Raw genomic sequence first — 57,671 nt, 5'->3', positions numbered from 1 at the left:
AGATGCGTTTCGGGCAGGCATTCGGAGCGGCGGCCGGGCTGGCAGTGCCCGTCGGGCTCTGCTCGGAAGCGTAGGCGGCGTCATCGTGGTACGACACGCCACGGCAGGTCATGTGCGCCCAACCTTTGAAGCTCTCAGCACCCTGGGTGGTGATCTTCGGGTCGAAACGCCAGATTTCCTTGCCGGTATCCGGGTCCAGGGCAATCACTTGGCTGTGCGGTGTGCACACGTAGAGCATGCCATTGACTTTCAGCGGGGTATTTTCCGCGGTGGTTTCACCGGGATCGCCTGGGCCAGGGATGTCGCCCGTGCGATAAGTCCACGCCGGCACCAGCTTATGGGCGTTCTCCGGGGTGATCTGTGCCAGTGGCGAGTAACGGTCACCGAAGGCCGAGCGGCCATAGGAGTTCCAGTCGCCATCGGCCTGGGTTGGCGCAGCGCTGGCCATACCCGGCACCGCGTCGCGGTCCAGTTGGCCGGTCTTGACCATTTCACCTGGGTTGGTGAATTGGCTGGCCAGGGCGGTCGCGCCCGCCAGCACCACGGCAACGCTCAGCGCGCCGGTACCCAGCGGGGCCGCTTGGCCACGCAGCAACGGACGACGAAACCACGGCAACAGCATGACGATGCCCAAGGCGAACAGCAGGGCCAGGCGCGGCACCAACTGCCACCAGTCCAGGCCGACTTCCCACAAGGCCCACACGGTGCTGGCGAACAACACCAGTGCGTACAAGCCCAGCGCGGCGCGGCGGGTGGCCAGCAGCAACACGCCGGTCAGGGTGATGCCGATACCGGCGAGCAGGTAGTACAGCGACCCGCCGAGCATGCTCAGCTTGACGCCGCCAGCCAGCAAGGCCAGCCCCATGATCAGCAGCAAGACGCCTAGCAGCCTGGGCAACAGGCGGCTTGGGCTTGAGGCACCATCAGTGCTCATAGTGTGTTTCTCCGTTACGTTGGAATTATGTAACCCCGTGCTTCACTCACTGTAGATGACGATTCGGCTCGGGCTTGGTTCATCGTTATTTTTGGTTTTTTCTGTGGGTAACCGGGTTATCCACAGGCAGGCAATAAACTCCCGAGCGCAGGTCGGATTAAGACAGCGCTGTCTTTGAGCAAAAAGAGATTCGGCAAAAGGAGTCGACCGGGAGCTGAAGCGTTTCAGATTGTTGCGAAGGATAATGCGGCGGGGCGTTTTGAGAAAGGGTGAATCGCAAGATGCATCATTTCAGTTTTGGTAACAGTGACAGATAGTCGCCCCAATACCGATCAGTCAAGCGAACGCAATGCTCAACGCAACGACGTTCAAATGTGGGAGCTGGCTTGCCTGCGAAGACGTCGGCCCAGCAAACATTGATGTTGACTGACCCAACGCTTTCGCGAGCAAGCCCGCTCCCACAGGGGATTTTCGGTGATGATTAGAAGGTAGTGCGAACGCCGAACTGCACGCTTCTACCTGGCGCCGGCGCGATATCGCGCAGGATCGAGCTGGCATAGCGCACGGTCTGGTTGGTCAGGTTTTCTCCGTTGACGAAGGCCAGCCACTGGCTGCCGCCCACATTGAAGCGATACCCCGCGCTGGCGCCGAGGGTGGTGTAGCCGTCGGTGCCGCTTTCGTTATCCGGCACGCGCCCTTGGCCTGCGGCATGTTCCACATCGATACGTGCCTGCCAGCGATCCAGTTCCCACAGCAAGCCGCTGTTCAAACGCAGGGGCGCAATGCGCGGCAAGGCTTCGCCGGTGTCCAGGTTGGTGGCGCGGGTGTAATCGCCCGACAGTTCCAGCGCGAACTTGCCGTAGGCGCCTTCGCCGAGCTTCCAGTGATCCTGGGCTTCGAAGCCGGCGAAGCGTGCTCGTACGCCAGAATATTCGTACTCGGGAATACCGCCCGCGTCCTCTTCACCTTCGTCGTTTAGCGTACGGCCAGTGCCGAGCAAACCGATGTAATTGGAGAAGCGGCTATAGAACACGCCAAAGCTGCCCTTGTGGGTGCCGTTGTCAAAGCGCAGCGCCAGGTCGCTGGACACGGCTTTTTCTTTCTTCAGGTTGGCATCGCCCAACTCGTAGGTGCCGGTGGCGACGTGGGCGCCGTTGGCATACAGCTCGTAGAAGGTCGGTGCGCGTTCGGTGTAGCCCAGGGTGGCGGCCAGGGACCAGACCGGCGTAAGGGTGTAGACAGCGCCAGACGACAAGCTGCCGGCGGTGAAGTTATTGCTCTTGTCGGCATTGGCAAAACGCTCGTTGCCTTTGGCGTTCGGGTCGACGCTGGTGTGTTCCACGCGTGCGCCGAGGCTGAGTTTCAGGCGTTCAGTGGCTTGCATTTCTTCGAGGATAAACAGCGCGCCGGCGTTGGTGTCGCTCTGTGGCACGAAAGCTTCTTCGCCCAGGGCCGAGAATTCGTTGCGCGTCACTTGGGCGCCGACCACGCCATCGAACGGGCCAATCGGCTGGTGTCGGGCTTCAACGCGGGCTTCATAGCCTTTGTTCTTGAAGGTGGTGCCGGTTTCGCCGCCTTCGATTTCCCGGTGTTCGTAGTCGGTGTAACCGGCGTCTATTTTCACCGAGGTAAACGGCCCTTGCAGGTTGCGGATCTCGGACGCAAAGGCGTAGTGGTCCTGTTTCATGCGGATGCGCACATCCTGCTCGGCGGGTGAGCCGTAGTTACTGTCGTAATTGCTGTAGGACAGCCCGGCATAACCATCGTCCCAAGTGTAGGAACCGCCCACCGCACCGCCGTCCTGGCGCCCATTGCTGTTACCCAGGCGCCCGTTTTTGCCGGGGCCGTTCTCGCTCTCCGGTGCATGCCGGCTGCGGGCATAGCCTGGGATTTTAAGGTCGTTGAATTCGCGCCCATTGGCATCCAGGTGCAGGGCGAAGGTACCGTTGCCGGCCTCCAACTTGCCCGCGCTGCTGCGGGTGGTGTCGGCACCGCCGTAGCGCAACTCGCCAGCGCCATGGATGCCTTCGATGGCCTCGGTGGGGATGCGATTGTCGAAGGTGTTGACCACCCCACCGATGGCGCTGCCGCCGTACAGTAAGGCGGCCGGGCCCCGCACGATTTCAATGCGGTCAACGTTGATCGGGTCCAGCGGTACCGCGTGGTCGTAGGACAGCGACGAGGCATCCAGTGCCCCCACACCGTTGCGCAGGATACGAATGCGGTCGCCGTCCTGGCCGCGAATGATCGGGCGGCTGGCCCCCGGGCCAAAGTACGAAGACGATACGCCCGGCTGCTTGTTCAGGGTTTCACCGAGGCTGCCTTTTTGTTGCAGGGTCAGGTCATCGCCTTCCAGCACAGTAGTGGGCGAGGCCAGCTGTTCGCTGCCCAGCGGGTTGCCAGTGACCACTTGGGGTGGCAGTTCCAGGGCATGGGCCTGGGAGCCAATCAACAGGGCGGCGGCGAGGGGCGACAAGCGCCAGAGAGAAGGCAGCGACATCGGAGATTCCTGGACAAAATGACTGATAATTTAAGTTACAATATAACATCTCTTTTTTGGTGGGGGAGGGGAACTTTTCCTGGCGGGCTATATTCAATGCGATGCTTCCACCTGCACGCCCCGTCGGCTAAGGTGCGCGGCTGTGTTTCCTCTTTTTGCAAAAGGCCTGGCATGACCGCGACAAGCAACGACCCGCTCCACGGTGTGACCCTGCAACACGTGCTCACCACCCTGGTGGAGCATTACGAGTGGAGCGGCTTGGCCGAGCGCATTGATATCCGCTGCTTCAAGAGTGACCCGAGCATCAAGTCGAGCCTGACTTTCCTGCGCAAAACCCCGTGGGCGCGGGAAAAGGTCGAAGGTTTGTACGTCAAGCTGATGCGTACCAAGCGCCCAATGGATTAAAGGCATGAAGCGCTTTGTCGCAGCGGCAGCCTTGGCGGGTTGGGTGGGGTTGGCGATCCAGCAATACCTGATTCTCTATTCGCGCTGGACCAGTGGCGCGAGCTTGCTGGGCGGCCTGGTCAGTTTCTTCAGCTTCTTCACCGTGCTGACCAATACCCTGGTGGTCGTGGTGTTCAGCTACGCGCTGGTCAAGCGCGACTCTGCCGCCAAACGGTTTTTCCTCGCGCCCCGCATCAGTAGCGCGATTGCCGCGAGCATCGTGGTGGTGAGCCTGGCCTACAACCTGCTGCTGCGGCATCTGTGGAGCCCGCAAGGCTTTCAATTTATCGCCGATGAATTGTTGCACGACGTCATGCCGCTGTTGTTTGTGGTGTATTGGTGGCGGTGTGTGCCCAAGGGTACGTTGCGGCTCAAACACATTGCCGGCTGGGTGATCTACCCATTGGTGTACTTCGGTTATGTGCTGCTGCGGGGGCATATGCTCGGGCAGTATCAGTACCCGTTCATGGATGTGGACAGCCTCGGTTATCCACAGGTGTTTGTGAATGCCGCAGGGATTTTGGTAGGGTTTATAGTGATCGCTTTGGCGATGGTGGGGCTGGATAGGCGCCTGAAATCATCCTCGTCTTAAAGTGAGCACCGTCAATGTGGGAGCGGGCTTGCTCGCGAAGGCGATGGGGCAACCAGTACATCTGCTGCCTGATACTCCGTCTTCGCGAGCAAGCCCGCTCCCACAGTATGAGTTGAGTCAGCTCTGTTCTTCGTCGCTGCCCTCAGCACGCCAGTAACCCACGGCCTTGAGGTATTCCTCGTTGACCTTGTGCGTGTCCAGCAGTACCCGCCGTACCTGGCGCGACAGCTTGGTTTCGGTGGCGACGAAGCTGTACAACGCCCCGCTGGGCAGCGTCAGGTTGCGCACTACATCGAGCAGGTCATCGTGGCCGCGCAGAACCCAGATCACCTCGACTTCGGCTGCGCTGCCGAGCACCTGTTGTTCCGCCGCATCGGCGATTTCAATCACCGCCAGCACCTTGCGCCCGGCCGGTAATTCTTCCAGGCGTCGACCGATGGCGGGCAGGGCGGTTTCATCACCGATCAGCAGGTAGCTGTCGAAGATGTCCGGCACGATCATCGAACCCCTTGGCCCACCGATATAAAGATGCTGGCCGACCTGTACCTGCTCGGCCCAGGTGGAGGCAGGGCCATCGCCGTGCAGCACGAAGTCGATGTCCAGCTCGCCGATGTCCAGGTCGTAACGCCGTGGCGTGTAGTCGCGCATGGCGGGTTGCGGGCCGTCGCCCTTGATGGCGAACGTCGGGCTTTCCAGCGCCGCTTGTTCGGCGGCGTTCTGCGGGAACAGCAGTTTGATGTGATCGTCGCTGCCCAGGCTGATGAAACCTGCCAGTTCCGGCCCACCCAAGGTGATACGGCGCATACGCGGGGTGATATCCACCACCCGCAGTACTTGCAGGCGGCGGCGTTTGATGTCGTGGGTCACGCGATGGATGGCTTGTGTGTTCATTGATCTCTCCCGTCGGCAATAGCTTGGGCGGTGCCGTTGAGCAGCGCCGCGACACGAACGATTTCTTCCGGGCTCCAGTGCCCGTGGTGTGAGTGCAAGGCATGGCGCAGGTTGTGCACCGCCTCGTGGATCTCGGGTGGGCGGTCGTGCCCGCGCAGCGAGCGCTTGCTGACATCGATACGCATGCGCACGCCGTCCAGGGCAACGGCTTGCTCGCTTAAGAAGAGACGACCGGCGTCGGTGATTGTGTAGCGCTTTTTTCCGCCATCGGCGTCGCCGCTGATCAACTCGCTCTCTTCAAGAAAGGTCAGGGTGGGGTAGATCACGCCGGGGCTGGGGCTGTAGGCGCCGTCGAACAAGCCTTCGATGCGGCGGATCAGGTCGTAGCCGTGGCAGGGCTGTTCAGCGATGAGGGCTAATAGCAGCAGCTTGAGGTCGCCTGGGGCGAACACCCGGGGGCCACGGCCACCCCGTTTTTCAAATTCGCCGCGATGATCATGCTTCATGTAGGGCTTCTCTGCTCAGGTTTAGATATAACGTAAGATATATCTTATGTCGTTGGTAGACTATGGCGACCAACGGTCGTGGCAGCGTGAGACGCAGCCGGAAATCGGAATATGTGAATAGACGAATAGCGTCTTTAGAGTTATAACTTTAATTAGAGTTGGCGCTCCAATTCGAGCTAAGTGTCGTGAGTTTTTAATCGAGTGTATGTATGGTGTAGTCCAGTTCTTACAGTAGTTTTCAGGTTATGCTTTTACTGCCGTGTAGCCTGTTTCTTACAGCGGATTTTAAAGTTTGGTCAAAGTGCCATGTTTTTCCCGCACGCCCTGATTACAAGGGCTACGAGCGTGTGAGAAGAAGACTGCATACCTGCTTTTAATTTTATTGAATGATTGTTTGGCGTTGTGTGGTTCAACTAACCAGCGGCGTAATTCGTTGTTGAGGTGGTACTTGGCAACGAACCAATCAATGTTAATAAATGCAGGTACTGATCATGTTCAAGAAGTTTGCTGTTGCTGTTCCCCTGGCTGTTTTGGCTTTGTCTTCCTCGGTAACAGCTATCGCTGCAGGTGAAGCCAGTCACACCGTCAACCTCAAGGCAAACATCCCGACCACCGTGTTCCACGCACAACCGCGTGACCCGAACTGGGGCCGTGACGAAACCATGAGCTACAACCTGGTCAGCGGCGAGTTGGCTCCGTTGAGCGCCATCTACGATCTCAAGAACACCAACGGTTCGGTACACGCTTACATCGAAGGTGGCCCGGCTGTGTTGTTCAACGGTGACGCGGCGCAGAACATCCCGCTCACCACCAGCCTCAATGGCGTCACGCTGACCGGCACCCCCCAGGAAGTGGTCAATGAAGCCGATTCCACCCCTGGCGTGGGTGCAGAAATGCGCATCGTCGCAGCCAAGCCATCTGCCACACAGCGCGGCTCTTACACCGCTGTGATGCCGGTGGTGTTCGACGCGGTATTGCCAACGCCTTGAAACCTGTAAATGCCCGCAACGCACGGGCATTACTTGCATGACTTGCAGGTCGGCTGATTTTCCCTCCTCGGTCTGCCGACCTGATTTTCATTTTTGGCCCTGGCATTCCGAGTATTCCGTTCATGTTTCCGATGACGCCTATCGCGGCAGCGCTTGCGCTGTTGATGTGTACGAGTGCCCTGGCAGCGCCCGCCACTTCTGGCGCTGCCACCCCCGGCAGCCTGATTTCTCAGGCCCAAGGCTTGCCCGCAGGGTTTGCCGACCATTTTTTTGATGTGCCGCTGGCGGTGCGTGTGGACCTGGACCAACAACTGCTCGGCGAAGCCTTGATCGTGTTGTCTCAAGACGACCGCGTGACCCTTCTGGAATTTACCGATACCGGTGACAGTAAAGTCCCGGCGGCCACCCGCGACACCTGGCAGGCCGTGCTGGAACAAGGCGTGGCGCTGGGCGCCTGCACCCAGTCCTGCCCGCAAAAAATGATCTCGGCGTACTACAACCTCGAAAGCTCGCAGTTGTCGATCCTGACGCAAAACGTCGAATTGGCAGACGACACCCCGCGTTTCTATGACCAACCGGAAGGCGGCAGCCTGGGGTTGATCATCAATAACCAGCTCAATCTCAATGGCAGCCAGCAAGACAGCCTGGGTGGACGCTATGGCCTGCAAGCCAGCTCCAGCGTGGGTAACTGGAGCCAGGTGTTCAACCTGCAGTTGGCCCGCCAGAGTGGCGATGAGGCGCAAATGCGCCATGCGATCCACGAGCTGTACACCCAGCGCGAACTGCAAGGGCAGTTTTTCCGCCTGGGCCATTTCACCCCCAATTCCGATGGCCTCACCCGTCAACTGCGCAGCTTCGGCGCCAGCCCCGATACGGCGCTGGGTGTGATGTATGGCAGTTCCGACACGTTGGCGATCAATGACGCCAAGCCCAGCGTGTATCCGATCTACGTCACCGCCAGTCGGCAGGCGGCGGTAGAGATTTATCGCAATGGCTTGTTGATCAACACCCAGTCGGTGACGGCCGGCCTGCAAACCCTGGACACCCGGCCACTGCCGGGCGGCATCTATGAGGTCGAAGTGCGCCTGGTGGAAGATGGTCTCACCACCAGCACCAGCCAGGAACTGGTGTACAAGCCCAGCAACTGGCGCAACGCCGACGACCCGTGGCGCTACAACCTGTTTGCCGGGCGCGAGACCAAGCTGTTCAGCAACTGGGATGAGCAGGCCTCCGGCGCGATCACCGCCGGTGCGTCACTCAACTACCTGGTGCATCCGCGCGTGATCCTCGGCCTGTCTGCTCGCCAGGTGCGCGAGCAACTGCAGTACGGCGGCTCGGTGGATTGGACCGTGGCCGGCAATACCAGCCTCTACGCCAACCTGTATCAAACCCAGGAACATGGCACTGGCATGGACCTGCAAGGGCTTTACAGTTTCGGTGCGACCAACCTGGTGTTCAGCCATAACCGCAGTTGGCTCGACACTCGCGACACTTACGAAACCCTGCCCGACGGTACACGCCTGCGGCGCAACACCTTCGTCGGCCAGGCGAGCAATTCTGCCCTGTCGGTCAACCACCGCCTCGACGCACAAAACACCTTGAACCTGCGGGTTTCCCACAGCCAAGGCAATGTGGAAGGGGCAGGCGTGGACTTGGGTTGGAGCCGCCACGACAAACTGTTCGGCAGTGATGCCAACTGGCGTTTCTCGGTATTCGACCGACCGGGCAGCAGCGGCACCAACGATCAACGCAACCGTGGCGTGGACGTGACCCTGAGCATGAACCTGGGCACAGACGGCCGGCAGATTTCCGGCAGCGTCGGCACCCGCACCGCCCGCGATGGTGGGCGTGACAACAACGCCTCGCTGACGATTCGCCAGGACCTCACCGACCACGTGCTGCAAAGCGTCTCGGCCACAGCCATAACCGACACCTACGGCGTCGGCTTGTCGAGTATGGCCAGCTTCAGTACCGATGCGGTCAGTGGTGACGGCTTTGTGCAGCGCAGCTCCTTCAACGGTGATTTCAGCGGTGGCTTGAACCTCAACAGCACGTTCGTCGCGGGCGCCGGCAAGATGTTGCTGAGCAGCCAGTACCAGGGCAATGGGGCAGGCATGATCATCGATGTGGAAACCGACCTCGACGAAATTGCCCTGCGCGCCGACGACCTGGGCGGCGGCAGTGCCGTGTTGCGGCCAGGGCGCAACTATGTGCCGGTCTCGGCCTACAAGAGCAGCAGCGTGAGCTTCGACTTCGAAGGCAATCACCCGCCGGCGGCCAATATCCAGCCCACCCGTTCCAGTTACCACTTGAACAAGGGCGGTGTGGACTACCGCAAGGTCACCGTGATGAAAACCGTCACCGTACTCGGTCGCCTGCTGGATGGGCGAGGCGCGCCGCTCAAGGGGCATCACGTGATCAACCACGCCAGCCGTGGCGTCAGCGAAGTGGACGGGTTTTTCTCCATGGAGATGAGTTCCAGTTCACCGACCCTGCAAGTGCGCTACCAGAACCAGTTGCTCTGCCAGTTCCGCCTCGACCCGAGGCATACGACCAATGAAAACGATGTGTTGATGATCGGTGATCTGCGTTGCACGCCGGACACACTGGCTGAAGCTAACCACAAGGCCGACACCGCCGGTTGACGGCGGCTTGGATGGGATTCGATGACTTTTATCACTGCAATAAAAACACTGTTGAGGCCGTTGCCCCTGGCACTCGCCCTCGGCTGTACGAGCTTGACGGCGCAGGCGTTCGTTGAGGACATCACCGCCGTGTTTCGCCCTGATCCGACGAACCCGATGAGTAACAAGTTCAAGAATACGACGGTGCACAGTGGCGTATGTGCTTGGCACCGGCCGGACCGGTGTGAGGCCCTGAATATCTTCAGTATTCGTAACGAAGGCTTCAGCGCCGCCTCTGCTGGGCCGATTACGGCCGGTCATACGGACCCGCGTCAAGGTGCCTATTTCCAGGTGCCGTCATCCTGGCGCGATGTGCAGGTGACCCACACTGACACTGGCGAAATAGAAACCGTGCAGATGCGCATCGCTGGCATCGGCACCCGCTGGGATGTGGCTTACCCTCCAGGTGTAAGCGCATGGGTCAGCCCCGGCAAGGATTGGGCGTACTATTGGGGCACTGGCGCACCGCCTTGCCAGGGTCTGAATTACTTGGCGGCATCAGCCTCCTTCGCATTGTTTTTCTGGGTTGTTCCTGAGGGGGCGGGCGCCTGCAGCGTCACCGCGGGCTACGATATTCCGTGGATGCAATACAGGCATCTTGAATACGCCTATGAACTCAAGACCCCCAACCCGCTGACCATGGCTGCGGGTGAGTACCGTGGAAGTGTGAATTACAGCATCGGGCCAGGCGGTGATTTTGACTTGGGTGATGTGATGGTTGTTGACGACAACGTTGCCACGTTCAATTTCACCCTTCAGGTAGAACACATCCTCAAGGTCACCCTACCTCCGGGCGGCAACCGTGTCGAACTGCTCCCCGAAGGCGGCTGGCAAGCCTGGCTCAACCGCGGGCGGCAACCCTCGCGATTGTCCCGTGATCAGACCTTCAGCATTTTCTCCAGTGGGCGTTTCAAGATGACCCTTGAATGCGGCCTGGCGATCGGCAACACCTGCGGCCTGCGCAACGGCGCGGGCGATGAGGTGCCGTTGCAGGTCGCGGTCAGTTTGCCGTTTGGCCTGCACAACCAGCGCGACGAGCCCGTAAACCGGCAGCCGTTACGCCGGGATGGGGTAGGCACCGAGTTGATCCAGTCCGTGCACTACGTCAACAACCGCCCCGGCACGCTGCACTTTCAAGTCGACAAAGAAGACGTGAGCGACATGCTCAAGGCGCCCGGCAGCACTTATTCAGGCGTGGTCACCGTGGTCTGGGATTCTGAGGTCTAGGCGGGTTTTGCCCGCACATAGGCCCGCTGTCGTGGCGGGCCGCGTTCAATCAACAAGGCGTAATCAACTATGAAACATGCAGTGCTATGGGCCGGGCTTTTCCTGATGTCGTTGACAGCGCAGGCGGGGCCGGCAATCAACGTCGGCGTCGTGTACGACTACCTGGAAGGCGACCGCAGCTCCTACCTCAAGCGGGTATTCAACGGCGGCACCAGTACCGCGTTCATCAAGGTCAATGTGCTGGAGATTATCTATAACGCCGACGGTACCTCTCGGGAAGTGCCGGTCGCCTCGATGACCGACGCCAAGGGCAGCACCACCAATCGCGACGGCCTGATGGCCAGCCCGGCGCGCCTGATCGTGCCGGCCGGCGGACGCCAGGGCACTCGTCTGTTGTACATGGGCCAGCGTGACAAGGAGCGTTACTTTCGTGTGCGCTTTATCCCCGTCGTGCCGGAAAAGGAAGATGACTTTTCGGTCACCGACGCAGAGCGCAGCGAATACAAAAAAGACCTGGCAGCCGGGGTCAACGTCATGGCGGGCTATGGCACGGTGTTCTTCGTGCGCCCCAAGGATACCCGCTTCGATACGCAGATCAGCGAGACCGCCAGCCAGTACACCCTGCGCAATGCCGGCAACAGTACGGTCGTGCTCGATGAGTTCAGGGACTGTTCAGTGGCAAAGAAAACCGACTGTGAACCCACCACCAAGCACCACATCTTGCCTGGCCGCCAGCTGGTATTCGAGAAGAAAGTCGAACGTCAATTCAGCTTCCAGTTGGTTGAAGGCCGGGACAAAAAACCGATGAAGGTCACCCGATGATATTTAGACAATTGACGCGACTGGCGGCGCTGATGGTGCCGTTGACCCTGGGCGGGCAAGCGATGGCGTTTCAGGAACGCCAGAGCTTTGATGTGTCGGTGACCATCCCGATCCACGAAGCCTATGTGTTGCCTTCCGAACCCGACTGGATGGGGCAGGATCAGCTGCTGGCCTGGGACTTGGCGACCTCCCGGCTCGGCCGCCTGCGCAAGAACTTCGACGTCAAGAATCTCAATGGCGGCGTTGCGGCACGCCTGGGAGACGTGCCCTATCTGTTGAGCGGCAATGACCGTATCGATTTGCGCGTGCTGTTCAACCGGGTGCCCCTGACCCTGGACTCGACCCAGGTACTCAGCGCTGACGAAGCGGGCATGGGCCGGCGCGTCGAGCTGGATATTTCGGCGATCGAGCCGCAGGGGGGGTACCAGGGCGGGGCCTACTACGGCACGGTGCATCTGATGTTTGATTTTCTTGCGCCTTGAACGCCAGGGCCGCATCAAGCTCGGTTTTTACGTGCTCCGGCCCGGTTCAGCGCAACACGCGTCAGATCTCGCAGCCACTGATTGTGCCGGTACCCCAGCTCATTGAGTGCTGTGTCGTACTGTGTTGAACTCATAGGGTTGCCGGATAACACGCTGTCTTCGTCCAATCCCAGGGCTTGCGCCAGGCCGCGCAGTTTTACCCGCTGGGCTTGCCGATCAATCTCCGGCAGCTCCTGTGACTGCGCGTATTGCGCTTGCAGTGCTTGTAATTCATCGAGTTGGAGGTACTTCAAGTCGAAGGCTGTGTCATTGTTCCATTTGGCGGTGGGGTTGTGCTGCTCAAGGTAACGCTCCCAACCTTTGTCCAACAGCATCTGGTTCACCAGCCCGTCACCCTCTTCCAACCTGGCTACTGCGGCGGCCACCTTTTCGATCTGCGCGGGGGTTACATCGGCGAGTGTGCGGTAAGTCATATGGGTCGATAGCCACGGCAGGTCCAGCCGGTCTGCCAGGGTGCTGCGATAGGCTAAGTGAATGCCGGCCTCGTCGACCTCGCCATGCTCGCCGTCGATGACCTGCGACCATAGCCGTTGCCCCAGCCCGCCCTGATCTTTGGGTTTGAGGCGGTGGGCGATGTCTTCACCAATGGCTTTGCCCATATAGGCATCGCGCGCGGCTCCGCGGGCCAGCACCACCAGCCTGGCCTCGAGTTCTGCCGGTGTGGTGCTGGTTCGATAGGCTTCGCTGGCGAGTACTTCGACGCCCAGTTTCTGGAATATCAGCGCGCCGGCGTCGGGGCACAAGCCGGGGTAGCGAGTATCCTTGAACACGCGCTCGCGCAGGTTGCTGTCGGCTTCGACCGCCCTCAGCAGGCGCCATACCCTCTGGCTCAGCTCAGGCCGGTTGTTCTGATAGGCCAGGCGGTCTTCCTCGGCCTGGAACTCGTCCGGCTCTTCGAGCGATTTGATCACCTCAAACAGACCCTGAGAGCCGGGTTCCTTTTCAATCGCGTCCCACAGCTGCCGGTGCTGCTCATGCTCCTCAGGCTTGATGTCACTCAGCCAGGGTGCGCTTTCACCTCTAGGCGCGTAGAAGCGCAGCGGGTCCAGCCCCACAGACTCGCGGTATTCAGCGAGCAAGTCCTGAAAGTCCGAGGTGAGCCTGCTCTGGTCCAGGCGGGTACGGGCAATGATGTCGGCATCATCCGAACCTGGGGCGACATGGGGTAACTGGGTGATCGGGTTCTCGCTCAGGTCCAGTTGGAACCCGCGCGCGCGTGAGCGACCGACGAGCCCGACGGGCCAGTCCTTTATTTGCGTATTGCGCAGGTTCAGCAAGGTCAAGGCCGGCATTTGGCTGATATCCGGTGTTTGCCCCAGTGGGTTGCCGGCCATCTCAAGCTGTTTGAGACGCTTGAGCCGTCCAAGTGTTGCAATGGCGGCATCGTCCAGAACCAGGGCATTTGCTTCCAGATGCAAGCGTCGAAGACGTTTGAGCTTGCCCAGGGTCGCAGGTAACTGGGTGAGCTGGTTGTGACTCAGATCGAGGTCGCGCAGATGCGGAAAATTGTCTAGAAAGGCGGCGTGGTGATCGGAAAAATCACAACCGCGCAGGTCCAGGTCGCTGATGTGATTCAGTGGCACGTTAAGGGTGGGCAGTTCGTCGGGCATGGGCGTATTGAACAAGTCCAGAGCGATACCGCCGCGGTGTTCGAAGCTTTCGTCCAGATGCACCGTCAGGCCATTGCTCCAGCCATCATAGAGGCGGGTCGCGACTTGCGCCCGGCGTTTGCGGACTTCGGGCTCCAACAGCGTGCCCGCCCTGGGCGTTGGACCCTTTATGTAGGCGTCGAGCTGATTGAACAACTGCCGTTTTTGCGACTCCATCTGCATCAGCGTTTGCTCGCCTTCGGCTGTGCTCATCGTGATTGATAAGCGTCGAACGCTGTCGTTGCTCATCGCGGGCAGTAACTGTTTGATGCGTTCTTCAATGGTTTTGGGTTGCATGTCATAGCTGTCGACCCGGGACATTTTGCAGGATGCGCCTCCGCCCAGCAGCACCTCGGTCTCGGGAGCGGGCCGCATGCGTAAGGGCGGCTCAGCCAATGCCAGGCGTCGCTCGGCCGGTGCATGGTTATGTTCGATCACCCACTGCCTGAGCTGTTCACCTTCGCCGACGGTGTAGGGCGGGGAGCGCTGCGGATCCTGCGCCAGGGTCCAGAGCAGGGACTCGTACAGCGTGGTGGCTGGGTTGAGTGGGTTGGCATCGGCGTCGAACACGGTGTAGGTCCCGTCTGCGCTGCGTGCCAGTGTGCGGGCCTGCGGCGCGTCGGGTTCACCGACACTGCAGCGCAACGGGCCGGTGGGGCTGTTGTCCCGGATGTCGATGTTCAGATGGCTGAACACGTCGCTGTGCAGGCGCAGGGTATTGAGCACCAACCGTTCGCTGTGCGCCGAGGGTTGCCGGGGAGGGTAAAGCCCTTCGACAGCGCGGCTGGCCTGATGGTCGAAGTCCAACTCCCGTGCCAGGCTTTTGAGGCGCAGGGGCAGGCGCTGTGTGTCGTTCATCACCGTTGTTTCTTCAGGCCAGGCCTGCTTGAGCAACGCGTTCGCACTGCTCAGCGCCAGCTCGGGAAAGTCCTGGCGCAACAGGGCCACGTGTGGGTCGCTGCTGGCTTGGCCCAATTGGTAATGACTTTTGGCGACATGCCCGCCATAGCCCTCTACGTAGTTCGCCAGTTTATTGCGCAGTGCCTGGGCCTGTTGAGCCTGGGGCAAGGTTTCACCCAACAATGTATTGACCTGATGCTCGTCCAGAAAGCCCAGCACGCGCTCGGGCAGCCTGGCAGCCATCACGTCAGCCAGGCTGATGCGCAGAGTATCGGCGGGCGCGGCGTGGGTATCGCCGTATTTGCGCGACTCGCCGCTCAGATCGCTGTTGTGAAACACCTCCAGGGCTTTGCTCGGCGGCCAGCCGGGGAGGTCGGTAACGGCTTGTTCGAACCAGTAGGAATAGGGGGCGAGTGTCTGGCCCGTACGTATTTTCTGGACCGACGCTTGGGCGAATCGATCTGCGCTAAAGCGTTCGATGCTGTCGGCCAGCAGCGGCGGGGACGGCTGGTTGCGCGCATACATGTGGCGCAAATGGTCTGGCTCGCTGCCGCTGATGATACGGATCTGTTCAAGCTGCTCGTTGGTGAGCGCCTGGGTAGCCGGGCTGATGCGGCGCATCAGCGTGTGATCGTCCCAGCTGCGCGGTTGTTCGCCTTCATGTACCCAGGCGCCGTGACCATTGAAGCGCACTTTCGGTTGATAGGCGTGTGGCCGGCGGGGGTGCACGATTCGGTGATGAGGCAACTGCGGGTCCGGTTCTACCTGGTAGTGATGGTCGGCATGGGCCAGCCAGTGTTTCTGGGCATGCTGATACAAACCCTGTGTATCAGCGGCGATGCCTTGGGGCAGGCTGATGGTCTGCTGGTAAGGCGAAAGATCGGGGTTCCACAAGCGCTTTTCACCGCCATCCAGCGTCACCGGGTGCAGGCCCTCGACGAAGGGCGACAGCTTGAGGGTGACAGCCTGGCCGACAGTACCGGCCCCCGCCCAAATGCCTAGTTGCACCACCGTTTCCACCACGTCCATGACATGCCCGATGGCTTCCAGTCCGTTGCCTTGCGCCCAGTCAACAATACCTTCGAACACATCGCTGGCCACCTGGTAGGCGGTGTAGGCGAGCATCAACTCCCCCAGGAACGGCACGAAGGGGGTGACCACCAGGAGCGCCGCATTGAAAATATCCGAGAGAATCTTGCCCAGGTTATCCCACCAGGCCCAGCGCGCCATCAAGTCGGCGTAAGCGGTGCTGATCGCCACTTCCCGGGTATCGTTGACAATTTTATTGACGTTGACCCGGTACAGGTAGTGCCACAGCGTGTCAGGCTCCGAATGCCCGGAAGGCGCTCGGTTCTCGTGGTCGTCAAAAATGTTTTGCACGCTGAAGTGCAACCGCGGCGTGTCCACCGCGATGGTTTGCCAACTGGGGCCACTATCGGTGCGCTTCTTTTCGTGCCACTGCACCTTGAACAGGCGGCTTTGCAGCTCGGCAAAAAAATGCCCGCGTTGTTTATGGTCGACAAATCGACTGAAAAACTGACGGTAGGTGGTCTTTGCAGGCGCTTGGCCGTGGGCATCCAGGGTGGCGGTGCTGTCGCGCAGTTGGCGCGTCAACTCATTCATGAATTCAATCGGCGAGGGGTACTCCTTCAACGGATGCTCCGGGTCTTCAGGAACATAGGCAATCAGGCGTTCGATGTGTTTGTCGCTGCCCTGTGGCGCGGCAATCAGCACGATACCGCTGAGCCGGGCATCCAGCAGGCTGAGGTTGTAGTACTCCACCGGTATGCCGTCCAACGCTGGGTCGGGCTTGTCCTCGACAATATCGAACAGCAGACGTCGGGCGTCCTCCTGGATATGCTGCTGCGGCCAGGCGATGCAGGCGGCGTTTTTCAGCGTGGCCTTGTCGCAGGCAATCACTTTGCGCCGTAGCGTATCGGCCTGGACTTGATTGCCGAAGCCAAGGGTGCGCAATAACCGTGTCTGGTATTGGCGGCCCATATCCAGGGTGCGGCACAGATTTTTGAATACTTGCGCGGTCAGGGGCTGGCCGCTGGTATTGGAGGTGAACGTCAGGAAGGGCTGCTGGCCACGGGCGTCGGGCTTGGACAAGAACCCATAGTCGGCAAACTGCTCGCTGGCGGAAAAGTTATGCAGAGCGGCGTCCAGTAACGTTACGGTCCGGCTGGTTACGCCTTTGCGAACGCCAATGACCCACCAGCTTTTTTCGGCGGGGGCATACAGGCGAATGAACGTGTTTTTTACATCAATGTCGCCGTATTCACGCAAGGCCTTTTTGAGCAGAGGCTCTGCGAATGAGTACACGTCCTTGATGTATTTGAAGTGTTCATCCAAGGCATTCCTGGCGGTCCACTGCTCGGCCATGGCCTCTGTGGAAACCGTATCTGCGCGCGTGTCGAGCGACTTGAGTCGGGTGTAGACAAAAGGGCTTGCGGCTTTCAGTGCGCGAGCGCGTGTCAGCGTGGTCGCGCTGAGCCAATGTGGAATGGAGCGCTGGATGACATCAAAGTGCATGCCCTTGTGGGCATGGCTCGCAGCCTGTGGGTAGGGGCGTTCGAAGAACATGGTTGTGTTGCCTTGAGATGAGTAGTGGGGTGGTCAACCCGATCTACACTAATCACCCTCATGAAAAGTCCAGGCATACATAACCACTACTTAGCCCCTCCCATATTCACACCGCGACCATCAGTTGGATACTTATCAGTTGTCAGGCCGTCACGGGAGCAAGCGCCCTCGCCACAGGTTCGGCGGCGCACACAACGTTAGGCAGGGCCGCGCATCGTGTGCCTGCTTACGAAGCGCGGTTGCTACGCCCCGTGTCACGGGCGAGGGCCTGGCGGGTCAGTTGGCGCAGCCATTCCTTTTCCTTGTACCCCAGGTCGTTGAGCAGCCCGTTATACACCTCATCGGACATGGGCTCGTCGGCAAATACCACACTGTCCGGGGCCTGGAGCGCTTCGCCCAGCGTGCGCAATGTGTCGCGCAGCAGGGCTTTTTTTTCCGCTGTCAGCTCGTCTGCTCGCGCCCATTGGGCCTGCGCGGTTTGCAGGTCATCGAGTTGCAGAAAACGTGTGGAATACAGCTGGTCATTGTCGCGCAATGCCTGGTCGTGGCTGTTGCGCAGATACTGTTCCCAATAAGGTTCCAGCAACATTTGATTGACCAATCCGTCGCCTTCACTCAGCGCCAGCACCTGGGTGTAGGCGTGGTTGATTTGCTCCTCGCTGACGTTGGCCGTTGCGCGATACAGCATGTGGTTGGAGATCCAGGGCAAATCCAGCCTGGCCGCCAGGTCGGTCTGGTAGGCCAGATGCACATCGACTTCGTCGACCTCTCCTGGCACGCCGTCGCGTACATCCGACCTGAACCGTTGTCCCTGCCCGCCTTCGCTCACCGGTCGCACGCGTTGGGCGATGTCTTCACCAGCCACCTTGCCCAACAGCTTGAGGCGCGCACTGCCTTTGGCCAGGGTCACGAGTTTTTCTTCACACTCGGCGGCGTCTTGTGAGTAACGCAAGGCTTCACTGGCCATGACCTCGATCCCCATCTCATTGAAGATCTGCGCACCGGCGTCGGCGCACAGGCCTGGGAAACTGGACATCTTGAACAGTCGTTCGCGCAACGGGGTGTCTTCATGGGCGGCGCGTATCAGTCGCCAGACTCTTTGCGTCATGGCCCTGCGGTTGTTGTCGTAGCGCAGGCGGTCCTCGGCCTGTTCAAAGAACTCGGGAAGTTCAAGGTAGCGGATGACTTCGAAGAAACCCTGGGATCCATGCTCGTGTTCAACCGCATTCCATACCTGCTCGGCGATGGGGCGGGTTTGCGCGTCAGCCTCCAGCATCCATGGGCCGCTGTTGCCCATGGGTTCGTAGGTGCGGTTGGGGTCCAGGCCGGCAGCGGTCCGGTAGTGTTCGTAACGGGTAAGCGCCTCGACCGTCAGGGCGTTTCGATCCAGGCGTGCGCGGGCAATCACACGAGCCTCGGGCGTGCCTGCGGTGGCGTCCGGTAGCGCGTCGATGGGATTGGCGCGCAGATCGAGCAAAAATTCGTCAACACGAGGTTGTGCAAACAGGCCGCGTGGCCATTGGGTGATCGCCGTGCGGCTCAAGCCCAGGTGGCGCAGCGCAGGCATCAGGCTGATGTCGGGTGCGAGTACCAGCGGGTTGTTGCTCAGTTCAAGACGTTCCAGGCGACGGGCTTTCCTCAGGCTGCGAATATCGTCGGGGCTGAACGTCAGGTCATTGCCGCTCAAGTCGAGGTCTTTGAGCAAACGCATGTGCACCAGCGCCGGCGGAAGATCCATGAGCTTGTTGTCGTGCAAGTCCAGGCTGCGCAGGGTGGGGAAGTGTTTGAGAAAGTCGCTGTGTGCTGGGCCAAATTCGGTATTGCTCAGGTTCAGGGCGGTCACATGTTCGAAATTGGCGGTCAGTCGAGGCAGTGTCGATGGCAAGGGCCAATGGTGCAGATCCAGGCGGGCACCGCTTTGAGGGTGGCCGTAAGCATCGGTGTGTTGTGCAAATCGATCGCCCCAGCATCGCTCGATGGCCACGGCTAAATGTCTTCTCCTGGCTCGTTGCACACGGTCATCTCGACTGCCTCTGGCGTGTTGTGTCGGGCTGTCTTTCCAGGTTTGCAGCTCGACATGCAGGCGTTGTTTTTCTTCGGTCAGCTCGTTGAGCAGATTGCGCAGGTGTCGAGGAGGGACGCTGTCGATAAACAGCTCAAGGCGCTGTTCGTCGAGTGTGGGAAACAGCAGCTGCAACGTTTGCCGGGCATGTTGAGCGTAGGTTTCGACAGGGGGCTCGGCGCAGCGGCTCACACCGCCGCCGCCCAGCAGTTGCACGGTTTCTCGGTCGGCCCGACGGTAGGTCGGAGGCTCGGCCAGCACCACACGCCGTTCGGCCAGTGATGCGACCTGGTCCATCAGCCACTGTTTGAGTTGCGCGCCTTGGCCTGGGTGGTAACCCAGCGCCTGGGCTTTATCGGCGGGTAATGTACCGAGCACCGCCTCATACAGGTCTGTGTGGGAGGACAGCCGCGTGCCCGCTTCATCGAACAGGTCATAGCCACGTACGGTCGGCACCAGGACTCGTCGAATCGTCGCTTCGACAGGGCCGGCCTCACAACGCAAGGTGCCGGTGGGCGTCTGCTCGCGGATTTGAAGGTGCAGGTCGGCAAAGCTGTCGCTGTGAACCTTGAGGGTGTTCAGGGCCATCCGCTCGGTGGTGACCGGCAAGGGCGGTGCCGCATAAAACCCTTCGAAGGCCTGCACCGACTGCGCGGCCACGTCCAGTTCACGGGCCTGGTTATGCAGGCGCAAGGGCAAGCGTTGCTCTGCCATGCTTGTATGCTCTTCGCTGCTGGCAGTACTGAGCAGGCGTGTCTGCATGGCCGTATCCAGATGTGGGAAGGATTGGCGCAACAGCAAGTGCTCCGGGTCGTCCGTCATTTCCCATACCTGCCGGTACACGTTGTCGGTGAAATCCCGGCGCCAGTGCAACACGTGATCTGCCAGTAGATCTCGCAGGTGTTGCACCCGTTGCGATTGAGCAATGTCGCCACCCAGCAGTCGGCGGCTCGCTTCTTCATCGAGAAAGCCCAGGACATGTTCGGGCAACTGTCCCGACATCACTTGAGCAAAACTGAGGGGCAAGGTGTCTGCCGAGGCTGCGTCGGGGTTACCGACTTTGATGCTGCGTCCCGACAAGTCGGGGTTGAGGAACACTTCGATGGCTTTGTCAGAGGGCCAGCCGTCCAGCTCGGTGACCGTTTGTATGAACCAGTCTGATGAAGGGTCCGACGCCAGCGGTTGGCCGGTGCGGATTCTTTCGCTGGCAATGGCCGGATAAGCCTGAGCCTCGAAGCGCCTGAGCGTGCCCGCCAACAGCGGCGGCATGGGCTCGTGGTACAGATGCATGGCGCGCAACACGGCCTCGTCGGTGCCGCTGGCCCGGCGCATTTGTTCCAGCTGCTGATCGGTGAAACCTTCGACCCGATGTCCCAGGCGACGCATCAGGGTGGCGCTGTCCCAGGTTTGCGGCTGCTCTCCTTCATGCAATACCGCGCCGTCACCGTTGAGAAATACCTGCGGGCGATAAGCATCCGTGCGTGTTGGGTGGTTGATCCGATGCTCTTCGGTATCGGCGTCGGGCAACACCTCATAGTGCTCGCCGTTCAGTGCCAGCAGATGCTTGCCTTGATGCTCATGCAGGCCCGACGGCGACGGCAGCGAGTCGGCAGGCAGGCCATGCGCCTGTTGCGCGTAGGGGCGCAGGTCCGGGTTCCATAATTTGAGTTGGCCGTCGGGCACGCGCACCGGGTGCAGGCCGTCGACAAACGACGAAGGCTTGAGCTGGATGACCTCACCGAGTTTTCCCGCGCCGGCAAAGAGCGCTGCCTGGATCAGGTTCTGCGCCACGTCGAGCAGGTGTTGTGCCGCTTCCGTGCGCTGGCCTTGAGACCAGTCGACAATGCCTTCAAACACCTCATCGAGCACTTGATAGGCGGTGTAGGCCAACATCAGTTCTCCCACCAGGGGCACAAAGGGGGTGATCAGCAGTAGGCTGGCATTGAGCAAGTCCGACAGCACCTGCTGCAAGTTATCCCACCAGGCCCAGCGGGCCAGGTGATCGACGTAGGCTGTGGACACTGCCATGTCCCTGGCGTCATTGACGATCTTGTTCAGTTGGACACGGTACAGGTAACGCCACAGGTTGTCGGCGGCCGGGTCGTCCGAGCGGTTCTGATAATCCTCGGTGATGTCCTGCAGGCGAAATTGCAGGGTGGGCCGTTCGGTCTTCTGGCTGAGTCGCGCATTGAGCTGTGCGAAAAACCGGCCGCGCAATTGGTGAGGGACAAACTGGCTGAAAAACTGCGGGTAGGGGCCAGTGGTTTGCATGGAGCTGCCCTTCAACTGGCGGGTCAGTTCTCGTACAAAAGCGATGGGGTCGGGGTATTCCTTGACGGGGTGTTCAGGGTCTCCCGGTACATACGCAATGAGCCGGCCACTGGCGGGTTGTGCCATGAACAGCAGGATGCCCGTGAGTGGGCAATCCAGCAGGCTCAGGTTGTAACTGTTGATGGGCAGGCCATCGAGCCGCACGTCGGCGCGTTCTTCGATCAAGCCCCGCACGGTCTCCAGTGCATCGGCGCGCAGATCGCCTTTGAGTTGCGCCAGATGGGCCGCGCTCTTGAGGGCGGCCTTGTGGGCGCTGACAGCCTCATCGCGCACGGCGACTGCAACGGGTGGGTTATCGAACCCCAGTCGTTGCCGGAGGCTGGCCTGGTAACGAGCGCCGATGTCCAGGCTTCGGCAGATGTCTTTGAAGGTGTCTGCGTCAAGTCGAACGCCCGTGCGGCGATGGGGGAAATGCAGGATGTCTTGTTGCCCACGTGGGTCTTGTGCGCTGAGAAAGGCAAAATCGACAAAACGGTCTTTCGCGGAAAAGTTACTCAGGGCGGCATCCAGCAACGACAGGGTTTTGCTGTGTACCCCTCGTGTGACATTGACCGTCCACCAGGCCAGGGCGGCATCGGTATACAGGCGCAAAAAGATGTTCTTGACGTCAATGTCGCCGTAGTCAGTGAACAAAGCCGCTTTGAGTAACGGCTCGGCAAACGCGTAGAGATCGTTGATATCCCCCAGGCGTTTGTCCAGGGTGTTCTGGGCCCGCCAATGCTCGGCAATGGCCTGTTTGAGTGGTGAGTGAGCCTCGGTGGGAGCGTGCGGATAAGGTCGCGCCAAGGGCAGTTTTGCGGTTCTGAACGTGTTGATACGCGCCAGGGACGCGCCTGTGAGCCAGTCGGGCACGGCGTTTTTCAGGTGTTCGATATGGCGGCCCTGAAAACTGTCCGTCGTGGCTGGGGGGAGCAAAATGGGCATTTCTTTTAACCTGAATAGTCCTTTAAAGGCTTTGGAGTCTATTCAGCTGAATGCTTGAAAATAAGCTTGAAAAATAAAACCCAGGGCCCTGGAAGCGGGCGTTTTGGATCAATAAACCAGGAGTAAGCTACAGCGGGTTACCACCCTGGTGCGGCTGTCATCAAGGCAGGCATGCGCTCTGACTCTCGCCTTGCAGATAAGGCATCAATAGCGGTGCCATGCCTTTGAGCACTTGTACCGGCAACGCCGAGGTGAACTTGAAGCCCTGCGCCGAACTGCCTGGTACGAACGCGGTGAGTGTGCCGAAATGCCGCTCGCCGATGTAGAACACGAAGGTGGCGGTGCGGTTGATCGCCTTGGAACTGATGATGCGTCCGCCCGAACCGATCGCTTCGATGCGGTTGTCGCCGGTGCCGGTCTTGCCGCCCATGGCCAGTGGTGTGCCGTCGGCCTGTTTGAAACTGCCGGCGACGCGTTTTGCAGTGCCGGCGTCCACCACTTGGGATAACGCGCCGCGCAAGGCCGTGGCAACTTCGGAGGGCATGACACGATGCGCCCGGTCGGGGTCGTTGATCACGCGGGTGTCGTACGGTGTACCGGCGGCAAAGTGCAGGCTGTCGATGCGCAGTACGGGGATGCGCACGCCGTCGTTGAGGATGATGCCCATCAACTCGGCCAGCGCGGCAGGGCGGTCGCCGGAGCTGCCGATGGCGGTCGCCAGGGACGGCACCAGATGATCGAAGGGGTAGCCTACGTCCTTCCAGCGTTGATGAATCTCCAGGAACGCTTCGATCTCCAGCATGGTGCGGATACGGCTGTCGCGTGCGCTCTGGTGGCGGCTCTTGAATAGCCAGCTGTACACCTCCTGGCGCTCGAACTGGCTGGCCTTGACGACTTCGCTGAACGTCGCTTCCGGGTGGTTGATCAGGTAGCCCAGCAACCACAGGTCCAGTGGGTGCACCTTGGCGATATAGCCCTGGTCGGGCAGGTCGTAGGCGCCGGGGCCGTAGCTGTCATAGAGTGCATCGAGGCGCTGGTCGGTCAGCCTTTGCTCGCCCTTGGTGCCGGCCAGGCGCGCGCGCACGAAGCTGTTGAAGCTGTCGCGGCTGGCCTCTGGCAGCAGATAGCGGTGGACCGCGGCCAGGCGGATCGCCGTGGGATGCAGGCTGTCGAGGAAGGTTTCCAGGCGCGCCTGGGTGTCTTTCTTCTGGTATTTCTTCCAGAACTTGAGCAGGAACGTGGTGCCTTCGCGGTCGGCGAATTGCGCCAGGTATTCCTGACGGCGCGGCTCGTTGTCGTCCTTGAGCAAATGCGCGCTGTTGTTGGCACTGGTGTAGGTGGTGTAGCGCACCAGATCGCGCATCAGGCGGATAAAGGGCAGGTTGATCGATTCACGCAGGGCGTCGCGCAGGGTCGGGTTGCGGCCATTGTCTTCGTTGCGAAAGTTATGGAAGCGGTGCAGGCCACCACCGGTGAAAAAGCTCTCGCCCGGGCTTGCCGAATAGGTGCGGTCAAGCGCAGCGTCGAGCATGTCGGCCAGGGATCTGCCGGGGTTTTGTAGCAGGTAATCGACGGCCCAACGGCTGATGCGGTCCTGCTCCGCAACCTCGATTTTTTTCAGTGCCGCAGGTGTTGCGGCGCCGTAGCGCTCATGCAGTTCGGCGACGATTTGCAGGTAAGTGGTGAGCACCCGCAGCTTGGCGGTGGAGCCCAGTTCCAGTTTGCTGCCGTTGTTGATGTCGAAGGGTTGGTCCGTGTTGTCGGTCTGCACCCGTACCCGTGCGCCATCATCGGTGCGCTCGAACAAGGTGAAGCTGTAGCGTACCTGCGGGGTACTCGCCGGGGTGAGCAAGCGCTCGCCGAGTAACCCGACTTCGGCGGCATAGTCAGGGGAGGCAAGGCGTTTAAGGTAGGCGGTGACTTGCTCTTGCAACTGGCCCTGCAAAGTACTGGTGGCCGACAGGTCCAGGCGGTCCAGGTCGTACAGTGGGCGGTCGAGCAGGGCGGCCAGGCGGCTGCGCGCGACGCTGATACCTTTGTTGGTCTCGACTTTCTGCAGGGTTGGCTGCTGCTGCCAATCACGGTAGCTGACCTTGCTTGCCAGCGCCGCCGTCACCCATTCGGCCGGCACCACACCATTTTGCGCCAGCAACCGCAAGTGGCTGTCGGTCAGTTGCACCAGGTCGTCACGGCCCTTGGTCAAGTAATAGGAGGGGCGGCGCTGGGCGATGATCAGCGAGAGCACTTGGCGCAACGCCAGGCCGCGCGCTGCGAGGCTGGCCGGGGTTTGTGCGGTGTCGTTCAAGGCCCGGTTGACCTGGGCAAACTCGGCGCCGTACCACACCCGCAACCCCTCGGCGATGCCATGCACTTCGCCGTGCCCAGGGACCGCCGACAGGGGCACGCTGTTGAGGTAGTCGCGCACTACGTTTTGCCGTGCGGTGAGGGTGTCGGGCCCGTTCTGGTAGGCGCGTACGCTGGCGGACAGCATCTGGCGGATCTTTTCGCTGCCCGACAGGGTCAAGCCGTCCGGGGAGTGACGGTACTTCTCCAATTGCGTCGCCAGGGTGCTGCCGCCCGCCGATTGCCCTGGCAGGTGCAACTGACGGGCGACTTGCGACCAGGCAGCCTTGGCAAAGCGCGGCCAGTCCACGGCGGGGTTCGCCTGGGGCGGGTCAGGGTCGAGCAATTGGCGGTTTTCAATGAACAGCAGGCTGTGGACCATCAGCGCTGGCACCTCGTTGAAGTGCTTATACAGCTGAGGCGGATAGTTGAATTGATAAAGCGGTGCGGCGCGGCAGTCGGTGATGGTCAATCCGGCTTGCAGCTTTTCGGCATAGAGAATGAACAGGCCGTGGCGGCTGTAGTCCATCAGCGCGTCGGAAAAGCGCGCCTGGGATTCGATCAGATAGTTGCGCTTGAGCAGGCGCGGCAGGAACTCGCCCAGGGCGCTGTAGCCCAGGCGCCGATCGAACGGACCGTCGCCGGGGTACATCATGGCATCGCTGGCGCCGGGGGCCACCGTGTAGGTCAGTTGGGCCGCCCACTGGCTGAATGTGCGGGCTTGCCAGTGGGCCGTGTGCATTTCACGGGTGGCGGCAAACCCCAGGGCGATCAGGGCCATTAACAGAATCATCCAGTAGAGCCGGCGCCACGACTGGGCGGGTTTGAGTTTTTTTGCCAGCGGCGTGGCTGACGGGCTGTCAGCTTGCGCCTGGTGTGAGTCGGTTTGCCACAGTGCGCCCATAGTCGATTGACCATTCTTATAGATTGATCGGACTTGTCTGAAGCGTAGACGCTGATTGACTGCACTACGAAGTTTGTAGGGCGCTAAAGATCGAGTCGTCAGACGGGAGGGTAGATAACTACCGCGTCGCCAGGATGGCAGCGGGTAGCGTTCGTGATTTAAACCATCATAGAGCTCTGCCATGACCCTTTCCGACACCGCTTCAGGCTCGCCGCGCCAAGCCACCATTGAGCAAATCCAAACCTTGTTCGGCGAGCCGCCGAGCCTGCTCACAGTCGCGAACGACAGTGTCCAGGCTTATCTGGACGAGCATTTGGGCGCGGGAAAATGGCAGGTTGGCTTGATTTACATCGCCACCCCGACCGATGACGACGACGCGCTGGCCTACCGGTCTTTGCCCGAGTGGGTGCTGCAACGCTTGGCCAGCAGCAAGCCCTTGCTGTTGGTGGCGGACTATCACGTCGTGGTGCAGCGCGTGCGGGAAGTGTTTGTGGTCGGTGGCCCGACCCTCAGCGAGCTGGAGCCGCTGCTCAATCGCTGCGGCGCGGGGTTGTTGGGGGCGTATGCACAGCGCTTGCAAGCCTGGTGGCGTGAGGCGTTGCCGGTGGAGATGACGCGTTGGGGCTACCTGTCGGATGATCTGCTGACGTTGCTGTACGATGCCGGCAAACCACCTGGTTTCAATGACGAGGGGTTTGCCCGGCTGTTCCCCAAGACCCTGCTGCACCCGACGCGGCCCGACCGCGAGTGGAGCGCCCACGGTGAGGCGTTGCGTGTACAGGCGGTGTTCCTGGCCGGCGCGACGCCGTTGATGTTGCCGTTGCTGATCCTCAGCCACGGGCAACAGACATTGCTGTTCAGCCCGGCCAGCGGTGTTCATCCATTGGGCAGCATCGACGATGTGGCGGCGTTGTTACCGGCCTATGTGCCCGAAGACGCCGACACTGAGCAGTGGTTTGCCCAGGACGTGGAAAGCGATCCCTTCGATGCGTTGGCCGCCAGTTACCTGGCGCTGCAGCTGCGGGAAATCGATCGCATCGACCGCAACCTGCCCCTCGCGCCGGGCCAGCACCAAGCGTTGCTTGCGTACATCACCAACCCCCACCGCTGGTTTGTTGCGCATCTGAGTGCAGGCCAGCGCAAGCTGCGTGAGGCCCTGCCGTTGTGGCTGGTCCATGCAAACCGTGACGACAGCATCACCTACGCACGTCTGGTCCAGGCGCTGGTGCTGGCCCGTGAGCACAGTGGCGGGCAACATTTTCTGGACGGGATTGATTCAATCCAGGTGTTTGCCGACCGGGCCTTGCGCACCTGCCTGCAAGCCGAACCCGCCGCCAAAACAATGCGGCCCGCCGACGTTCAGTTGACCTTCAACCGCGTGATTGCCGCGGCGATTCCGGTTTCCGGGGGCTTTGTCGCCGGTGAAGTCGACACGGTCACAGTGAGCCTGACCGAGTTGGCCCTGGAAAACCTGGCCGGCTTCCCCCACACCGTCACCGAGATCACCCTCAAGGGTGCCCAAGCCCCCAAGTGGTTGACCTATGGCCTGCTTCAAGGTTGTGTGGAAAAAGCCGATGTGGGCCAGGCCTACCCGGACCTATTGAAGAAAAAGCTGCTGGATGACCCGTTGGAGCGCAGTCGTCGCTCAGGGTTGTTCACACGCCAGTTACGGGTGCAACTGCCGATGCTGGCGCTGGAACTGAAACTCAAAGGTGAGCACGGCCTGACTCAGGAAGGTGTCGACCGCCTACAGGCCGCGTTGCAAGCCAGCCTTGCCGAGCGCAAGGTGCAAGGCCAGGCGATGACGTTGTGGCCGCTGGCATTCAAGGCTTCGCCTGAAGCTGCGCAGGATGTGGTCACTAATCACTTCATCATTGGGCCGGCTACCGGGAGCGCTGGCGTTCATCTGCTGTACCGGCCCTTGCTCAAGCCGATGTTGCAAGGGTTCGAGTCGATCAAGGCTTTGTTTGACGCCATCAAGGCTAACGGCCCGCTGCAGGATGAGGTGCTGACGTGGCTCGCCCCGGCACGCCAGGCGGTGTATGCCAACGGCGGCTTCCTTGAACCGCATATCCGCCGCTTTTTACCCGGTGATGAATTTACGCTGTACGAGAAACCTGCCCCGGTCCAGCTCAGCAAACAATTGAACGACGAGGACGCTTGCAGCCTGGTCTTTGAGGGCACGGCCCAGGCCCTGGTGGCTCTGGCTGACCGGCAATCGGTATCGAATGCCGAGCAGCGCTGGGCCAGGCTCAAAGAGGTGGGGTGGCTGCTGTTCGGCAGCGTCCTGCCGTTTGCCAGCGGGCCCTTGCAACTGGGGGGGTGGCTGGTGCAACTGATCGACAGCCTGCAGCAAGACATTCAGGACTTGGCCAGCCAGGATGAACAGATCAGGAACAAAGCGGTCATGGACGTGTTAAGCAATCTGATGGTTGTCCTTGCCCATCAAGCCACGCCCCATGATCCTTTACCGCCACTGCAGCTGGAGCATCCGGTGTTCGCCCCCCTGGCCCGAGCCACTGCCACCACCAGGGTGCCCACACGTGGCGCACCGCCCGCGACGTTCAGCTCACCGACCCGTTGGAGTAACGCCCGCGATACCCTGACCGCCGCGCAACATGCACGGGCCCGTGACTTGAGTCTGGGCACGTTCTCAGGCGGCTGGGACCACGCCGAGTCAAGCGGCCCGCGCCGTGGCTTGTTGCGTGACACCGCTTATTCGCCGCCGCAATGGCGAGCCTTGGTGCGTGGGCATCTTTATCGGGTGGTGGACGAGTCGGGCGCGTGGCGGGTGATCAGCGCCGATGGTGCCCAGAAAGGGCCGTGGCTCAAGCCGTTGGGGGACGGGCATTGGGATTTCGATGGGCGCTTGCGCTTGGTCGGCGGCAATGCCGATGCGGCGATGGAGGCTCAGTTGCAGGCGCTGGAGCTTTCACTGCCACGCCTTGAAGAACAGTACCGTGAGGCTGGACGTTCGCGTGCCAAAGCGGCTGCCGCCATGCAGGTGGCGCGCAAGCTGGTGGTTGAGTCCAAAGATAAAATCGACGCCCAACAGCTTGCCAGGCTTGAGCAGCGTTACCAGCAGGAACTGCGCAACAAGGTCGAGTTTTCCGAGAAGGAACTGCAACTGCTCATGCGTCTGCGGGCAATCAAGCCCCGTCCCCGTTACGAGGAAAATCTGTGTGAAATACTCGAGTCGCTGATTCTCACCTTGCGATTGATGGACGCTGACACCCGTGAGCGCATGATCCAGATCAATCGGCGGATCAAACCTTTGTTGGATCTGCTGCAAGACGAAACCGATGACGAAGCCGGCTCCGACCTTAACCGTCAGGCCCATGCCAACCTGGAAAAAAACATGCGCGAACAGGTGGCGGCCGAGGACGCAGCTATCAGCAATCGCAAGTTGGAAAGCGCCTATATGGAGCAGTTGAACAGCGTTCCGCGCCTGGGCCGTGACAAAGCCCGGGCGCTGGACGCACAGCTGCCTTCGCGCCCCTCCATTCTGGATTTGCAGGCGTTGCAGGTCACCACGCTGTGGGGCATCACCATCGACATTGAAGGGCCGCCCCTGGAAGTGGAGTTTTTCGACAGCTTGAACCAGGTGATCAATCGTGCTCGTTGGGCCAGCCGCTCCCTGGCCGAATTGGAGAACCTGACCACCACGGTTGAGGAGCGTATCGAACTGCTTAAAAGCCTCAGTCATGTCTACGCGGTGACCGACGACCATATTCAGTTCTGGCGAGCCGTGGCACCGGATACGTTCGACTTGCCCAACCTGGAAAAGCTGCAGGCGCTGTTGGCCGACCTGCACCAGCAAGTCGATGGGCAACTGGCTGATCTGCTGGCACCGTTGCCTGGCGGCAGACAATCCAGGCAACCGAGGCCGCCCAGCGCAGCAGGGGCGCGGGTCAAAAAGATCATCCGCACCCGTAACCGGGATGTTTATGTGGCACGCATCAAGACGCCAGCGGGTACGGCAGAGCTGGTGGATGACAAAGGCAGTGTGCTTGCCACCTTCACCGAGGCTGAAGACGGCATATGGGAGCCGGTTGAGCCTGCGGCCCGGCGCACGGCCAACCCACAATTGGGCGCGCTGCTGAACAAGGGCCAGCGTTTGTTGGCGGATGTAGATATCGCCATCCTCAAGGTGCAGGCGTTATCCAGCCAATGTGAGCCTTCCTCTCTGCAAGCTTTGCTGGCGGCACAAGCCAACAGCCGACGGATGGTTGCCGCAGATATCGATAAAAAGCTGCGCAGCCTGAACTTGTCACGGCTGGCGGCGACCCAGTTGAACAATGCCAGGGTACGCGCCAGCGACCTGCGTGCCGCTGCGACACGTCTGGAAGCCGCTGGGGTGGAAGCCCGCGTGCGAGCAAGCAAGTTGAAGTTGAGTCGCGCCGAAGATGTGGACTTCCTGCATGGGCTCAATGAAATTCGCATCATCCGCGAGGGCGGGCGTGTGCCCGTCAAGGATAAGCCTCGGGACTTTATGCAGGTGTACGCGGTATTGGATGCACACAGTGAGCAACCTCTGTGTTACGCGCATTTTCACTATGAAAACCGCGAGGGGCCGGACGACCACTACACCGCTGCCCACCTCAAGAGCCCTGAACAGGAACGCCTCGGGCGCCAGGCCCAGGCCCAGGCCGAAGCCCAGGCGTTCGCGCGGATTCGCACCGGCCAGACCGGCCGTGTACAGCAGACCCTGGAGATCGAACGGACGAGCATTTCGAGGCTGTTGGCCAGGCGCTTGTTCTTTAGTGTTGATTGATTGTAGGGGTCAGTTCGCTCATGCCTGCGGTGGATGAGCGAGCCTAACCCGTAACAGGTTATGCAATACTCTGCGCCGTTTTACCCTGGGAAGGCCGGTCTAGAGGCCTGGTACTTCCCCCGTCCAAGGACTTTTTTACGGGGCATATCGCCAAATTTGTGTGTTTATAGAGTGAAATATCCTACCGCTTGCTTTTTATACTGACGCCCCGCTGACCTGGCCGCCTACGCCCGCCAGGCGGGTTTGCCCACGAGGCAGACCCGGTCAAGCCGGTGTATCGGCCTACACGCTGCTGCACCACAGGCTCGGTGGCTTAATCCAATAACAAAATGAGGTTGTATCCCTATGCCTGTCGGCAAACCACTGCCCCCTGGCGAGACCGCTCAAGGCGGACCGCTCAAACGCGAACTCGGTGAACGGCATATTCGCCTGATGGCGCTTGGCGCCTGCATCGGTGTGGGCCTGTTCCTGGGTTCGGCCAAGGCGATTGAAATGGCCGGCCCGGCGATCATGCTCTCGTACATCATCGGTGGCCTGGCCATTCTGGTGATCATGCGCGCCCTCGGTGAAATGGCGGTACACAACCCCGTGGCCGGTTCGTTCAGCCGCTATGCCCAGGATTACCTCGGGCCGTTGGCGGGTTTTCTCACCGGCTGGAACTACTGGTTCCTGTGGCTGGTGACCTGCGTCGCGGAAATCACCGCCGTAGCGGTGTACATGGGCGTCTGGTTCCCCGACACGCCGCGTTGGATCTGGGCCCTGGCGGCACTGATCAGCATGGGCACCATCAACCTGATCGCGGTAAAGGCTTTCGGTGAGTTCGAATTCTGGTTTGCACTGATCAAGATCGTCACCATCATTGCGATGGTAATCGGCGGCGTCGGCATCATTGCCTTCGGCTTCGGCAATGACGGCGTTGCACTGGGCATTTCCAACCTGTGGGCCCATGGCGGCTTCATGCCCAATGGCGTGCAGGGCGTGCTGATGTCATTGCAGATGGTGATGTTCGCCTACCTGGGCGTCGAGATGATCGGCCTCACCGCCGGTGAGGCGCGCAACCCGCAGAAGACCATCCCCAGCGCCATTGGCTCGGTGTTCTGGCGCATCCTGTTGTTCTACGTCGGCGCGTTGTTCGTGATCCTGTCGATCTACCCGTGGAATGAAATCGGCACCCAGGGCAGTCCGTTCGTGATGACCTTCGAGCGCCTTGGCATCAAGACTGCTGCCGGCATCATCAACTTCGTAGTGATCACCGCCGCGCTGTCCTCCTGCAACGGCGGTATCTTCAGCACAGGGCGCATGCTCTATAGCCTGGCGCAGAACGGCCAGGCGCCAGCTACCTTTGGCCAGACCTCCAGCAATGGCGTGCCGCGCAAGGCGCTGCTGTTGTCAATCTTTGCCTTGCTGCTCGGCGTATTGCTCAACTATCTGGTACCGGACCAGGTGTTCGTCTGGGTGACCTCCATCGCCACCTTCGGCGCGATCTGGACCTGGCTGATGATCCTGCTGGCTCAGCTCAAGTTCCGCAAAGGTTTGAGCCCTGCCGAGCAGGCAGGCCTCAAGTACCGCATGTGGCTGTACCCGGTCAGCTCCTACCTGGCGCTGGCGTTCCTGGTACTGGTGGTGGGCCTGATGGCGTACTTCCCGGACACCCGCGTGGCCTTGTATGTGGGGCCTGCGTTCCTGGTATTGCTGACTGTGCTTTACCATGTGTTCAAATTGCAGCCAACGGCTACCCATAGCACTGCAACGCGCTCGGTTTAACCTGTTGCAACGGCCTGCCGCAGCAGGCGGGCCGTTTTCTTTCAGGGCCGGGTGATTGACGCCCGTATGGCTTGCGTCAGTTGTCGCAGCAGCGAGGCCAACTCCTCCTTTTCATCGTCGATGATTGCCTGGCGCCGGTCCAGGTAGGCGTCCGAGCGTCTGTCCAATTCCTCCCGATTAAGCCTTTCGATTTTGTGGCGCGTGGTGTCCCGAATGGCCGTGAATGGCTCTGGCAGGTGGCGCGTCATGAACTCGATCCAGAAGGGTTCGGTCATCAGCGCTTCGTACGCGGCGTCGGTGTTCTTGAGCGCTTGCAGCCGCTGGCGAGCGCGGGTGACGTCTGCGGCGCTGACCCAGCTGTCGACCGAGTACAGCATTTCCTCGCGACCTACCGGCAGGCTGAACTCCTGAGCCAGCGCTATGCGCAAGTAAAGCTTGATTTCAACGTCGTCCGGGTTTTTGTCAGCGGCACGCAGCGCCAGAATATGTTCCTCGGCGAATTGGTCCAGTTCACGCAGGAAGAATACGCTGATGCTCAGTTCCATCAGTTCGCGGCTGGCTTGCAGAGTGGCGGGTTGCACCTTGGCCTGGTGACGCCGGTGCGCGATTTCCATATCAATGAAGGTCAACAGCGCACCGTCGCCGCAGGTGCCTGCCAGGTAGGTGTTGAGGAAGATTTCATTGCGCAATTCAGTGGAGTCGCCCATGGCCTCCATCAGTTTCCAGACGCGTTTGGTCAATGCTGGGCGCAAATGCGTATTGCGATAGGCATAAGCGCTGGTCAAATCCCGGAACACCCGAAAGGCGTCATCGGGCCTGGGCTCTTCGATCTGCAGCAGTTGGTCCCAGAGGGTGCGGCGTTGTGCGTGTTCAGCCTGCGGTATGCCGCTCAACCAATCGGAACAATCTGCCGGGAGCAGTTGATGGACAATTCCGGGTAGTGGCCCACCGGCGGTGTTCCCGGTGCGCAGGCGGTATTCACCTATCAATGCCAGGGACTCGGCATTCAGCGGGTTGTCATGCAAATTGATATTGCGGCTGGAGCGGACCCTTCGATCGGATTGGAACAGCGTCGGCGGCAACGTCGTCAGTTGATTCTCCTGGAGCAGCAGTTGGGTCAGGAGAGGCCTGCTTTCAGCCCCGGCGGGCCATTGATCGAGCTGGGTGTTACGCAGGTTGAGGATTCGTAAACGCTCCATGGCGCTGACGTCCGGAGCCAGGCGCAACGGGTTGTCGTTCAGGTTCAACTCCTGCAACGCCGTCATTTGCCCCAAGCGTTGGCGAGCCTCCTCGGTCAAGGTGATGTTGTTGCCACCCAGGTTCAGAATTTGCAGCTGGCGCATCTGGGTGATTTCGACGGGCAGCTCGTTGAGCAGGCAATCGATATTCAGCGTACGCAGATTGGAAAAGCGACTCAGAAAGGCGTTGCCGGTGGGCGGGAAAGCATTGCCCGAGATGTTCAGGTATTCAATGTGTTCAAAGCCCCGTGTTCCCAGGATGAAGTCGGCGTCGGGCAGGTTGTTGTCATCCAGACGCAGGATCATACAGTGGGTATCGAACTGGCCGTGGATATGGCCGCGCCAGGTTTCCCGGCGCCAGGCCCGACGAATGTGCTGGGCCAGGTGGCGCCGCCGGCCCATGTTCAGCCCCAAGGGGTCGGTGGCAGAGTCGTCAATGGGCTGCGGGGTTTCTGCCCACCGGGTCAAACCGTAATCCAGGCTGGCGTATTCGACTCTGCGCCGTTCCAGTTCCAGCAGCAGGGCGGGTTGTGACAGGCCCAGTGAGTCGATCAGATCACCGGCGTGCATCGCATTGAGGCTGGGGTAGAGCGCCTGGACTTTGCTGATCAGGTCTGGCGACCGAAGGGGGCGGGCGGGCCACAGGTTTTGCAGCGAAAGCGGGTACACCACGAACGAGCTGTTTACCTGCATGGGCGGCTGCAGCCATGGCGGAATATGGGGCAGGTCGAGCAACCGTTTGATCGACACCCGCTGGTTGAGCGCCAGGTCGACGATACGCGCCTGCAGCGCCGTTAGGTCCAGCCGGTCAGCCACGCCCAAGGCCTCGCATTCGCGTGTCGACAGCAGCAGGATAATCGCGCTCAACAGGTCACAGGTACTGTCTGCCGGATCGTTGAGTGAACGGCCTTGTGCGTCGAGCGCACGGTAACGCCCACCCTCCCGGATAAGTGAGCGGCGATCGGTGCCGTTCAGATTACCGCCGCTCTCGAGCAGGCGCCCCGGGTCGCGTTCAGAGTGAACATCCAGGCGCAATTGTGCAGGCCAGCCCGGAAGGGTTTTGAGCAAGTGCAGGATGATGGAGTCGCTGTCGGGGTTCATCAGGGTGGTCAGGTACAGGCCTTCATACGCACGGTTGAGGCGCAGGTCGTTGGCGGTCAGCCGGGCTTGTTCGGCCAGGCGCAGGCCGACCTGATCCTTGTCCTGGAGCTGGCGCTGTTCTTTGAGTGTGGCCTGGCCGAGGATGGCCCTGACGGCACTGACGGGCAGATGGGGATGTTGAGCTTTCAGGCGCGTCTCCAGAAGTGTGCCGGGCTGTTCGCTTTGCGTGTAAAACTGCTCGAACAACTGGGCCCGTTCCTGGTAGGCGTACTCGGCGATTTTCTTTGCCAACTTGAACTGGCGTTCTTGCACGGTGCCTGGCAGTTCCCCCAGCAGCGCCTGGACCAGGGTGTCATTGAGTGCCGCATCGTGCAGCGGCGTCGGCCCTCGGGCGTCGGCTTCTGAAATCAAGATCTTCTCTATGGGGTTTTTGACCCTGGCCGGGTATTGCGCCAGTACTTGGCGTTGTCTGCCCACCACTTGCAACACATGGGTCTCAGGCCAGCCCGGCAGCAGGCTCAGCAACATCAATTGCAGGGTCGGGCGGGCGTTGTGGCGGGCTGACGCCGTGCGCATGGCCTCGATGAAGTGCAGGATTTGCCGCTCGATAGCCACCCGCTTACGGGTATCGGCAAGCAGCGGCGGTGGCGGCAGGCCGGCGCTGTGCACTTCACGCAGGGCCCGAGCCGGGGTATCGGTGATGGCGAGGATGCGTGCCGAGGTTGGCCGGTCGATGTGGAGCTCTTGCGGGCCCAGGCGATAGAGCAATGCATGGTCATCCCAGCTAAGCGGGTCTTCGCTGGCCAAGCGCCAGGCGCCGTGGCAATTGTGTTCGAGCCGTGGTGTATCGACGCCGACTTTCTGCGGATGCTTGAGCCGCCACTTGAGCACTTGTTGATCGAATGTGATCGGATACAGCGAGCCGTAGAGGGCAATCAACTGCTGGTCTCGCCATTGATAGATGCCCTCGGCATTCGCCTGCACGTGCGCCGGCAGCAGCACATTCTGTTCGTACTGCCCCAGAGAACCGTTGAGCAGGCTGACACCTTCGGGGCCGCGCCGTTCGCTCATCAGGTCGCCCAGGGTTTTGCGCAGGCCCTTGGCGTCGGTGTCGGCGGTCATGCCCAATTGGGTGCGTTCGTGAGGTTGCAGCACCGAGGCAATGGCCAGGTAAAAACTGTCGGTGGTGGGCGATACAGGAATGGTGCCGCCGTTGCGCATGTCATACGCCTCGTAGCGGCCTTCGCCGTAATGGCGCAGTTCAACCGTGGTGTCATCGGGCCCCGTCGAGACATAGGGCCGGGTGATGACGCCATCGACGACCTCGGTCACCACGAAAGCGCGGTTGAGCCGCGTGCGTAGCAGGCTGGATGCAAACTCCCGGGCCCACTGGTCGTTGTCTGGATTGAACGGGCGCGGATGGTACAGGCCGTCGATGGCGGCATCGAGACGCAACGCGATGCGGTGTTGTTCCAGCCCTTGATGGACTGTGGGTGGCAGGGTGGCGTCCTGTAAAAAGCGTGCTTGCTGCTCTGAGGTCAGTGGGTGTTGCTCAAGCAATTGTGCCAGGTTGGCTGGCGTGAGCGGGGGATAGCGTTCGTGCAGTTTTCGCAGCAATGGCGTGATCGCTACCAGCGGTTGAGCCACCCTGGTGGGTACAAGCGAACGGGCCGGATGGTCCGCAGGCATTTCGTGGCGGGCGTAACCGGCGAAACGAGTCATGGCGTTGAACAGGTCGGCACGTCGGGCCTGGGCCAGGGCGCTGATTTGCAGGCGCAAGCGGGCGATACGCTGGGTATTGTTGAGCAGCGGGCTGCCGGCCTTGCCCAATACGGAACCGGCGGGTTGCTGGCGCAGGATCAGCTCAAACAGTGCCTGCCTCGTCGTTTCGCTGTCAGCAGGATCATCAAGCCCCGCGTAGCGGCCATCGTCGCGCCGCTTGATATTGATGGCCGTGGTTGTCTGCTCACTGGCGCTGTAGGTTTCGCTCAGATTGCCTTGGCCGTCATACACATTGATTGCCGCGCCCGCCGGCCACTCCGGTAATTGAGTCAGCAGGCACAGCACGGCACCGTCGGCGTGGGGCGGCATGTGCCCGCGTCGATGAAAGGTGTGGATGAGTTGTTCGATCACACGGTCGGCCTGCAGTCGACGCACCCCTTCGGTAAGGTTGACCGGCGTCGGCTGGCCTGCCCAGATACCATCCAGGGTACTGCGGCTGGTGGCCGTGCTGCGCAGCAGGTTTTCCATGGACTCAATGGGCACGGCGGCAGCGCCATTGGGCAGCATGCGTTCGGCCAATTGCACGTTGGACAGGGTGTGTGCGTTTTGCAGGTCCAGCGTCCACGCGTCCAGGTGCGGGGCGAACACAATCGGTGGGGCAAAGCCGCCCTGGTGGTCGTTCTTGAGCACAAAGCGCATCAGGCGGTTGTCGTAGCCCACCTCCACCACGTGTTTTTGCTCGGCCGCTTGAAGCCACACGTACTGTTTGCCCCTGAGCGAATAGATCCCCTGGGCATTGGCTATCTGGCCGTTGAGCAGATGCTGGTCGAGGATCGCGTAAGGGCTGATGTCGGGTTTCCACAGCGCAGGGCTGCCATCGTTGCGCGTGACTTTGCGCGGGTTGCCCAGTTGCTGGAGCAACTGGTTCATGCGGCGACGATGTACTCGGCCGGCGGTAGAGATCAGCAGGCCGCTGATTGCCAGGTCGGCGACGTCACCTATCGCGGCGGCAAAGGTACTGGCCTCGCCCTTGAGCGCTTCGTTGACGCCCTGCGTGACGCTGTGGGCCAGGCTGCCGAATACCGCCACTTGCATGACCCGGTTCAAGCCGGTGACGCCGCCCGGTACAGGCGTCAGCAACAATTCCAGGACTTCGGCGGCAATCGCGGCGGCGCCATCGATGACGGCTTGCACGTCGCGGTCCGTACGGGTATTGGCCAATGTGGCCAGGTTGGACTGCAATTGTTGCACCATCGAGGCGGTCAAGGTGTCGACCACTGAAACGGGACGCGGGCTCTTGGGCACGGGTGTGAAGCGCAGGTCAGCCAGCGTGCGCTCGGGGAACAGGTAGTGCAGGCTGTCGTACAGAAAAGCGGCAGCGGCAGACAATCCCTCGGGGCGCTCTTGCGCGTACAGCAGGCGTTTGAACTCGTTGAGTTCGGCGATCGGCAACTGGCGAGAAAACCAGCCCAGGTCGTGTTTGCGATGGCTTTCTTTGAGTTGCGCCAGAAATTGGGCATGGGCGCTGCGTGCATCGGGATGGAAACGCAGCGCGCCACCGGGGCGGAAAGGGAAGTAGGAGACCACTCCAAGGCTGGCGACCGGAATCAGCAGCAGCGGTAATGGAACAGCGCTGGCGGGCGGCGTGAGGGTGACCTGCGGAAACGCACCTGACGGTTTGCTCAGCGCCAATTGCTCAATGTGCTGGACCGTTTCATCCTTGTCGATGGCCTCGATCAACGTGTTGTAAAGCCCAAGGGTCAGGCCAGAGCTGCGGCGATTGCGATAGGCCTCTAGGGCCTCGAAGCGCAGGCAGGCGCGTGCACTGGTGCGCAACAGGGCATGCAGGTTGCCGCCCGGGCGCAACTGCGCATTGAGGGTTGCTTGCAGCGCGCCGCCCAGGTCCAGCTCGCGGGTGATAGCGATAAACGACTCCACCGTCAGCGACTTGTCGTGGCTGCCGGACAGGTAGGAAGCGTCGACGAATGTGTGGCCGGAAGCCTGGCGCGTCTGGGTGGCGAAACTGAAGTTCAGGCACGCGGCTTCCCACAATGACATCGTCGACAGGTGCGGCCGGTATTTCCATTCGTCATACGCCCTGCGAAAGCGCTTGGGGTTCAGGCCGTTGACCGTGCTGGCACGGGGCTCCCACGGGAGGGGCGGCGAGACCGGTTCCAGATAGCGTGTGTGCAGGTAGATTTTTTCTGGATCCTGGCCGCCGACCTTCGCCCTCAGGCGTGCCAGGCCCTGCGCCTTGAAGGTGCTGATCAGGGTGTTGTTGGCGGCTTCCACCGCCATGAGTGCGCGATGTGCCTCGCGCTGCAGCTTCACATACTCACGTTGTTGGGTGGGCGTGAGGCTGGCCAGGGTTTGGGCGACGGTGTCGCGGATCATTGCCAGGGCTTGTTGCCGGTTCCAGGACTCGCTGTCTTGCAAGGTCCCGGATAAACCGTTGAGCAGTAACTGGGTGGGCATGGCGCCATTTCCTTTCACGGTGAGGTGGAAGGGCAATGGAACCATCCTGCTGATGGGCGCCGTGGCTAACTATGTAGCGATGCGGCGCGGGCGGCGGCGCGTTGGTTCAGTTGCTTGTTGACGTCCAGCCACCCCGCGAGTGCCGCCATCAGCGCCGCCCCTGCCAGGGCCGTGGTCAGTTTGATCGCCAGGGAGTCGCCGGCCATGGCATTGAGCATATCGGCCAACGGTGCCAACACCACCCCCAGGCAAAACACTTCCAGGGAATAACGCCCCATCCGCGCTAGTTGTCGGGCCAGCCACTGTTGCGTCCAGCCGACATCGGGAAGGAGTTTGACGGTGACGTAGGCCAAGGCCAGGAAGTGCAGCAGGCGCACGGGGGACAGGTCAGTCTTGCTGATGGGGTACAGCCATTCGCCAATCGCCCTCGGCATCCAGGCGTCGTGCACCTCGGGCCAGCGCCACGACAAGGTGATCACGCAGGTCACCAACACGTAGACCGCAGCGGCCACCAATAGCGGTTGGCGCAGCAGCGGGCGTGCATCGACCGGGCCTGGCGAACGCAAGGCCGACGCACCGCCGAGGATAAACAGGCATTGCCAGGTGACAGGGTTGAAGTACCACACGCCGCCGTTGCTGGCCGGCAGGTTCCAGCCTTGCCAAGGCGCCAGCAGATACACCGCTAACGATATCGCCACCATCAGCGTGGGCGCTCGCACCAGCAGCGGCAGGGTAATGGGCAGGCTCATCATCAGCACGATATACAGCGGCAATGGGTCGGTCAGGTTGGGTTTGAAGCGCAGCAACAGCTCATCGAGCAGGGCCTGCTGGGTGTGAGTGAGGAAATACTCGAGGCCCATCTCCTGCACCAGATCGCGGGTTTCGATATGGCTGTTGGCAAAAATCACGATGCCCATCAACAACGCCAACAGGAAAATATGCACCACGTAAAGCGTCCATACCCGGCGCAGGATCTTCACGCAGGCAAACACGTAGCCGTCGCGCAGCAGGATCCTGCCGTAGGCCAGCACCGCCGCGTAGCCGGCCAGGAACACGAAGATTTCGGCGGCGTCACTGAAGCCGAGGTTCTGCACGGTGACATTGGCCAGGGGGTTGTGAGGCACGTGATCCCAGAAAATGAAGATCAACGCCAGGCCCCGAAAAAAATCGATGCGCGGGTCGCGTCCGTTCAGCATGGCAGCGGGCTCTTGAACAAGTAGTTGATTGACGATAGGTGAGCGTGGACGTCGCCGCACGTCGGGCGGGCGCAGGTTGGCGGTATTTGTAAGCAATTGCAAAGGCTGGGTATTACTGAATGTCTCTAGAGATCAATGATCACCAGGGTGCCCTGGCTGCCTATGAGCACACCGTGGGCAGTGCCGGCTTCCACGAGGTACATCTGGCCGGCGTCCACCCTGATGGCTTGATCACCGATGCGCAGGTGCAAGTACCCGCTGATCACCAACAACCCTTCGTTGTAGTCGTGGGTCTCTTGCTCGTACGCCTGTTCATCCATGCGCAGTACTTTGATCCGCGCCGGGCCAACCTGGCCCAGACGTGTGGATGTCCAACTGTCGGGCAGTTGCGCGGCGATAGCGACGAAGTCCAATAACGGCATGTGAATCTCCTTGTTTCAACGATGCCGTCGGTGGTCCGGTTCAGCAGGCGGTGGGTCAGAAAGCGTCCATCAACAAGACCCGGCATGGCTTGGCTTGATGCTCATTGATCTGGGGCACCAACCGGGTGAAGTGCTCGGTCTGGCAGTGCGCATCCAGCGCCGCCTGATCGGGCCATTGCTCGATAAAAATGAAGTGCCCGGGGTCTTTTTGATCGACAAACAAGTCGTAGGCAATGCACAGCGGTTCCTGGCGGGTTTTTTCCACCAGTTCGGCGTACCAGGGGCGCACGGTTTCCAGGTGTTCGGGCTTGATAAAGTCTTCGGCGATGACTTTCAACATGCTAGGTGTCCTTTAGGCGGCAGCAATTTCATGCGGCTCAAAACTGTCCGCCCGCGCCATCTGCCACATCCGCGAATAAAACTCGCCGTTCACTTCCCCGGTGAGCAACTCCCCAGGCTTCAGGAATACATGCAACTGCGAAAACAGTTTGATCTCGGTCGCCGACATGCGTCGCACCAAGTGCTTGGCCGACAACTGCGACGGGTGATCGAGCCCGGCGGCGGCGAGCATTTCGGCCAAAGCGTGCAGCGTGTTGCGGTGGAAGTTGAATACCCGCTGGGCCTTGTCCGGCACCACCAGAGCACGTTGACGCAGTGGGTCTTGCGTCGCCACGCCGGTCGGGCATTTGTTGGTGTGGCATGACTGCGACTGGATGCAGCCAATGGCGAACATGAAACCACGCGCCGAGTTGGCCCAGTCGGCGCCGATGGCCAGGACGCTGGCGATGTCGAACGCACTGACAATCTTGCCGCTGGCACCCAGCTTGATCTTGTCGCGCAGGTTCAGGCCCACCAGGGTGTTGTGCACGAACAGCAAGCCTTCACGCAGTGGCACGCCAATATGGTCGGTGAACTCCACGGGGGCGGCGCCGGTGCCCCCTTCCTTGCCGTCCACCACGATAAAATCCGGAAGGATGCCGGTTTCGAGCATTGCCTTGGCGATGCCCATGAATTCCCACGGGTGGCCCAGGCAGAACTTGAAGCCCACCGGTTTGCCGCCGGACAGTTCGCGCAATTGGGCGATGAATTGCATCAGCTCGATGGGCGTGGAGAACGCACTGTGGCGTGACGGTGATATGCAGTCTTCGCCCATCATGATGCCGCGCGTATCGGCGATTTCCTGGGTGACCTTGTGCTTGGGAAGGATCCCGCCATGGCCGGGCTTGGCACCTTGGCTCATCTTGATTTCGATCATGCGCACTTGCGGGTTCTGGGCCTGCACGGCGAAGCGTTCGGGGTCGAAACGGCCGTCGCTGGTGCGGCAACCGAAGTAACCGCTGCCCAGTTCCCAGGTAAGGTCGCCGCCGTTTTCTCGGTGATAGGGGCTGATGCTGCCTTCGCCGGTGTCATGGGCAAAGTTGCCGAGCTTGGCGCCGTGGTTGAGTGCCCGGATCGCGTTGGCGCTCAATGAGCCGAAACTCATGGCCGAGATATTGAACACCGACGCCGAGTATGGCTGTGCACACTGCGGGCCGCCGACCATCACGCGAAAGCTGCTGGGGTCGCTCAGTGGCGCAGGGCGCATGGAGTGGCCGATAAATTCGAAGCCTGACTGGTACACGTCAATCAGGGTGCCGAAGGGTTTGTCTGCCGTTTCGTTCTTGGCGCGCGAATACACCAGCGAGCGCTGGGCGCGGGAGAAGGGCAGGGCGTCGCTGTCTGACTCCAGCAGGTACTGGCGGATTTCCGGGCGGATGGTTTCTACAAGGTAACGAATATTGCCCAGGATCGGATAGTTGCGGCGCACCGCATGGGGGCTTTGCAGCAGGTCGACAATGCCGATCAGGCTGAGTACGCCGGTGACCAGCGTGATCGGCCACAGCCATTCATGTTCGATAAAGGGGAGGCTGGCGAGGGTGAAAATGACGCACACAGCAAAGAAGGCGTAGCGGCTTAACAAGGACAGGCTCATACGGTTTCCTTGGGGTCGGACTCTTCAGGTCGATCCGCCATTCTGCGCCTGTCAGGAAACCATAGACAACCTGTGGGAATATTCAGTTTGGCAACGCGGGTGGGACAGACTGGCCTGGGATAGACACCTGTCGGCGCTTGATTCGGTTCTACCCTTGTCAGCATTGATAGTTTCGGGCCGCTCTCAGCATCGTCTTACTAGACGCAACAAGCCTAACCTTATTGCAAAAGGTTCTCGTTTGGGTGCTTGATGTTGTGTTACTGTATAACAAATCAACCGCACCCAGACGCCCCGGAGGCCTCATGAAAGCTGGTATCCACCCCGACTACCGCACCGTGCTGTTCCACGACACTGCCGCCGACGTGTTCTTCCTCATCGGTTCCACCGCCGACAGTGATCGCACCCATAAGCACAGCGACGGCAACACCTATCCCTACATCCCGCTGGACGTCTCCAGCGCCTCGCACCCGGTCTACACCGGTCAGCAGCGCAAGACCCAGGCCGAAGGCCGGATTGCCGGGTTCAACAAGCGTTTTGCATCGTTTGGGTCGAGCCCGAAAAAAGCTGACGCATGAGCATGATTCGGCGGCGTGCCCTACGCCGCCGTCTGCCGAATCGGCAGTACTACCCGAAACTTCGTACCCTTGCCTACCTCACTGCTGACGCTGATATCGCCACGGTGTTTCTTGACGATCCCGTAGGACAACGACAACCCCAACCCCGTCCCTTCGCCCACCGGCTTGGTGGTGAAGAACGGGTCGAAAATCTTCTGCACGGTGTCGGGGGCAATCCCACAGCCGTTGTCTGCGACTTCCAGCCACACGTTTTCGCCTTCCACTCCGTTGCTGATGGTAATGGTGCCGCGCTCAGGGCCCATGGCTTGTGCGGCGTTGATCACCAGGTTCATCACCACCTGGTTGAGTTGGGAGGCCAGGCATTCGATTTCCGGCAGCGGCGTGTAGTGCTTGATCACATCGGCCTTGTACTTGAGTTCGCTGGCGACGATGTTCAGCGTCGAATCGATGCCTTGCTGCAGGTTGGCGAATTGCCAGGTCTGGTCGTTATCCACCCGTGAGAAGTTCTTCAGGTCCTTGACGATCTGCACCACACGGCCGATGCCGTCCTTGGATTCGCGGATCAGGATCGGAATGTCGTCCTTGAGAAAATCCAGGTCCAGCTCGTTGCGCAATGCCGTGAGCGGTTCGCGATGTTCTGGCGCCCCGATGTGCGCTTCGCTGCGCTGGTAGGCATCGAGCATCTGTTGCAGCTGCTTGAAGTAGCTGTCGAGGGTGCTGAGGTTGGAGGAAATAAAGCCCACCGGGTTGTTGATCTCATGGGCGACACCGGCCGCGAGTTGCCCCAGTGAGGCGAGTTTTTCCGACTGCACCAGTTGGCTTTCCAGGAGCTTGCGCTCTTCAATTTCCAGTTGCAGCGCTTGGGTGCGTTCTTCCACCAACCGCTCCAGCTGCGAGGTTTGCAGGGAGGCGCGGCGCGCCATGTCCCATTTGTTGGCCAGGGTGTTGGCCATTTGCTGGACTTCAATGTTGTCGAACGGCTTTTTCAGGATCAGCAGGCGGTCGTGGGCGTGCAGGCGAAACAACAGGTCATCCCAGGAATAGTCCGAGTAGGCGGTACACACCACCACTTGCAGGTCGGGGGCGACTTTCCACAGTTCTTCAATGGTCTTGGCGCCGTCCCAACCCTGGGGCATCCGCATGTCAACGAAGGCCAACGCATAGGGGCGCTCTTGCGCCATGGCGCTGGTCAGCAAGCCCAGGCCTTCCTCGCCGCCATACGCGCCGTGCAGTTCGAATGCCTGGGCTTGGGGTTTGGCCGCGTCGCCAAACAGTGCCGACTCCATCTCATCCAGCGCTTCGGTTGAGGCTTCGTCGGGCATCAGGATCTTGCGAAAATCCTCATGGATGGACGGTGTGTCATCGATCAGCAGGATGCGCCGGTTGGGAGGTTGGTTCATGAGCTGCTTCCGGCAAGGGTCAGGGGGATGGTCAAGGTGAAGACAGCGCCAAGGCCCGGCCCGTCGCTGTGGGCGCTGAGCTGGCCGTTCATTTCCACGGCGGCCAGGGCGCAGCTGTGCAGGCCGAAGCCGTGGCCTTCCTTGCGGGTGGTAAAACCGTGGGTGAAGATGCGTGCCATGTTCTCGGGCGGTATGCCTTCGCCATCGTCCTTCACACTGATCTTCAGGGTCTCATCGCCTACCGATTCCACCGCCAGGGTGATTTGCCGTGGCCGCTCAGACAGTTTGTCCATGGCGTATTTGGCATTGCTGATCAGGTTGACCATGATCAGCAGTAACCGGTGCTTGTCCGCCAGGATCTCCGGCACCGGGGCGTACGCCTTCACAACAGTGACATGGTGACGGCTCAGCGCGCCGGCGTTCATGCGCAGGGCGTCGTCCATCAAGGCGCTGATATTGACCGGCTCCAGCAAGGTAGACGCACCCGCATAGGATTGCTGGGTCGAGACGATGTCCTTGATGTGGTCCACGCTTTTGCTCAACTGCGCCAGCTCATCGCTCATGCCTTGCTGTTCGATGGCAATCGCTTCGACCAACTGGTTCAGATAGCCCGGCAGCAACTTGCCCTTTTCATTCTCGGTAAGGAAGGTGCCCAGGTCGCCTTGGTGAGCGTTGATCAGCTGCATGGCCTTGCCCAGGCCGAGGGCCTTGCTGCTGCGCAACTTGCGGCTGACCAGGTCGGCGGAGATGTTCACACTGTTGAGCACGTTACCGACGTTGTGCAGCACGTTGGTGGCGATCTCCGCCATGCCGGCCTGGCGGGCGCTGTCCATCAGCTCGCTCTGGGCATCCTTGAGCTGTTGCGTGCGCCGTTCCACCCGTTGCTCCAGGGTTTCGTTGGCGGCCTGCAACGCGCGGTTGACGCGGTTGATCTCGGCGAAGCTGCGCAACAGGCGCACCGCCAGATAAAGCAGTAACACCACCAGCAAGGTCGAGAAGATCAGCAGGTAGCGATGGTACTGATGATCGATGAGGTCAGTGGCCTGCTGGTCCTGATTGAGGTGAGTGGTCAGGTCATCGAGGTGTTCGGCCACCGGTACGGCGGCAATCCGTTCGAGCAGGCTGTTGACCAGTGGCTGTTCGCGCAGGATCAGCGAAATATGATTGCTGAGAATCTCCACCGGTGCCTGGAACTCGCTGGGCAGGCTCTGTTGGTTGATGGCCAGCTTGCCCAGACCCACCAGGATATCGGCGGCACGTTCGTCGCTGGTGACCTGGGCGAACTCCAGGCTGCTGAGCAGCAGGTCGTAAGTGTCGGTGGCCACGCTTTGCAGTTGCAGGCGGCCTTCGTCGGTCATGCTGTTGAATTGGGCCTGGATGTCGTCTTCGGCCGTCGGCAAAAAAGCCAATGAGTTACGCAGCACTGCGTTGTGGGATTTGAACTGGTCGACGAGCCGGGCTTTTTCCTCGATGGCCGTCAGGTACGCCGCATGGCTGGCTTGCCAACCGGGCAGGTCGGCAGCGCTGTGGTAGGTGTCGCGGCTCTCCAGTTCAGCGCCGATGCGGGTCATTTCGGTCAGCGGTGTGACCAGTGGGTCGTAGTTGTGGGTGATCGCGATGCGGGCCTTGAGTACTTCGCTGTCCCACTGGGCATTGAGCTGCTGGAGTTGGCGGATCAAGTCGCGCGACTGGGTATAAGTGGCTGTCTGGTCGCGTGAAGACTTGAGGTACAAAAACACCAGGGTGGAGGCCAGGAGCAGGGTGATGAGGCCTAGCAGGATCTGACTGGTGCGTCGGCGTGACAAGGGTCTCATAACGGCTTGCCCGCCCATTCACCGGTCAGGGTCTTGAGAAACTGGATAATCAGGTCCTTGTCTTCCTGGGACGGGTTGCGCCCCAACTGGTACTTGAACATTACGTCAACCGCCTCTTCAAGGGTCTTGGCCGAGGCGTCGTGGAAGTACGGCGCCGTGACGGCCACATTGCGCAGGCTGGGCACCTTGAACACATGGCGGTCCTCTTCATCCTGGGTCAGCAGGTAGCGCCCCAGGTCTGATTCCAGCGGGTTGCCGCGGGCCTTGAAGTAGTCGCCCATCACGCCGAACTTCTGGAACATATTGCCGCCAATGTTCACGCCCTGGTGACAGGCGATGCAGCCGTAATCCTTGAAGCGTTGGTAGCCGTATTTTTCCTGGCGGGTCAGGATATCGGTGTTGCCCAGCAAGTATTGGTCAAACCGCGAGTTGGGTGTCAGCAGCGTGCGCTCGTAGGTGGCCAGGGCATTTTGCACATTGGAAGCGGTGACGCCATCGGGATAGGCCTGTTCGAACGCGTTCTGGTAGGCGGGCAGGGCAGACAGGTTGCGCACCACGGTATTCCAGTTGCTGCCCATTTCCACCCGGCTGATCACCACCTGCTCGACCTGGGCCTCCAGCGTGTCCACCCGACCGTTCCAGAACTGTTTGAAGTTCAGGCTGGCGTTGAACACGGACGGGGTGTTGATCTGCACCGGTTTGCCGTCAAAGCCAATGGAGAATGGCTTGTTGTCGGCGCCGCCGCTGGTCAGTTGGTGACAGCTCGCGCAGGACAAGGTGTTGTTGACCGACAAACGCGGCTCGTTGAACAGTTGGCGACCCAATTCAACCTTGGCCGGGTCCAGTACTGGAACCGCCGGCAAGGGCTTGAGTGCTTCGTCCAGCGGCGCGGCTGACAGCGATGCGGTGCCCAGGCATAACGCGAACATCAGGCCGGAACGGTGGTTTACGACATTGCTCAAGCGAGCACTCCTTGCAGGCCCAGGGCTAATGATTTTATTGATCCGGCATCAGTGTCGCGCTATCCGTTTGCAGCAACTGCACGAAATCTTTCGAAGGCAGCGCCTTGCTGAACAGAAAACCCTGGCCCTCCTCACACTGCTGGGCTTTGAGGAAATTCAGTTGGTCGACGGTTTCCACGCCTTCGGCAATGATGTTCAGTTCCAGGCTCTTGCCCATGCCGATGATAGCGCTGATCAGTTGTTCGTCCTGGCTATTGATGCGCAGGCCGCGCACGAAGGATTGATCGATCTTCAGCACGTCGATGGGAAAGCGCCGCAGGTAGCTGAGGCTGGAGTAGCCAGTGCCGAAATCGTCCAGGGCCAGGCGGATGCCCATGGCCTTGATTTTTTGCAGGGTTTCCACGGTTTCGTCGACGTTCTGCATCAGCACGCTTTCGGTGATTTCCAGTTCCAGTTGGGTGGGCGGCAGGCCGGTGTCCTTGAGGATGGCGGCCAGGTTGTCGACGAAGTCCCGTTGGCGAAAGTCGATCGCCGAGATGTTCACCGACATGCGCAGGGGCGCCAGGCCCATCTCGCGCCAGGCTTGGGCCTGTCTACAGGCTTGGCGCAGTACCCACTGAGTCAGGCGTACGATCAGGCCGCTGTCTTCGGCGACCGGAATAAACTCCGCCGGGCTGACCCAACCCGACTGCGGTCGAAACCAGCGTGTCAGCGCTTCCGCACCGACGATGCGCCCGGTCTCCAGCGCCAGCTTGGGCTGGTAATGCAGCACAAACTCATCGCGGTCCAGCGCCTGGCGGATCGCGCTTTCCAGGTTTTGCTGGTGCTGGGCGCGCAGGTTCATGTCTTCGGTGTAAAAGCTGAAATCCCCCGGGCCGCGTTCTTTGCTGGTGCGCATCGCGGTTTCAGCGTGCTTGAGCAAACCCACGGCATTGTCGCTGTCATCGGGGTAAATACTGATGCCCAGGCTGGCGCTCACACTCAGGTCATGCCCCGCGACATGGCGAGTCGCGCTGACAGCATTGAGTACCTTTTGCGCAATGTGCTGGGTTTGCTGGGGATGCTGGATATCGTTAAGCAGCACCACGAACTCGTCAGAGCCATAACGAAACACCGAATCCGACGCCCGCACCGCCGCCACCAGGCTCAGGCTCACCTGTGCCAGCACCTCGTCGCCTGCCGGATAGCCCAGGGCGTTGTTGATGCGCTTGAAGCGGTCGAGCCCCAGAAACATCACCGCCAGTTGCGTGTCGTGCCTGCGGGCCAAGGCGATCGCCTGGGTCAGGCGGTCGCCCAGCAACGTGCTGTTGGGCAACTCCGTCAGGGCGTCGTATTGCAATAAGTGCGAGACCTTGAGCAGCTCCTGCACGCGTTCCTCGATGGTGCGCTCCAGGCTGATCACCTTGAGGGCCGCGTCCTGGGCCAGTTGCCATTTCCAGGTCAGGGCGCTGGCCATCTGGCGGATTTCCAGGTGGTCGAAGGGCTTTTTCAGGATCAGCAGTTGGTCGTTGTACTTCAGGCGCGCTTCGATGGCCTCGAAGGAATAGTCGGAATAGGCCGTGCAGAGCGCGATTTGCAGGTTGGGGTCCACCTCCCACAACTGTTCGATGGTGTGCAGGCCGTCCCAGCCAGGGGGCATGCGCATGTCGATAAACACCATGGCGTAGGGCGAGTGGGCGTCCAGGGCTTTCTTGACCAGCGCCAAGGCTTCCTGGCCCTGATAGGCCGAGTCCAGGTCAAACGCCTGGCGCACCGGCACCGTGGTGCCGAACAGGGCGGACTCCAGAGTGTCGAGGGAGGGCTCGCCGTACTCGTCGGCACAAAGGATCTTGCGGAAATCCTGGTGGATCGAAGCCGTGTCATCCACGATCAGGATGCGCCGGTTGGCCCGGCCCGATTCCGTCCTCATGGCGCACTCGGCACGTGCAAAAGGCTTGATGGCATGACAATTCCTTCCCTGGTTCTACAACTGAACGGGGCGCGAGCATGCAGTGCAGCATAGTTGAGTTCCCTTGATATCGACGGCCAGTTGGCGTCAAATCAATCGCGCTTTGTATTGCGCGGATTCAATTTAGCCTAACTTCGTTTAATTTGAAGGCAGAGTCGCCATGGATGAACAACTCGCTACGAAGTCCGTTGTTTTGCTGGTCGACGATGAAGAGTCGATCCTTAACAGCCTGCGCCGCCTGCTGCGCGGCCAGCCCTATGACGTGGTATTGGCCACCAGCGGCGCCCAGGCGCTGGAGATCATGGCGACCCGGCCTATCGATCTGGTGATGAGCGATGCGCGCATGCCCGGCATGGACGGCGCCACGCTGCTGGCCGAGGTCCACCGCCTGTATCCCGCCACCAGCCGCATCCTGCTCACCGGCTACGCCGACCTGACCACCATCATCAAGGCGATCAACGACGGGCAGATCCACCGCTACATCAGCAAACCCTGGAACGACGAGGAGTTGCAACTGGTGTTGCAGCAAACCCTCGAGCACCAACGGCTTGAACGCCTGGCCCGAGACCAGACCGAACAGCTCAAGCTGCTCAACGCCACCCTGGAAAAACGTGTGGCGGCGCGTACCGCCGAGTTGCAACAAACCGCCGACATGCTCGACCTGGCCTACGACGAGCTCAAGCGCAGCTACGTGACCGGCACCGAAGTGTTCTCGCTGCTGGCCAACCTGCGCTTGCCCAAGGACAAACAGACCAACCGTGCGTTGATCGAGTTGATCCGCGTGTATTGCGCCGCCCAGTCCATGGACGAATCCAGCACCCGTGACCTGACCATGGCCGCCGCGTTGTACAACATCGGCAAGTTGAGCTGGACCGACAGCATGATGGTTGCACCGTCGGACAAACTGCATAGCACCGACCGCGGTTTGTACCGTGAGTATCCGGGGCAGAGCGAGTCGTTGCTGATGACCCTGGAGCCGATGAAGGACGCGGCGCGGATCATTCGTCATCACCAGGAACGTTGGGACGGCACGGGGTTTCCCGACCACCTCAAGGGCGATACCATCCCGCCCGGTTCACGGCTGCTGAAGCTGGCGGTGGACTTTATCGAATTGCAGAAAGGCTTGATCCTGGAGCGACACCTCAACAGCGACGAAGCGCTGTTGTATATCCGCAAGTACGCCGGGCGCCTGTATGACCCGGCGTTGGTGGAAGATTTTGTGCAGGCCTGCGCCACCTTCCTCAGCGACGTGACCCTGGGCGACCCCACGGTCAAAGTCCTCACGACCCGTGAGCTTGAGGCCGGCATGGTGTTGGCCCGTAACCTCAATGCCGATAACGGCATGCTGCTGCTCAATGCTGGCAAGGTGCTTAACTTGCCGCTGGTGGACAAATTGATCGCTTTCGAAGCGATGGAAGGCGCCAAGTACAGCGTATTTATCAAACAGCCCGAAGAGACCTCGATTCTTTCATGAATGATTCAACCATCCGCATCGCCGCCGCCATCCTCATTGATCAAGCCGGCCAGACCCTGCTGGTGCGCAAGCGCGGCACCCAGGCGTTCATGCAACCTGGCGGCAAGATCGACGCGGGCGAACAACCCGTCCAGGCGCTGGCCCGTGAGCTTTATGAAGAGTTGAACCTGCACATCAAGGTAGAGGACGCCACGTACCTGGGCCAATTCTCGGCGCCTGCCGCCAACGAACCGGGCTTCACCGTGCAGGCCGAGCTGTTCCAGGTGCAGATCGACGTTGCGGTGATGCCAGCGGCGGAAATTGAAGAAATCCGCTGGATCGACCCCTCGGGCGATGGCGGCCTGCAATTGGCGCCGTTGACCCGCGATACGATCCTGCCGCTCTACCGCGCGTTGCTGATCGACGCATGATCATTCGCGCGCTGGAGGCTAAAGACGCGCCTGCTTACCGGGCGTTGATGCTACAGGCGTATGGCGCTTATCCCCAGGCGTTCACCTCCAGCGTGGCCGAGCGTGCTCTGATGCCCCTGAACTGGTGGGAAAAACGCCTCGACAGCCCGCTGGACCGTCTGTTTGGCGCCTTCGACGGCGATCAGTTGGCGGGTATTGTCGGCCTTGCGTTCGAGCCACGGGAAAAGGCCCGGCACAAAGTGACCTTGTTCGGCATGTACGTGACCGAGGCTTATCAACAGCAGGGGCTGGGGCGGCAACTGGTGCAAGCGGCACTGGAAGAGGCCCGCCGCCACCCGCGCCTGAAGCTGATCCAACTGACGGTCACCGCCGGCAATGACGCCGCCTTTGCGCTCTACCAGCGCTGCGGTTTCATTCAGTACGGCCTGGAGCCACTGGCGGTGCGGGTAGGCGTCGAATACTTCGACAAGATCCACATGTGGCGTGAATTGCACGTTGACTGAAATTCACTGTGGGAGCTGGCTTGCCTGCATCGCTGGCAAGCCCTGATCCCGGTCAGTTAAGCGAACGCAATACTCAAAGCAACGAAGATCAAAATGTGTGCGGGCTTGCTCGCGAAAGCGCGATACCAGTCACTGGATACGTTGACTGACCCACCGCATTCGCGAGCAAGCCCACAGGGGGGGCTGCGTTTAACTGACCAGCATTACTCACACAAGGCCACACACTTGAAGCCCGCTCAACGCACCGCGCTGACGCCATCCAAGGTGGAAAACGAGGTGTCCTTGGCCGTCAGCAAAAAGTCGCGCATGTAAGGCGCATCGAGCATGTCGGCACGAATGCCCGCATACAAGGTGGCGAACAAACCCTTCTCACCCAAACGCTTGGCCTTCACATACCCGCGCGAGCTGTATTCATGCAGCGCCCAGTGGGGCATGCCGCACACCCCACGGCCGCTGGCCACCAGTTGCATCATCATCACCGTCAGCTCCGAAGTCCGTACCTGGGCCGGTTCAACGTCGGCCGGTTCCAGGAAGCGTGTGAAGATGTCCAGGCGGTCACGTTCCACCGGGTAGGTGATCAGGGTTTCTGTCAGCAGGTCTTCCGGCACGATGTAGGACTTGTTCGCCAACGCGTGCTGGTTGGCCACCGCCAGCATGGCTTCGTAAGTGAACAGCGGCACGTAGGTGATGCCCGGCAGTTCCAGCGGGTCGGAGGTCACCACCAGGTCCAGGTCGCCACGGGCCAGGGCCGGCAGCGGCGCGAAGGCAAAGCCCGAGGCCAGGTCCAGCTCGACTTCCGGCCAGGCATCGCGGAACTGGTCGATGGTCGGCATCAGCCACTGGAAACAACTGTGGCATTCGATCGCCATGTGCAAGCGCCCGGCGGTGCCGCCGGCCAGCCGCGCAATATCGCGCTCGGCGCCGCGCAGCAAGGGCAGGGTGGCGTCGGCCAATTGCAGCAGGCGCAGGCCGGCACTGGTGAAGCGCACAGGCTTGGTCTTGCGCGCGAACAACTGCATGCCCAGGCGCTCTTCCAGCTCCTTGAACTGGTGGGACAGGGCGGACTGGGTCAGGTGCAGGCGTTCGGCGGCCTCGACCAGGCTGTCAGCTTCGCGCAAGGCGTGAAGCGTCTTGAGGTGGCGAATTTCGAGCATGGCGGCCTTCATGAGTGCAATTTGCGTTCAATGATAATGCATTGAGCTTTGTTCATGTTGGCCGCAGCGTAACGGCGTCAACCCAATGGCAGGAAGTGGGTTTCGGCGATCGACTTGTCGATGTTGCCGCGCCAGATCCTGGTGTCGGCAAAGGCAGCGCCAGCACCCTCTTTGGCGGCTTGCCATTTCATCCCGAGATATTGCTGATGTTGCAGCTTTAAATGTGCTTTGCGAAAACTGTCGAATGCCGAGTTCGGCGCATCGTAATGAAAATGGGCGTACCAGATCGGTTTGTCGGTTTTCGCCTGCTTGCTCGCCTCGTATATTTCATATTCTTGCAGGTAGTCGTTTTGTCCATCGGGACGCTTTTCGCGCATTTTTTGCCGTGTGCCTTTCTTGCGAATTACCACGCGACCTTTGCCCATCAGGTAATCCAGGTAGCCCTCGGTAGGCGTACTGCTTTGCAGGCTGCGCGTGATACGCAACGCTTCACCGGACTTTTCAAGCGCACTGGCTCGAGTGTTCAGTTGTTCGATGATCGGGTTGTTTGCATCCAGGCTCTGCACTTTGCTGGCGCGGGCACGCAGATCGTTGGCCTCGGTCACCAGCATATGTTCAAGATTGATCGGTTCCATGGTTTTGTAGCTTCGCACCTTATTTTCAAAGGCATCCGCCGCCGCCAAGCGTGCACGGGCGTTGGCGAGCAAGGCGTTTACGTCGGTGGGGAGCTTCGGTGGGGCGGCAACCGTTCGGCTTTGGTTGGTGTTCAAGCGAAAGGTGTTGCTGTCGCCAATCTTGTCCCACACTTCAACAGTCGCCCCATCCGCATCGTTGATGATCAATTGCCTCGGCGACTGCTGGCCGGCCGGCTTCTCGATACCAATCAATAACTGACCCTCTTCAGTCTCAAACACCGTTTGGGTGGTGTTCGATGTTGACTGGGAAGCGGGCTTTTTTATCGTGCGCTGGGCTTTTCGTATCAGGCGGGCAAGATCCTTCTGCAGCAGCGCCAGAAAGCTTTGGTCGAAATGGCTGGGCGATTTTTCGTTCCAGGTTATCAAGTCAAGCGACAAGTCTTCATAGACCTTGATGCAGTTTTGCAGGACCCGGTTGCGTTCGACACGGCTGATGTTGGCATCGGGCAACGTCATGTGGCTGGTGACGGCACGATCGAACTTGCTTCTGGCTCGATGCACTGCGGCCTCCAGAAACAGCCAGTCAATGCTCAAGGTGTCTGGCCGCAGGCTGAGCGCTTGCATGAGATTGCTGCTTCTCGTGCTCGCCATGCGCAGGTCGGTAAACCTGTTTTTCCAGGCATCCAAGTAGGTGGAGACCTCCGTGCGCGTGTGCCTGACGGTGATGCGTTTGACCCACGTGCTCATGTCTTTCATCGAGGCCTCTATCCGGTTCAGCTCATCGAGCAAGTCCAGGCGACACTGTCTGATTTCTTGGGTCAGTGCTTGAAGAGCCCCTGGTGTGTGAGATGAGCGGTTCAGTTGGTGGTTGATCTCGATGATTCGATCGATAAGCACACCGGCCCGGTCTTTTGCATTCTGGATCAGGTGGTTCAGGCGGTCCGCTACGATGTGGGCTGTCCGGTTCAGTTCCTCGGAATAGTCGAGGTCGCGAATATGCACTTGACGCTGTTTAGCCGTTTCGAACGATGCATACAGGTGCTTGGCATCGTCGACGTCTTTGGTCAGCGCGATATCCAGGATTTTGCTGTCCGTTAATTTTTGTGGTGATACGTCTGACGGGGCCGGATAGTCGCTGGCAAATTTCTTTAGCTTGCTGGTGGTCTCGCTGACCTGACCGTAACAGGCACGGGCCTGGTTTTGCAGGGATTGGCCGAGTTCGAGGCGCTGCATATTGACCTCAAGCGCGTCTGCAGGCAGTTGCCGAGCGACGGTTGCTGGCACGTTGGCCCGCGCCCGCGATGCGCCACGTCCTGTGCGCCTGCTGCCGCCGCCATAACCCGTGAGGTGGCCGCCATGCAGTGCCGAGTAAGTGTCCCACTGCAACGCGTGGTCCAGGGCAACGACCGGGGAGTAATACTTGCCCTTGGCGACCAGACGCATCTCGTGAGCCGTTGGGTCAAACTTGACGTTGTAATAGCGCCCCTCACTGAGGATGAAATGCTCGCCAGAGGTGTGGCGCAGGGTATGGCGATAAGGCCCGGTATGTACCGGTTGCAGGCTGTCGATACTGAAGATATGCGGGTGTTCGTAACCGGCAAAACGCTGGCGTGCGGTTGTGCGCTGGTGTGTTTTGACAGAGCGCCAAAAGTTTGGGCGTCGCGGATGCTTGAGCTGGTGTGCGGCGCTCAATCGCCGGGCCGAACTGCCGCGTGAGCCGGGTACGGCAGCCAGTGCCAGGGCATCCATCGCCGCGTATACCAGGCACTCGAACACCGAGGCCAATTGTTCGATGCCATGCCCGGTGTCACCGCGCCTGAATGCAGCTACCGCTTGATACAGGCTGGTAGTGGCGTCTGCCAGGGACACTGCAGTGCCGATAAAGGGTACGAACGACAGAGCGATTTTGATGCCGTTGAACACCTTGCCGCTTTTGAGAGAATATTTTTCGTGGGCCAGGTCATCATTGGATCGCGCATCATTACGATGCGCTTCCAGCAAACGGCCCATCTGAGCATTCAACTGATGGGCGGCCAACGAAGTGGTGACTGGCCAGGGGAGTCCGGCCTGTATCATCGCGTCGTAGCCTTTACCGGTGGCATGGTCGATACGACCCAGGTGTGCTCGCACATCACCCTTGATTGCGCGACCCGCCACGTATAGCGCCATGCTGTCGAGACGGCAGAGTTCGAACAGGGCAATGCGCGCCTGCTCAAGATTGGCATAACGGCGCAGGTAGCGTTCGTCAGGCGCGTCCGGAAGGTAAAGCAAGGTGCTGCCCGAGTTTTGTTCCTCGATGAATGTGATGCCCGACAGGGTAATCTGGCTCTCCTGCCGGGTGTCCGCACCACCAACACTCAGATGAGCCGGCAGCAGACGGATGCGCTTCGCGCTGGCGTGCCAGGCGGCCTGGGTATCGGCGTCGATGGCAGTGTTCAACACCTGTACTTCGTCGGCGCTGATGTGGTTCTGCATGTGCGCCAATATGCCCTGCGTTTTGAGCATCAGGCGCAAAGGCTCCACCAGGCATTCGCGGCGGTAGAGTTTTTGATGGATGGATTCGCCCTGGGCGCCCTTGAACGCGTCGAGGATGCGGACTTCGTACTGTTTAGCCAGGTCAAGGCCGGTAACTAGATTCTTCAGGTAGCTTTTTGTGATGCCAGCCTTGAGGGTGTCACGCTCCTCGACATCGTCGGCCGTCACCTGGACAGTCACGAACCCCAGGCGCTGGCTCAGTTCGGCGTCGATGTTGCGTAGCGCCAGGTCGTCCAACGTCATCTGGCTGCGCCTGGCACTGGGTACATCAATGATTTTGACCGGAGTACCCGGTGCGGCGCCGGCAATGATGTCGCGTTTTTGCTCCACCGAGTCAGGCAGTTCCAGTTGAAGAGTAAAGCCTTTGCGGATGGAAAAATCCTTGCGTATACGCGCATCGAGCTTGTGCCTGACGAACGCGTCACGCGGTGGCAGGGAGCGCTCCAGCAGCGTCTGGGCATTGTTCAGCGCCGGTATATAGGCGCGTAGCAGAGCCTTGAATGCCTCGCGTTTTTCAACGGGTTGAGTGATCAGCCATGACGGCAGTCGTTCGGCCAGCAGCCGCGCATTATGTTGTTCGACAAGTAGCAGAAACGCCGCCTCACGCGCCGAGTTTTCGGGCACCAGCAAGCCAGGCAGCGTGTGCTCAACCCGTTGCTCCAGTTCACCGACGCGCTGTGACGCGTGTTCATCGGCTGACCACGTCTGGCGCACGCGGGCGGCCTGTTCTTCAAAGGCGGCCTGTTGACTGCTCAAGCTGTAGTCGAATGGGTCCTGGGTCAGTGTCGTGAATTGCAGCGCCAGTTGTTGATCCTCGGGCTGGATGCCAAATATCCCATCCTCCAGTGCCTGGCGCGACGAGAAACGCTGCAAACCACCGTCGCTGCCGGGCCAGTAAATGATATGCACGCCTTCACGTGTCCCGGCCGTGGATTCGTCCTGGGGTGGAAGGAAAACCAGTGGCCCGTTGAGTTCGGTGCGGGTAGGCGTTGGATTCCCGGCTTGAGTGACCGACAAGGTCAACGCGACGACATCCGGCGAGGGTGCGGCCAGGGCGTTTTCGATCAGTTGCAGTTCGTCCTCACTTATTTGATCGAGGGTTCGCTGGATACGCGCTTCGGTCTTCACCCCCTGCAAACGTGCCTGGTACAGCGCAGTGTAGTGGGTGTTGAGCGTGTCGAAATCCAGTGGCGCTCGGTTGAGCATGGCCCGCGCCGCCGCTTCGGCAGCGTGTTGTAGCGCCTTGAGTGCGTCCAGTTGTTGCTTGAATGACTGCCAGCGCTCACTCGTTGGAGTGTCGTTGCCCAACAGGTTTTCCAGGGCGCGCCGTTGGTGCTCGATCAAAGCTTTGCGTTGGCGGGTATCGACACCGTTATGCAGCCGGCCGAATTGGGGAACGGGTGGGGTGCTAGTGGTGCCGACGGCCGATTCCGGGTGTTCAGGCTCCGAGGCAAACAGACAGCGGGTTTTACGCATGTCATCAAGCCGGTCGACGTGCTGGAGGGCCAAGTAAGCGTCGTGGATCTGTACGTTCGCAAGCGGGCTCAGAGCGTCCTGATATTGCGCCTCGGTCAATTGTTTCAGCCAAAGGGTGATGCCCGTTTCCAGCGGGTTGTGGCTGGCCTTGTAGTCGATCCTTGCCAAAGGATCGACCTCGGTGATGCCGAACAGCGTTTGCTGTCGGTCGAGCAGCCAGCGTTCCAGGTCTTCGCGTCTGCTCAATACCTTCCATGTCGGAACCTGAGTCGGCAGGTACAGCAATTGACT

The 57,671-nt window shown here is 60.4% G+C and carries 31 protein-coding genes (2 of these 31 only partly in view); 13 read left to right on the top strand and 18 right to left on the bottom strand.

Annotated elements, in window-relative coordinates; all coding sequences use genetic code 11:
• A protein-coding gene (locus BMH52_RS22540; RefSeq protein ID WP_014717088.1) for a glucose/quinate/shikimate family membrane-bound PQQ-dependent dehydrogenase crosses the window boundary here: on the bottom strand, positions 1-934 show its 5' portion. 1,484 nt of this gene lie to the left of the window's left edge; 934 of the gene's 2,418 nt are visible here — the first part of the coding sequence; the start codon lies at positions 932-934; its stop codon lies off the left edge, out of view.
• A gap of 481 nt (positions 935-1,415) precedes the next feature.
• A complete protein-coding gene (locus BMH52_RS22535) occupies positions 1,416-3,434 on the bottom strand; it encodes a TonB-dependent receptor (protein ID WP_073845111.1) in 2,019 nt (672 codons plus the stop codon).
• A 171-nt stretch (positions 3,435-3,605) separates the two neighbouring features.
• Here BMH52_RS22535 and BMH52_RS22530 point away from each other — a divergent pair, with 171 nt between their 5' ends.
• Complete coding sequence (locus tag BMH52_RS22530; protein WP_072434241.1) at positions 3,606-3,839, top strand: VF530 family DNA-binding protein; 234 nt, start codon at positions 3,606-3,608, stop codon at positions 3,837-3,839.
• A 4-nt stretch (positions 3,840-3,843) separates the two neighbouring features.
• Positions 3,844-4,470, top strand: coding sequence for a Pr6Pr family membrane protein (locus BMH52_RS22525; RefSeq protein ID WP_073845109.1), 627 nt, complete (start codon positions 3,844-3,846; stop codon positions 4,468-4,470).
• A gap of 117 nt (positions 4,471-4,587) precedes the next feature.
• Here BMH52_RS22525 and BMH52_RS22520 read toward each other — a convergent pair whose 3' ends face one another.
• Together BMH52_RS22520 and BMH52_RS22515 are read right to left on the bottom strand one after the other, a co-directional pair.
• Positions 4,588-5,361: a siderophore-interacting protein gene (locus tag BMH52_RS22520; protein WP_073845107.1), complete on the bottom strand. Its 774-nt coding sequence runs from the start codon at positions 5,359-5,361 to the stop codon at positions 4,588-4,590.
• Complete coding sequence (locus tag BMH52_RS22515) at positions 5,358-5,867, bottom strand: PadR family transcriptional regulator (protein ID WP_014717092.1); 510 nt, start codon at positions 5,865-5,867, stop codon at positions 5,358-5,360. The genes BMH52_RS22520 and BMH52_RS22515 overlap by 4 nt, the downstream gene beginning before the upstream one ends.
• Before the next feature lie 491 nt (positions 5,868-6,358).
• Between BMH52_RS22515 and BMH52_RS22510 the strand changes: the two genes are divergently transcribed.
• The 5 genes from BMH52_RS22510 to BMH52_RS22490 all read left to right on the top strand — a co-directional run bounded on the left by BMH52_RS22510 (position 6,359) and on the right by BMH52_RS22490 (position 12,071).
• Positions 6,359-6,856, top strand: a complete 498-nt coding sequence (locus BMH52_RS22510; protein WP_177345103.1) for a CS1 type fimbrial major subunit — start codon at positions 6,359-6,361, stop codon at positions 6,854-6,856.
• A gap of 122 nt (positions 6,857-6,978) precedes the next feature.
• A complete protein-coding gene (locus BMH52_RS22505; RefSeq protein WP_073845103.1) occupies positions 6,979-9,501 on the top strand; it encodes a CS1-pili formation C-terminal domain-containing protein in 2,523 nt (840 codons plus the stop codon).
• 21 nt (positions 9,502-9,522) lie between these two features.
• Positions 9,523-10,767, top strand: a complete 1,245-nt coding sequence (locus tag BMH52_RS22500) for a hypothetical protein (protein WP_073845101.1) — start codon at positions 9,523-9,525, stop codon at positions 10,765-10,767.
• A gap of 69 nt (positions 10,768-10,836) precedes the next feature.
• Positions 10,837-11,589: a pilus assembly protein gene (locus BMH52_RS22495; RefSeq protein ID WP_073845099.1), complete on the top strand. Its 753-nt coding sequence runs from the start codon at positions 10,837-10,839 to the stop codon at positions 11,587-11,589.
• Positions 11,586-12,071: a CS1 type fimbrial major subunit gene (locus tag BMH52_RS22490; RefSeq protein WP_073845097.1), complete on the top strand. Its 486-nt coding sequence runs from the start codon at positions 11,586-11,588 to the stop codon at positions 12,069-12,071. Before BMH52_RS22495 ends, BMH52_RS22490 begins: the two co-directional genes overlap by 4 nt.
• 14 nt (positions 12,072-12,085) lie before the next feature.
• On the opposite strand, the gene BMH52_RS22485 is transcribed toward BMH52_RS22490, so the two are convergent.
• From BMH52_RS22485 to BMH52_RS22475, 3 genes are all read right to left on the bottom strand, one after another.
• The gene (locus BMH52_RS22485) at positions 12,086-17,266 is read right to left on the bottom strand and encodes an NEL-type E3 ubiquitin ligase domain-containing protein (protein WP_073845095.1); all 5,181 of its coding nucleotides are present in this window, start codon (positions 17,264-17,266) and stop codon (positions 12,086-12,088) included.
• 226 nt (positions 17,267-17,492) lie between these two features.
• Entirely contained in the window at positions 17,493-22,583 is a 5,091-nt protein-coding gene (locus tag BMH52_RS22480; protein ID WP_073845093.1) for a dermonecrotic toxin domain-containing protein, read from the bottom strand.
• A 160-nt stretch (positions 22,584-22,743) separates the two neighbouring features.
• On the bottom strand, positions 22,744-25,830 hold the full coding sequence (locus BMH52_RS22475; RefSeq protein ID WP_073845091.1) for a transglycosylase domain-containing protein: 3,087 nt from the start codon (positions 25,828-25,830) through the stop codon (positions 22,744-22,746).
• A gap of 181 nt (positions 25,831-26,011) precedes the next feature.
• On the opposite strand from BMH52_RS22475, the gene BMH52_RS22470 reads away from it, so the two are divergent.
• Positions 26,012-30,604 (top strand): hypothetical protein, encoded by a 4,593-nt coding sequence (locus BMH52_RS22470; RefSeq protein ID WP_073845089.1) that lies wholly within the window; start codon positions 26,012-26,014, stop codon positions 30,602-30,604.
• Between the two features lie 345 nt (positions 30,605-30,949).
• Positions 30,950-32,368, top strand: a complete 1,419-nt coding sequence (locus BMH52_RS22465) for an amino acid permease (protein WP_014717102.1) — start codon at positions 30,950-30,952, stop codon at positions 32,366-32,368.
• 41 nt (positions 32,369-32,409) lie between these two features.
• Here BMH52_RS22465 and BMH52_RS22460 read toward each other — a convergent pair whose 3' ends face one another.
• From BMH52_RS22460 to BMH52_RS22440, 5 genes are all read right to left on the bottom strand, one after another.
• Positions 32,410-38,904, bottom strand: a complete 6,495-nt coding sequence (locus BMH52_RS22460) for an NEL-type E3 ubiquitin ligase domain-containing protein (protein ID WP_073845087.1) — start codon at positions 38,902-38,904, stop codon at positions 32,410-32,412.
• A gap of 65 nt (positions 38,905-38,969) precedes the next feature.
• Entirely contained in the window at positions 38,970-40,100 is a 1,131-nt protein-coding gene (locus BMH52_RS22455; protein WP_073845085.1) for an OpgC family protein, read from the bottom strand.
• Positions 40,101-40,225: 125 nt separating this feature from the next.
• A complete protein-coding gene (locus tag BMH52_RS22450) occupies positions 40,226-40,522 on the bottom strand; it encodes a cupin domain-containing protein (RefSeq protein ID WP_073845083.1) in 297 nt (98 codons plus the stop codon).
• 55 nt (positions 40,523-40,577) lie between these two features.
• The gene (locus BMH52_RS22445) at positions 40,578-40,862 is read right to left on the bottom strand and encodes a putative quinol monooxygenase (protein WP_073845081.1); all 285 of its coding nucleotides are present in this window, start codon (positions 40,860-40,862) and stop codon (positions 40,578-40,580) included.
• Positions 40,863-40,874: 12 nt separating this feature from the next.
• Positions 40,875-42,494, bottom strand: coding sequence for an FMN-binding glutamate synthase family protein (locus BMH52_RS22440; protein ID WP_020301187.1), 1,620 nt, complete (start codon positions 42,492-42,494; stop codon positions 40,875-40,877).
• 302 nt (positions 42,495-42,796) lie between these two features.
• Between BMH52_RS22440 and BMH52_RS22435 the strand changes: the two genes are divergently transcribed.
• Positions 42,797-43,069, top strand: a complete 273-nt coding sequence (locus tag BMH52_RS22435) for a type B 50S ribosomal protein L31 (RefSeq protein ID WP_014717108.1) — start codon at positions 42,797-42,799, stop codon at positions 43,067-43,069.
• Positions 43,070-43,089: 20 nt separating this feature from the next.
• Here BMH52_RS22435 and BMH52_RS22430 read toward each other — a convergent pair whose 3' ends face one another.
• The 4 genes from BMH52_RS22430 to BMH52_RS22415 form a co-directional block, all read right to left on the bottom strand.
• Positions 43,090-44,469, bottom strand: coding sequence for an ATP-binding protein (locus tag BMH52_RS22430; protein ID WP_073845079.1), 1,380 nt, complete (start codon positions 44,467-44,469; stop codon positions 43,090-43,092).
• A complete protein-coding gene (locus BMH52_RS22425; protein WP_073845077.1) occupies positions 44,466-46,283 on the bottom strand; it encodes a DAHL domain-containing protein in 1,818 nt (605 codons plus the stop codon). The genes BMH52_RS22430 and BMH52_RS22425 overlap by 4 nt, the downstream gene beginning before the upstream one ends.
• Entirely contained in the window at positions 46,280-47,212 is a 933-nt protein-coding gene (locus BMH52_RS22420) for a cytochrome-c peroxidase (RefSeq protein WP_371915698.1), read from the bottom strand. Before BMH52_RS22420 ends, BMH52_RS22425 begins: the two co-directional genes overlap by 4 nt.
• 67 nt (positions 47,213-47,279) lie before the next feature.
• Positions 47,280-49,154 (bottom strand): bifunctional diguanylate cyclase/phosphodiesterase, encoded by a 1,875-nt coding sequence (locus BMH52_RS22415; protein WP_073845073.1) that lies wholly within the window; start codon positions 49,152-49,154, stop codon positions 47,280-47,282.
• Between the two features lie 199 nt (positions 49,155-49,353).
• On the opposite strand from BMH52_RS22415, the gene BMH52_RS22410 reads away from it, so the two are divergent.
• From BMH52_RS22410 to BMH52_RS22400, 3 genes are read left to right on the top strand one after another with little or no spacing between them, the layout of a single operon-like run.
• Positions 49,354-50,667, top strand: a complete 1,314-nt coding sequence (locus BMH52_RS22410; RefSeq protein ID WP_014717113.1) for an HD domain-containing phosphohydrolase — start codon at positions 49,354-49,356, stop codon at positions 50,665-50,667.
• Positions 50,664-51,077 (top strand): NUDIX domain-containing protein, encoded by a 414-nt coding sequence (locus tag BMH52_RS22405; RefSeq protein WP_073845071.1) that lies wholly within the window; start codon positions 50,664-50,666, stop codon positions 51,075-51,077. Before BMH52_RS22410 ends, BMH52_RS22405 begins: the two co-directional genes overlap by 4 nt.
• A complete protein-coding gene (locus BMH52_RS22400; protein WP_014717115.1) occupies positions 51,074-51,580 on the top strand; it encodes a GNAT family N-acetyltransferase in 507 nt (168 codons plus the stop codon). Before BMH52_RS22405 ends, BMH52_RS22400 begins: the two co-directional genes overlap by 4 nt.
• Before the next feature lie 236 nt (positions 51,581-51,816).
• On the opposite strand, the gene metR is transcribed toward BMH52_RS22400, so the two are convergent.
• The gene (metR, locus tag BMH52_RS22395; RefSeq protein ID WP_058410480.1) at positions 51,817-52,734 is read right to left on the bottom strand and encodes a transcriptional regulator MetR; all 918 of its coding nucleotides are present in this window, start codon (positions 52,732-52,734) and stop codon (positions 51,817-51,819) included.
• A gap of 77 nt (positions 52,735-52,811) precedes the next feature.
• Positions 52,812-57,671, bottom strand: partial view of a dermonecrotic toxin domain-containing protein gene (locus BMH52_RS22390; RefSeq protein WP_256575816.1) — the 3' portion only. 711 nt of this gene lie beyond the right edge of the window; only the last 4,860 of its 5,571 coding nucleotides appear in the window; its start codon lies beyond the right edge, outside the window — the gene reads right to left on this strand; its stop codon occupies positions 52,812-52,814.

The organism is Pseudomonas sp. BTN1, assembly GCF_001907715.1.
In the GTDB taxonomy this organism is placed as follows: Bacteria; Pseudomonadota; Gammaproteobacteria; order Pseudomonadales; family Pseudomonadaceae; genus Aquipseudomonas; species Aquipseudomonas paracarnis.
This window is presented reverse-complemented; position numbering and strand designations above follow the sequence as displayed.

Coding starts and splice junctions, on each gene's coding strand:
- BMH52_RS22430 (WP_073845079.1), bottom strand. CDS start 44,469: ATGAACCAACCTCCCAACCGGCGCATCCTGCTGATCGATGACACACCG.
- BMH52_RS22415 (WP_073845073.1), bottom strand. CDS start 49,154: ATGAGGACGGAATCGGGCCGGGCCAACCGGCGCATCCTGATCGTGGAT.
- BMH52_RS22405 (WP_073845071.1), top strand. CDS start 50,664: ATGAATGATTCAACCATCCGCATCGCCGCCGCCATCCTCATTGATCAA.
- BMH52_RS22455 (WP_073845085.1), bottom strand. CDS start 40,100: ATGCTGAACGGACGCGACCCGCGCATCGATTTTTTTCGGGGCCTGGCG.
- BMH52_RS22530 (WP_072434241.1), top strand. CDS start 3,606: ATGACCGCGACAAGCAACGACCCGCTCCACGGTGTGACCCTGCAACAC.
- BMH52_RS22480 (WP_073845093.1), bottom strand. CDS start 22,583: ATGCCCATTTTGCTCCCCCCAGCCACGACGGACAGTTTTCAGGGCCGC.
- BMH52_RS22535 (WP_073845111.1), bottom strand. CDS start 3,434: ATGTCGCTGCCTTCTCTCTGGCGCTTGTCGCCCCTCGCCGCCGCCCTG.
- BMH52_RS22445 (WP_073845081.1), bottom strand. CDS start 40,862: ATGTTGAAAGTCATCGCCGAAGACTTTATCAAGCCCGAACACCTGGAA.
- BMH52_RS22410 (WP_014717113.1), top strand. CDS start 49,354: ATGGATGAACAACTCGCTACGAAGTCCGTTGTTTTGCTGGTCGACGAT.
- BMH52_RS22465 (WP_014717102.1), top strand. CDS start 30,950: ATGCCTGTCGGCAAACCACTGCCCCCTGGCGAGACCGCTCAAGGCGGA.
- BMH52_RS22450 (WP_073845083.1), bottom strand. CDS start 40,522: ATGCCGTTATTGGACTTCGTCGCTATCGCCGCGCAACTGCCCGACAGT.
- BMH52_RS22490 (WP_073845097.1), top strand. CDS start 11,586: ATGATATTTAGACAATTGACGCGACTGGCGGCGCTGATGGTGCCGTTG.
- BMH52_RS22470 (WP_073845089.1), top strand. CDS start 26,012: ATGACCCTTTCCGACACCGCTTCAGGCTCGCCGCGCCAAGCCACCATT.
- metR (WP_058410480.1), bottom strand. CDS start 52,734: ATGCTCGAAATTCGCCACCTCAAGACGCTTCACGCCTTGCGCGAAGCT.
- BMH52_RS22425 (WP_073845077.1), bottom strand. CDS start 46,283: ATGAGACCCTTGTCACGCCGACGCACCAGTCAGATCCTGCTAGGCCTC.
- BMH52_RS22400 (WP_014717115.1), top strand. CDS start 51,074: ATGATCATTCGCGCGCTGGAGGCTAAAGACGCGCCTGCTTACCGGGCG.
- BMH52_RS22500 (WP_073845101.1), top strand. CDS start 9,523: ATGACTTTTATCACTGCAATAAAAACACTGTTGAGGCCGTTGCCCCTG.
- BMH52_RS22505 (WP_073845103.1), top strand. CDS start 6,979: ATGTTTCCGATGACGCCTATCGCGGCAGCGCTTGCGCTGTTGATGTGT.
- BMH52_RS22420 (WP_371915698.1), bottom strand. CDS start 47,212: ATGTTCGCGTTATGCCTGGGCACCGCATCGCTGTCAGCCGCGCCGCTG.
- BMH52_RS22440 (WP_020301187.1), bottom strand. CDS start 42,494: ATGAGCCTGTCCTTGTTAAGCCGCTACGCCTTCTTTGCTGTGTGCGTC.
- BMH52_RS22520 (WP_073845107.1), bottom strand. CDS start 5,361: ATGAACACACAAGCCATCCATCGCGTGACCCACGACATCAAACGCCGC.
- BMH52_RS22475 (WP_073845091.1), bottom strand. CDS start 25,830: ATGGGCGCACTGTGGCAAACCGACTCACACCAGGCGCAAGCTGACAGC.
- BMH52_RS22485 (WP_073845095.1), bottom strand. CDS start 17,266: ATGTTCTTCGAACGCCCCTACCCACAGGCTGCGAGCCATGCCCACAAG.
- BMH52_RS22435 (WP_014717108.1), top strand. CDS start 42,797: ATGAAAGCTGGTATCCACCCCGACTACCGCACCGTGCTGTTCCACGAC.
- BMH52_RS22510 (WP_177345103.1), top strand. CDS start 6,359: ATGTTCAAGAAGTTTGCTGTTGCTGTTCCCCTGGCTGTTTTGGCTTTG.
- BMH52_RS22515 (WP_014717092.1), bottom strand. CDS start 5,867: ATGAAGCATGATCATCGCGGCGAATTTGAAAAACGGGGTGGCCGTGGC.
- BMH52_RS22495 (WP_073845099.1), top strand. CDS start 10,837: ATGAAACATGCAGTGCTATGGGCCGGGCTTTTCCTGATGTCGTTGACA.
- BMH52_RS22460 (WP_073845087.1), bottom strand. CDS start 38,904: ATGCCCACCCAGTTACTGCTCAACGGTTTATCCGGGACCTTGCAAGAC.
- BMH52_RS22525 (WP_073845109.1), top strand. CDS start 3,844: ATGAAGCGCTTTGTCGCAGCGGCAGCCTTGGCGGGTTGGGTGGGGTTG.